Raw genomic sequence first — 57,671 nt, forward strand, 5'->3', positions numbered from 1 at the left:
CTTACAATAGATAATAAAATGACAGTATCGATAGTCAACGATAATATAATTGATATTGAAGTAAGTAAAAAAATAAATAAATAAATAAATAAGGAGCTCTGATGTTTGCTATAAAAATGCTAACAGATGAACCGGATAGGCGTGGAGAAATGCTTGAAGCGGTGGCAACTATTGAAGCCATGGTTCAACTACAAGAGCCTTGGACTTATCAAACAATTGACGATCTTCTTGAACAAGATAGCATTGATTTGATGGCAGTCATAAATATCGCTGAAAATGAAGTCGTGGGCTATTGCTTATATCAGGTCATCTTTGAGCAAGCTGAAATACTACGTATTGGCACGCATCCAGAATATCAGCGACAAGGAGTTGCCTCAAAAATCTTTGCAAAATTGAATGAAGTATTAGAGACTCAGCAGGTAGAGGCGCTTTTATTGGAAGTACGAGCAGACAATACAGCTGCAATAGCGCTATATGAGCAGCAAGGATTTACGATGATTCATCGCCGCAAAGGCTATTATCAGTTAGGGCTTCAATCAGCAATTGACGCACTAATCATGCAGCGCACCTATAATTGATATCAGAAAATATTTGCAGTTTTTATCGTTTGAGAGCTAGAAAAATAATACATATCAAGTGTGATAAAAAAGGTCTTTTATTAACGAGAAGATAGCGTCTTTTTACAGACTTCAACATCAAGCTCATAGTTACTGTCTGCTTTCATTTTTCCGAGTATATCAATACGTTCGGACAACATATCAACCATTAAACTGATGGTCGCTTGCTGTTTTTTGACTTGTGCAAGTTTTTGTTCGGTAAGCGACAGTTGTAAGTTAATATCGAGCTGTCCATCATAATAATCGTTGAGACTGTCTTTTATTTCAGTCAAAGTAAAACCAATGGCTTGAGCGCTTTTTATCAGCTCGATACGTTCAACGCACTCAGGATGAAACTCCGTATATAGACGTGAGCCTGCCTGACGCTTACGAGATTTTAGTAGACCCAATTGGTCATAATGACGAATCGTATCTTTGGTTGTATTGGCGGTAGTCGCAAGCTTACCTATTAATAAAAAAGAGGTATCAGGTGCCATAATAAACTCATGATAATTAATCGGTTTAAGTCAAAGAGAAAGGGGTTAGATAGTGCTATGTTAATGAGAGATTTTATCTAAGATTAAAGTAATGGCTTAAATCTTTACTTGCCAAGGCTCTGCTTTGCTGAGCAGGGATACCGCTAGAAATTGATAGGAATCCTTGTTCCAACCTATTGAAGCAATGGGTATCAAGCTATCAAGTTGTGCTAGAAACTCAGAACGCCTTAAGGTAATAGCGCCCAAACTCATGAGATGATCGTTAGGTAATTGGCAGTCAACCAGTGCCACATTGCTTTGTTCGCATAAACGCATCAAGCCCCAAAATGCCAGTTTTGAAGCGTTAGAAGCGATATGAAACATCGATTCACCAAAATAAATACCGCCTATTTTTAAGCCGTATAGACCGCCAATAAGCTGTTCTTTATCATTCCAAACTTCAATACTATGAGCAAAGCCTTGAGCATGCAGCTCGCTATAGGCTTCAATCATCTCAGCATGAATCCAAGTATGCTCGCCCTCAGGCAAGCCATCACTACGTGGCAAGCTACAAGCATGGATGACATCATTAAAAGCTTGATTGAGCGTTAATTGCCAACGTGCACTATTTGCCTGCTTACGTAATGATTTACTGGGCTGATAATCGGTTGGCTGCATCACGCATCTGGGCTCAGGGCACCACCAAGCAATCGGCTCATCGTCATTAAACCAAGGAAATAGACCCTGCGCATAAGCAGAAATCAGCGTCTCAGAGGCTAAATCTCCCCCGATAGCCACAATGCCCATGCCGTCAGGATCTACGGTAGCCGGCTCTGGAAAGTTATAACGCCCAAGACTTTTGATATGTTGAACAAAAGCCTCAGGTGTTATATGACCATCGTTAGCAAAGTTGCTCATTTAGGCTTCTTTGTCAGCGGTCAACGTAGAGGCATAAGTATGGTCTTGAGCAACGGTTTCACCAATAGCATCTAGATATTTCTCAGCATCAAGCGCAGCCATACAGCCCGTACCCGCCGAGGTAATGGCTTGACGGTAAACATGATCTGCGACATCGCCTGCTGCAAAGACACCTTCAATACTGGTTTGAGTAGCATTACCATTCAGTCCACTATTGACGATAAGATAGCCGTCTTTCATCTCTAACTGACCTTTAAATAAGTCAGTATTGGGTTTATGACCGATAGCGACAAACATACCGAACACATCTAATTGCTTGGTGCTGCCATCAATCATAGATTCAATGACAACGCCATTTACGCCCATGTCATCACCAACCACTTCTTTAACGCTGCTGTTCCACTCGATTTTGACATTACCGTTTTTAGCTTTTTCGAACAGCTTATCTTGCAGGATTTTCTCAGAGCGTAAGCTATCACGGCGATGCACTAAAGTAACTTCAGCTGCGATATTTGATAAATACAGCGCTTCTTCAACGGCTGTGTTACCACCGCCAATGACTGCTACTTTTTGGTCTTTATAGAAGAAACCATCACACGTTGCACAAGCAGAAACACCAAGACCACGGAATTTGGTTTCTGATTCTAGACCCAAATACTGTGCTGATGCGCCCGTTGAGATAATTAGCGCATCACAAGTATAGTTGCCATTATTACCAGTTAACTCAAAAGGGCGCACGTTTAAATTGACTGCATTGACATGATCATAAACCAGTTCAGTACCAAAGCGTTCGGCGTGGGCTTTCATGCGATCCATCAATGCAGGACCGGTCAAATCATGTGCATCACCCGGCCAGTTATCCACTTCGGTAGTCGTCGTGAGCTGTCCGCCCACTTCCATACCGGTAACCATAACAGGCTCGAGGTTGGCGCGAGCCGCATAGACCGCTGCTGAATATCCAGCAGGACCTGAACCTAAAATAATCAATTTTTCGTGGCGTGGAGCCGTATTATCAGTTGCCATAAGATTTCCTTGCTAGAGCAATAAAAGTGAAAAGGTTCAACGTTAAAATAATAAGTAGATATTATAAGTATTATAAAAGATAAGCGTAAAAATGACGACGTATCTGGTTTTTATCGTTGCTATGTGATAATAACATAAGGGCTAAGAGCAAAAAGTGCAAGTTTGCTAAAACAAATATGGGTATCATTAGAACTAAAGCATCTGACGCTTGAATTTTTGGTGCCAAAAATGAGTCAATGTTCAAATATTTTGCTGTAAAAATACAGACAATCTTTCCTAATAGCGAGATTTTTGGCGAAATCAATGCTGGATTGATTTTCTTATGCGCTTTATTGATAACACGGTCGCCACGGCAGCTATGTATTTGTTATTATAAGAAGTTGTACGCTGAGCACAAAATAAAGACGGTAACGCGGTAAATATTTTACCGCAGTATTTTAGATAAAATTTTTGTGTTATTACCTTGCATCAGTAGCAACCTATTGCAGCAGTTTCCATCAGGAATTTATGTCAGCATGATTATGCTTAATCATGAATTGACCACCATTTAGTATTAATGACGAGTATTAACGACAAGGCAGATCTTACGTGATATCAGCACCAATTATTGATTATTTAAAAAAGGGCGTATTTACCCTTCTAGGATTACTCCTCGCAGTTTATTTATTCGTCATTTTGATGACTTATACTGGTAATGATCCTAGCTGGTCGCACATCAGTAGTGATATGACGACCATTAATAATATGGGCGGCGAGATGGGCGCTTGGCTATCAGATTTACTGTATAGCTTTTTTGGTTTTGGTGCGTGGTGGTTGCTGGCTTTCTTGGTTTATGAATCAGTGCTGATTTGGTGGGATAATAAGCCGACGTTTTGGTTATTACGCTTGGTTGCTTATGTATTTTTAATATTGAGCAGCAGTGCTTTATTTGCGCAAGTAATTGCTTTGGTGCAGCAAGTAGCAGATCCCATAACGTCAGGTCTAAAGGGTGTTGCGGGCGGTATTATCGGTCTTGAGCTACAAGCCCGTTTGGCACAGCTGTTATCACAGTGGGGCAGTGTGACGTTTTTGGCAGTGTTTGTCGCTATTACTGCCACCTTTGCCTTTAATATTCATTGGCTGAGCATCTATGAGAAATTTAAAACCTTGTCTTGGTTTGGCTCAGGGGTCAAAAATATTGATAGCAATCTTGATGATAGACAAATAACGCAAGAAGACAACACTGCCAATGCTACCAATGCTACTAACGCTGCCAGTAAAAAAGGTCGTGATACGGCGATAAATGAGAATAATACTCCAGAATATGAGCAATTACCGCTTGAGTTGCAAGCGGCTGAACAGGCCAATACTAAAGCGCAAGATGGTATAAGTGGTCGCTTCGGTAACGCATTGACAGATTTTTTATCGTCTTCAGGATTGGCTGCTAGTGTAAAAGCTTCTATGGCAGCTGCTGCACAAGTGGCGAGTGAACGCGCCAAACGAGAAGGGCAGTTACAAACTGCTGCTGCGCTACCTAGTAGCACCAGCATCTCTGAACACAACCTAAATAAAACCTCAGTATCTACTACAAACGCTACGCCAACGCCTATTAGAAAGGTTGAGCCAAGCTTTGCATGGAATGATGCAAATACGGTCGACGACTTATTAGCAACTGATGTAGCAACAGAACAAGACACGATACCTTATAATGCGGTAAATACGCCCTATTTAGAAGCATCAGTTGATAGCTCAAATATTCATACCTCTTTGTCTCAGCCAGTTATTGATACGATCGAAGAAAGTATTCAGCAACCGATTGAGCAAACCGTAACCAGTAAATTGGATAATGATACTGACACTGCTCCGACCATGCCAATTTCTGATACAGATATTCTTGAATCAGCGTCTAGCGTCGATAGTTTAGTTGATGCGTGGTTGGCAGAACATGCAGCAGTACCAGAAACGACTGAGGCCAATCATGAAAAAGAATTATCCGTCGTAGAGACATTAACAGGAACAGAAACTGCGCCTATTCAGCAGCAAACTGCTATCTCACCAAACGACTCTACTGACAAATTTTCTCATAATAGTTCAGCTGAATTGCCAATAAACTTGGAATCTTCTTTTAACGCTGATGTAGCGAATGCATCAGAAATAATAGATATGACGCCGACTAATACGCCGCCTGCTAATCCAAGAGCGCTCCCAATAGCAGAAAGCTCGATTGTTACAGCGAGCACTCCGGTCGCTACAGCAGCCAAACCAACCATGAGTTTTGCGGTGCCAGAAGGCGATAGTAGCAATCATATTACCGATATGATGCCGGAAGACGACAATGATTACCACGTCGCTGACGATATTGCTGCGCCTGTTATGCCTCATATTAGTGATGATATTGCATTCAGTCAAAAATCACGCTCGATGCAAACGGCTGCCTATCGTAGCAGTCTGTCACCGATTCCAGAACTTTCTATTTTAGATAAGCCAGATCCCAATCGTCAGCCAAGCTATACGCTTGCTGAACTCGAACAGTTATCAGAGCTGTTAGAAATTAAACTACAAGAGTTCAATGTTAAAGCAAATGTCGTCAATGCGATTCCAGGTCCTGTAGTGACCCGCTTTGAAGTAGATCTTGCTCCTGGGATAAAAGCCAGTAAGGTTACAGGGATTTCACGCGATTTGGCACGCTCATTATCAATGGCATCTTTACGTGTGGTGGAAGTTATTCCTGGTAAACCCTATATTGGCATCGAAGTGCCCAACAAACAGCGCGAAATGGTGCGCCTAATTGAGCTATTAGATACCGAGAAATTTAAAGACCCTAAAGCGCAAATCAGCATGGCAATGGGTAAAGATATTGGCGGCAAACCAATTATTACTGACCTTGCAAGAGCGCCGCATATGTTGGTTGCTGGTACGACTGGTTCAGGTAAATCAGTCTTAGTTAACGCTATGTTACTATCGATGCTGCTTAAATATACACCGAACGAACTACGGATGATTCTCATCGATCCTAAGCAGCTTGAGCTTGCTAACTATAATGACATTCCGCATTTGCTGACGCCAGTCGTGACCGATATGACTGAGGCGGCAAGTGCCTTATCTTGGTGCGTCGCAGAGATGGAACGCCGTTATCAGCTCATGAGCTTACTGAAGGTTCGTAAACTGAACGAGTTTAATAAAAAAGTTATCGCTGCTGAAAAATCAGGTAATCCAATGCTTGATCCATTATGGCGACCTAATGATAGTGTGAGTATCAGTCAAGCGCCAAAGCTAAAAACCTTGCCAATGATTGTCATCGTTGCCGATGAGTTTGCCGATATGATTATGCAGGTTGGTAAGCAGGCAGAGGAATTAATCACACGTTTGGCACAAAAATCGCGGGCAGCAGGGATTCACTTAATCCTTGCAACTCAGCGTCCATCGGTTGATGTCATTACCGGTTTGATTAAGGCTAATATTCCAGTACGAGCGGCGCTACGCGTGAACTCAAAAGTGGATTCGCGCACTATTTTGGATAGTGGCGGTGCCGAGGATATGCTTGGTAATGGTGATATGTTGTTCTTAGGACCTGGGCAGATTGAACCGGATCGTGTGCATGGTGCCTATGTCAGCGATGAAGAGGTTAATAGCGTCTGTGATGCCTGGCGTGAGCGCGGTGCGCCTGATTATATTGATAATATGGCTGGTAACTTCGAGTTATCGAGCCCCAGTGGCGGTAGTAGTGCCAGCGCCTCTGGCGAAGATGATGACCTTTATAATGAGGCCGTTGGTTTTATTATGGAGACTCGCAAAGTTTCTGCTTCTAGTATTCAGCGTAAGTTCAGCATTGGTTATAACCGTGCCGCACGTATTGTTGACTCTATGGAAGAGGCTGGACTGGTCAGCTCAATGGGGAAAAGTGGTAAACGTGAGCTATTGATGTAAACAGATAACGCGTACTTGAATACTAAAAAAGCGAGTTACTCAATAAAGTAGCTCGCTTTTTTGTCATTAGAATATAGGTAGTTATTCACGATTACCTTCATCATTAATAATAGACACTCATATTTTCAAATGACCAATGAGTTAGTTTATCCATCATAAATAGTGGGTTTTTATACTAAACTGGTTATTGATTATAAAATAGATACGTATTAATTTTTAAAATATTAATCCAACTACTCTCCAAGGAAGGTCGGTTATGTTTAAAGAATATACTCAGTACGACGCGATAGCATTGGCAGCATTGGTCAATGCAGGGGAAGTCAGCGCCAAAGAGTTGCTAGATGCGGCAGTTGAACAAGCCAATACGCTTAATCCAAAATTAAACGCCATCATCCACCGCTTTGATGAGCGTGCTTATGCTGCAGCGCAGGCAGGATTGCCAAAAGGTGTGTTTAACGGCGTCCCTTATTTATTAAAGGATTTATCATTTCATTTCGCTGATGAGCCGATTACGATGGGCAGTCGTAGCGTCAATATTATGTCAAAAAGTGATAGCGAAATTGTTAAGCGCATGAAAGCTACCGGTGTCAATACCTTTGGTAAAACCAATACCCCTGAGTTTGGTTTGATTATTACTACCGAACCAAAAGCACATGGCGTCACTCACAATCCTTTTAAAAAAGGCTATAGCTCTGGTGGCTCATCGGGTGGTAGTGCAGCGGCAGTGGCGAGCGGTATCGTACCAATGGCAGGCGCGGGTGATGGTGGCGGCTCTATTCGTTTTCCTGCGGCATGGTGTGGTACGTTTGGACTTAAACCTAGTCGTGGTCGTAACCCGATGGGTCCCTTATTTGGAGAGGGCTGGGAAGGCGCAGTTGCGGATCATGTGATTACCCGTAGCGTCCGCGACAGTGCTGCCATGCTCGATGCGACAAGCGGGGCAGAAATCGGTGCGCCTTATATTATCGCACCACCTGAAGGCACATTTCTAGAAGCCGCTATGCGCGCGCCAAGGCAATTAACTATCGCCTTGCATCAACAGCCGTTGGTTGCCAATACTGTGGTTGATAAGGAAGTGCTTGCAGTATTAGAGCAGACGGCTAAGCAACTAGAAGCGATGGGGCATCGTGTAGTGCCTGCTGAACCTAATATTAACATTGAACAGTTTTGGCATGATTTTTTGGTGGTAGTCTGTGCACACACTGCCTTTACTATTGATAATATTGAGCGCTGCTTCGGTGCTGAGCACATAAAAAACCTTGAACCGCAAACGTATAACATGGCGATGCTGGGACGTTCATTATCCGCCGTTGATTTGGCTCACGCTAAGCAAGGCTGGCATGATAGTCAGTATCAAACGGGTCTGCTATTAGAGACCTACGATATGATTTTGTGCCCAACCGTCCCAACGCCTGCCGTTAAACATGGTGTATTACCACCAAGTCGAATGGATGAGATGCTCATGCGTAGCGCTAGTTTGCTTAATAAAGGCGTTGATATGGGCAAATACGCCTTCAGCTCGGGCATGATTGAAAAGTTAAGCTCGCCGGTACTTGGTAAAATGGGCTTTACGTTATTGGGCAATATTACTGGATTGCCAGCTATGTCATTACCAGTCGGCATGAGTAAAAAAGGTCTACCGATTGGTATGCAGCTGATTGGGCGGATGAATGATGAAGAGACGTTATTGAGTGTTGCTGGAGAAATGGAGCGCGCCGGTTTATTTACCAAACCTACTTTTGAAAAGTAGGATTAAATGCCTGCATATATAATTGAAACTTTATATGTCTTGCGCTTTGAGTGAAGCGATTTAATCAAAGCGCCAAATGTTAATCAAAGCGATAGATATCCATGCCCAAACTGTGATGTACCATACTTTGATGCACTACTGAGACACGCTGACCAGTGCCTAAAGCAAAAAATAGCGGTAGTAAATGCTCATCGCTAGGGTGAATATCCTTATAGTCAGGATATTGCTGCCAGTCTAAGGCGCTTGGGATGTCGGTTTTAAGCTGTTGTAACAGCCAAACTTTAAACTCTTTTGCCGTTTGGTCGATGCTGTCAGCTTGCCAGCGTAGCGCTTGCAAATTATGGGTGATATTTCCTGAACCGATAATTAAAATCTCCTCATCACGCAGCTTTGCTAATTGCGCGCCCAACTGATAACAAGCCACACTGTCATAATAGTGGGGCAAGGATATCTGGACGATAGGGATATCCGCTTGCGGATATAGGTGTAAAAGTGGTGCCCAAACCCCATGGTCGCTGACGCGTAAGGGATTGACTCTACAAACGATACCACGTGCGCTTAGCTGCTGCGCCAGTGTCTCAGCAAGCGCTGTATAACCTGCCGCTGGATATTGCAGCTCATATAGCTCAGGAGAAAAACCTGAAAAGTCATGCCAGGTTTTTGGCTCAGGGTTGCTGCTGATTTCTAGTTTCGCTGATTGCCAATGTGCTGACATAATAATGATAGCACGAGGTTTGGGCAGGTTTTGTCCAATACGTGCCAGCGCACTGGTCGTAGCAGATTGCTCAATTGCCAGCGTTGGCGCACCGTGAGAGATAAATAGCGCCGGTAACTTAGGGCGCTTTGCCGCGCTCGATATGATAGGCGCATCTGCCCACGCTGCCGCTGCGCTAATAGGCGTCGACAGTGGATTGGTTAGATGCTTACGACTATTCTCGCTTGGCTGTTTCATATATGGCGCTTGAGGTGGTGCAGGTTTAGGATAGCTCATAGCCCATTTATTAGGGCGCAGCGCTATTTTTCAATCTATCTTTTTAGCTATTCTGTCATGACGATTGCTTCTCATGTTCTTTTATAAGTAATTACTTATAAAAGAACATGAGAAGCAATAGCCTTTTTAATTACCACGATGATAAGGGTGGTTGTTATTAATACTCATTGCACGATAGAGCTGCTCCATCAATACAACGCGCACTAACGGATGTGGCAGCGTTAGCGCTGATAGTGACCATTTTACATCCGCTTTCGCCAATACTTCGGGCGATACCCCATCAGCACCGCCGATGACCAAGGCAATATCATCGCCTTGCTGCATACCCTCTACCAATTTATCTGCCAAACCTTCAGTCGATAACATCTTTCCCTTGACATCGAGTACCCACAATTGCTCACGACCGGCTGCCGCATGAGCCGCTAGTATTGCCTGACCTTCTTGCTCGCGGTATTGAGCTAAGTTGGCATCTGATGGATTTTTGGCGCGTTTTGCTGCGGCGATTTCGACAATTTCAGTACTAAGCATCGGTTGAATGCGCTTGTGATATTCATCAAAGCCAGTTTGCACCCATTTGGGCATTTTGTTGCCTACCGTTAGAATTCTTACTTTCATAATAGCTGCCATTTTTATAAGCGGTTAAATAAAGATAACAAAAGTTTTTTAAGCTTAAGTTGATGTAACAAATAGCCCTTTTTAATACTAAACTTTTGTGCTTTAATAATATCCGACAAACAGTTGTTCTCTTATTATTACTTTAAGCGTTACTGCTATCTTTAATTATTAATGTAAAGAATAAAAAGAGTCTGACTATTATGTCTTTATGATAAAGCAAAATATGGGTTTTAAATATTTTTTAAGCGAAAGGATGCGTCCATGAATCGTACTATCTCAACTTTACTCACTCTAGGTGCCGGTGCACTATTTTCAACTTCTGTCTTTGCTGTGTCGTTAAATGGCACGCAGTGGCAGACCATTGATGATAAAACCGGTGAAAAAAAGGCTGTTATTCAACTGACTGAAAACGGTGGCAAGGTCTCAGGGAAAATCATCAAGGTACTCAATAAAGAAAAGGCTGATGCCGTCTGTACCAAATGCCCTGGTAGCCTCAAGAACAAGCCTGTTGAAGGTTTGCAGATATTAACAGGCTTAAAAGCGGATGGCAGTAACCAGTGGAGTGATGGTAAGCTCGTCGACCCAGAGTCGGGGAAAACCTACTCTGGTAAGCTGACGCTCAGTGATAATGGGCAAACCTTAAAACTACGTGGCTATGTTGGCTCACCTGTTTTTGGTCGCTCACAAACGTGGCAACGTATTAAATAATTGTATAAAATTACTCTCAAATAAAAGGACAGTCAATAATATTGGCTGTCCTTTTTATTCATGATATTACATTAACGGAGCAATAGTCTCTGAAACTGTGTCATCTAATTCTTTATCATCAGAAGAACTAAGCTTTGGAATAATAGTTAGTTTGGCATCCGACTCAAACACCACCGCTTCAACGTCATCAAAATTGTGAATGCCCTCAGAGCGCATGGCACACTCAATCTCTTGACGCGTTAAGCGCTCATCGCGCATAGCATCAGGCAAAAACTGCCCTTGGTAAAACACAATGCGCGGCTCAGACAATATAAAGCTGCTAAATTGCGGTGAAATAGAGGCGTATTTGGTGACCAAAAACTGTAATAGATAAAGCACCAAAATAGCAGACATACCCTCAATAACTGGAATGTCTTTGAGTAAAATCGTACTAGCGCTTAATGAGCCAATCATCACCGTAACAATCCAGTCAAAATTATTGAGCTGGGATGTCGAGCGCTTGCCTGAAATTTTGGTAAATAAAATAATCAAAACGTAAACCACGACTGTGGTTAATATAATACGTCCAAGCTTATCGATATTATCAAAAAAGAGCATGTCCATGTTCTAATCTCCTATTTATCAACATTCATCAGTATAAGGACAGCGTAACTGAATTCAGTCATTAATAGAAAAAAACTTTGTACTCACCTTTTTATGACAACAAATCGTTTATAAAACGTAATCATTCATCGCTAGAGTCACTTAAGCAGATTTACGATGAGGATCGAGCAAGCGATTGATAGCCCAAATACTAATGCGTGCACTGACTAAGCTCAGTACCAGTATCATGACCAAGGCAGAAATCAGTGGTAAAGGCTGCTGTATACTCATCTCAAGCAGTACTTCACGGCTGATGGCGTCGAATAAAAACACCCAAATTCCTAAAAAATAAACCATCGTCAGTAGCCAAACGACGATAACGCCACCAAACATCAAACGATTGATCTCATCTCTATATAGTGCGCGCTGTTGGTGCTTGATAAACTTGTGCACGGCAATATAAGCGCCCAAAACGATAGATAGCACGGTAACTAGCTGTGGATTAAGCGCAAACTTGGTTTGAATCATCATAAATATCGCGCTGGCAAGCATATAGCCAACAGCGAAAAACCCAACATAGAGCATTATTTTTGGTTGATTGGTAGCAGTATCTGTTAATAGGCCTTTGCGTTTTGATAGAGCAGATTTGCTAAGTGGCACGGGCTTACGTGACATAAAATGTCCTTGATAAATGAAATAAACCTAGCGTGAAAATTAATGTTGTGCTGTCCAATCTAGCATGACGTCTAGTACCGGTCTGGCAGTATAAGCGTTCAGCGACTGCTCACTGTTGATAAGTCCCACCACCACATAATCCTGTCCTGATAAGCCTTTAACATAGCCTGCCATTGAGGTCACATTATTTAAAGTACCGGTTTTTATCCAAGCTCGACCTATGGCTTTTGATTCAGGTAAGCGTTCGCTATGAGCCGAAATAGTTCCACTGACGCCAGCAATACCTAATGAGTTTACATAAGCGTCAAAGCTTGGATGGGCATAAGCATAGGTCAATAGCTCGCTCAAATTAGCGGCGCTAATAGTGCAATCGCGGCAAAGTCCTGAACCATTGGTTAGGTGTGGCGGCGCTGTGGTTAGATGGGTTTGCCACCAGTTATTTATACTTTGCAAAGCATCAGGATAGCTCGTCGTTGTGGGCTGACCAAATTGATATAAGCTATGCTGACTATTTATGGCTTTATTAATGGTTTTATCAGTAATGTTATTAACAGTTTTGTCCATAATTTTATTATAAGCACCTATCGATAATGCCACTTGCTCAGTCATCACATTATTAGAGAAGTGGTTGATATCATAAATCTGCTGCGTTAAATTTAAAGAAGGGTAGCTGACAAGCGGTAATGGCGACATGGATAGAGCGGCTAAACCGCGCGCTGATGTGGATTTTTTATTGGCATCATAGGGCGTTTCTTGTGCGATGACTTGACCCGTGAGGGTGTTGCCGAGAGCTTGCCACTTGGCTTTGATAACGCGAGCAGCAAAATCTTTGGCATCAGGGTAAGCCACATAGAATGCATGGTCACCGCAGCTGTCCGGTAAACCAGAATTTAGCGTTAACTGCGTTGCTTGCCACTGCGGTGCTAAGCTGTAGCGTGCTTGACCACAGGCAGATGAGCGTATATTTATCGTACTTGGCAACTGATAGTCTGCTAATAGCGGCGTATAAGTCAGCTGCGCTTGGGCGTTATTTAATGGAAAGCTTTGGATGCCAATTGTACTGAAATTCACCAAAAAACCATCAGGGCTGGCGTTATATGGACGCAAAGGTGAGTTATCAAATGCTGCAGGGTCTTTAGTGACCTGCTTAAAAACGGCGCTATCTACAATGATATCGCCGTCTATATGACGGATACCGCTTGCTTTTACTTTGTAGAGTAATTGCTGCAAACGCTCGTGAGTCATTTTTGGATCGCCACTACCTTGAATCACCAAGTCGCCAAGTAGCTTATCGCCGATGATAATGCCCGTATGATAAACGCGTGTATGCCAGACGAAATCAGCGCCCAAGGTATCTAAGGCAATAAAACTTGGTACCAACTTTATGGTGCTAGCAGGGGTGCGTGCGATGTCAGGCTGATGGCTCAGTAATGGTGAAAATGAGATTTTTATTGTCGCTTTACTGGTCGATTTTTTATTATCATTGCCTTTAACATCATTATCTTCATTATCTTCATTATCTTCATTATCTTCATTATCTTCATTGTCGCCACGATCAACAGAATGGTTAGCGGCGTTTAACGCATTTTCTGACAGTAATGACGGAATGCTTTCTAAGCTTTGATAGGTATAAGGGTCATCGGTATACGCATGTAGTTTTCTGTCATGCTGTTTAATGGTCTGCTTTTCGATGGTTACCAATGGGCTTTGGTAATTTGCTAGCGGTTTAGAACTTTGACTGTTTTGTTGCGGTTTTTGCTTGCTGTTATCATCCTCAGTATTGATATTATCTGAGCTTGAAGGCTGTGCCTGATTTACGGTCCTTGTACTGTCAATCACTTGAATGGCAGCGGGCAAGCGACTGGCGTTTTTGTCTCCCACTGGTGTAATGATAATGCTGATGTCTGCTGTGCTTAAATGAGCTCGCGCTAATGCCGTTTCAATCTCTTGTGGTAAGGCTGCTTGTGCTTGTAATGGCGTTAAAATAGATGCGATAAGTAACGTCAGTAAGGACAAGCGTTGACCAGTATTTTTCTGTGTTTGCAAATATTGGCTAATGGCTGCTAGAGTGGCAGTCATGCTTGTAGAACGGTTATCAGTTTTAAGCAGAATGGATTTTAGTAACGGGCGCATGAGCAGTCTATCATCAGGTGGCAAAAACAGGCTATGGTAACATGAGTTGCTGTTTTCGCGTAGACGCTACATGTAGCTGTAAATATGCTTTTATCTTAATGCTTTAGCTTAAAACCTTGTCTAGATAATACATGTTAGTAATCACGCTTAGCGTACATGCAAAAATACCATTGCCGTCATGATGGCATCATTATAAGCATCATGGGTGCCAAGTTCTGGAATATTATAATATTTTAAAATACTGTTTAAATGCTGTGCTTGGTTTGAAAGCCCATGACTGCGACCTATCATACGCCGACTATAAAGGGGGCGTATATCAATCACTTCGTTGGGCAAATAAGTACCCATATAGTGTTTGACCAGAGGGTTTAAAAACCCGACATCTATCTGCGGGCAAAACCCCACAAGTGGGCGATTACCAATAAAAGGTAGTAGTAATGATAGCATCTCATCATAACTCATCGCATGCTCAACATCGGCGGTGCGCAGACCATGAATGATAATGGTATCGCGCTCAGGCATGACAGGTGGTCTACAAAGCAAATGCAGCCCATTTCCTGTATCAATCTTGTCGCCATTTATATGAATGGCAGCGACTGACAGCAGGTGATTTTTTTTTGGATTGAGTCCGGTCATCTCACAATCAATCGCGACCCACTGCTCAGGCATGGGTGTGGTAAACATCGATGCCAGCTCAGGGCGCTGTAACTGATTTTTTTGCCAAGAAGACGATAATTTTTTTAGCCAGCCCATATTTTTTATCTCCAACGCTAAGCCGTTTGGCTTAACCAAATTCAAGCTGATACTGTCGGTTTAATTGTCCCTTAAAGCTTTTTACGACGGCTAAGCACTCTTTTAATAAATCACGCTCAAGGGCAGACAATGTCGTTGGATCGACTTCTTTGGCGTGTTTATTGTCTGTTAATAAGGCAACCGATAAGCGCTGCGCCATAAAGAACTCTAAGGCCTCAAGTAAGGTGTCAGCTCGCTCTTGGGTTAACGCACGAGCTTGAACCAGCGCTTTAAGGCGATCTTTACTGCTAGGCTCAGTAAAAAGATCGTTTTCTAACGCTAAGGTGCGGATGCCATGGACCAATGGAAAAATACCTGCTTTTTTGAGGTCGATAGTATAGGCGCTTGGCTTACCGCCCAATAGTGGTACAAACTTTTGCCACCATTGACTGACATCGCCAAATTGTAGCGCTGCTCGTGCAAACTGCCGCACGAACATCAAGTCTGACTGCCTATGTGCTGTTTTTAGGTGTTCACGAACTTGTATCAGGAGCGATTCATCACCGCAGACGTATTCACCATCGAATATAGCGGATAAATAAATGCCGTGCATCGGGTCAGTATTTTTAAACCATAAACTGATTTGCGCTTTAAACTGCTTTAGTGGCTGCCGCCACATGGGATTGGTCATCATAATATTGCCGTCACACAGTGGGTAGCCAAGATCGGCTAAATGCTGGTTAAAAGTATCGGCAAATTGTGCCAGCTCAGGATGGTCATAACCATCACGGATAATAAGCGCATTATCTTGGTCAGTACGCATGATTTGCTCGCCGCGACCCTCGGAACCCATGACGATAACACAAGTATTTTCCATGACGTCATTAGGAACGATAAGTTGCCAAAGCTTGGTAAATACTTGCGCATTAAGGGTTTGAACCATGCGGCTGATGTTGCCCATCTTGATACCGTTTTGGTGCTGAGCGCGTATATAGCGTCCAATGAGCTCAACGGCGGTCGCCAAACTTGGCAAGTCTGTGGCTTGTTCGATTTCAATACTAATCAGCTGTGAATGATGACCAATATGAGCAAGCATATCGCTTTGCCCAAGCACGCCGATGACTTTACCATGGGTATCTATCACCGGTAGCCTATGAATGCGATAGCGGGTCATGGTTAGTAATGCGTCACCAATTTCATCATCGGCATCAATAGTTTTAAGATTAAAACTTGCGTAGTTTTGACAAGGCGTTATGGCTGGGTTTTGTTGATCGCTGACGGCGCGGCAGATATCGTTATCGGTAAGGATACCTAAGGTGCGATCTGAGCGGTTTATGTCTGTTACATGCCCTGTTGGACGTACTAAAACGTGTTTCAGCCCAGCATCAGTCATAGTACGAGCTGCTTGATATAGGCTATTGTCAGCATCAACGATATGGACAGGCAATAAGGTGATGTCAATCACCGACTGTAGCATGATTTGCTGTACTTCTTGTGGGTCATCAGAACTGGTTGCATCTAAATGCTGTCCGCTACGCCTTAGCTGTAAAGCTTTTAGTCGTTCGGGTAAGCTTTCTGATAATAGCTGCCGTACTAAATAATTTTGTGCACTGATTTTATCAACGGTTGTTCCAGTTACTTGCAGCAGTAACGTATCTTCAACAGCGCAAAACTGATAAGAAGTTACCTGCGAATCAAGATTTTTATCTCCTTGTAGTCTACCTTCTTGTATTTTGCCTTCTTTTAGGCTGTTTTCTATCAGCGATTTTGGTGAGCGCCTGCTATCAAACCAATCATTACTATTAAGATGTTCGGTGTGATTGCTACCTAGATAAGAGGCGGTAAAATTACCATCTAAGAGCTGCTCAATATGACCTTTAAGCACCACATAAAAGTACTGCAAATCATCCGCCGATAACATCTCATCTTTGGCAAGATAACGAACTTGAGTGTTTTTTTTGATACTTTGACGTTCAGCGGCACTTAACACGTCAAATGGTGGCTGGGTAAAATTAAGATGGGGCATGGCATCATCCTTGATGGCATAAGCGTTAAAAGGTAGGTAAATATGAAAAACAATCAAATAACAGCGCTGGGTCATTTGAGTATAAGACTTACTATAGCATCATCCAATAGAAAACCGCCAATAACCATAATTTTATTGTGGTTATTGGCGGTTTGTTAAAATTAATATGCTTTAAGCTAGCCTGTTAGGCAGCGAGTAATTTTTGAATACGTTTGATTGCCTCACGGCTTTCCTCGACGCTTGCTACCAATGCAATACGCACATAGCCTTGTCCGGGATTTTTACCATTGACCTCGCGTGACAGGTAACGTCCAGCAAGCGCGTGAATATTAGCATCTTCATAGAGCGCTTTGACAAATCGCTCATCATCACCACCGAACTGCTCAGGCGCTTTTATCCAAAAGTAAAACCCTGCCTCAGGCATACGCAAATCTAATAACTCACCAAGCTCCGACATCCACAGCGCAAATTTTTCTCGATATAGCGCTCGATTGTGCACCACATGTTTTTCATCTTCCCAAGCGGCGATAGATGCTAGCTGATGAGGTATCGGCATCGCGCAGCCTTGATAAGTGCGGTATTGCAGATAAGAATCTAAAATAGTGGCATCACCTGCCACAAAGCCTGAACGCAAGCCGGGCAAGTTTGAACGCTTCGATAAAGAGTGAAATACCAAACAGTTTTTGAAATCATGGCGGCCAAGAGCCGCGCAGGCTTGTAGTAAGCCTATTGGCGCTTTATCAAAATAAAGCTCGCTATAACACTCGTCGCTGGCAATGATAAAGCCGTATTGGTCTGATAGGCGCAAGAGTTGCTCCCAATCGTCCATCGTCATGACCGAGCCAGTTGGGTTATTTGGGCTACAGACAAATAATAACTGCGTACGCGTCCAGATATCTTTTGGTACGGCGTGATAATCGCCTTTAAAATTATTATCAGCAGTGCAAGGGATAAAGTAAGGCGTTGCTTGCGCTAATATCGCCGCCCCTTCATATATCTGATAAAACGGATTGGGCATAACTATTATAGGTGTAGACGATTGAATAGATGTCAGCGCTTGATTAAGCGCTACCGGCTGGCTAGCTGTTCCTGATTGATGGTCAACAACTGCCTGTACGATACTAAATATCGCTTCACGTGTACCCATAACTGGCAATACTTGGCCATGCGGATCAACATGATTTAGAAAAAAGCGCTTTTCAAGCCAGTGAGCAATGGTTTGACGCAGCTCGAATATACCATTAGTCGTTGGATAATGGCTTATTTTGTCCAAGTTTTCGCGTAGGACGTCCAGTACAAACGCTGGAGGCTCATGTTTTGGCTCGCCAATACCGAGCTTAATTTCATTATAGCTATGGGCTGGAACGCTATCGGCAAGCAAGGTTGCCATCTTAGCGAATGGGTAAGGGTGCAGAGTCGATAAGTTGTGATTCATAGGTAAGCTAACTATAATAGACAATTAATAATAAATTTATAAAGAAAAATTACATTCAAGCAGTGTAGCACTTCTCTTATTTTTTGTCTTTTTCTTCTGATGTTTATACATAATAAATCATTACTCCTTAAATATGGCGCCTTTAGCTGCTGCCATTTTGACATTATAACCGTTAAATATTGAGCTATATGACCGTGTCATAACGTCTTATTGTAGAAATTAGAAGTATGACCATTACTTAGAAAAAATAAATATGGGCGTTTATAAGCGCCTATTTTAGGAATAATTTGATATGTCTAGTATGTTAGAAACCGATAGTCTCGGCGCTATGGATATCAAGGAGAGATATTTTGATAATCAGCAAGACCTTGGCGTCTATGAAAAGCTACAGCAACTCGAACAGGCATGGTGGAAAACACATAAGCAGTTGATACTGTTAAAAGAACGGCAAATGTTTTGGTTTGGTGATAATAGCTTTATGATGTGGCTGCTATGGCAATTTGTCAGCTATATCGTCGTGGCCATGGTATTGATGTTACTCAGTAAGCTATTGGATGTCTCGCTACCTTTATGGCAATACGTCGCTTTATTCGTCATACAAACCCTGATTTTCGTTATAATGTTCAGTCTTAAAGGCGGATTTGCTCGGCATTTGGCAGATAAAATCAATCGAGAAGATTTGTCTCGCGAGGAAATGCTGAATGAAATGACGATTTTGGCTACGGATAGCCTATATCGTGATGTTCATGCAAGAGCACCTATCTCTTTAAAACAAATCTACCGGTTTTATGATGCTCAGTTTCGTCTAGCAAGCCTGCATCGCTTACTGCAAAATGAAATCGATGCGGGACGCTTGATGTATGGCGAGCAAAAGGTAGACGCAGGCATACTGCCGCTACAACTTGCCGACGATGCTTTAAAAGAATATGCTCGCGGCATCATATATAAAAGCTTGATATAACAACAATCAATCTAAACCATATCATTACGGATGCTAAGACTTTCTATTAAAGTCGCTTTTAAAGTCGCTAGTTTCTCAGCACTTAATGCGTCATCGTTTTGGTCACTGATATAGAACATGTCTTCTGCACGCTCGCCAAGTGTGGTAATACGCGCGGCGTGCACTTCGATTTCCTGCTGCAAAAATACTTGCCCAACGCGCGCCAGCAAACCTGGCTGATCAAGGGTCTCTAGGCTCATAATATGCTGGTTTGAGGCCTCGTTAAATTCAAAATTAATCGTCGTTGCCACATCAAAATGTTTGAGCTGGCGTGGAATCCGTCTGTGCGTCAGCTTGGGCGCAGTCGGATTTTTAAAGGCATCAATCAAGCGCTGCTTAAGCTCTTGCTGGCTATCAATATCGACCAATAGCGTGCCGCTACGATCAAGTAGTACATAAGAATCTAAAGCAAAATCACGGGTTGCTGTGATAATACGGGCATCCAATACATCAAGATTCATCTGATCAAATACGGCCATAGTAACAGCAAACAAGTTGACCTGATCTTGGGTATAAACAAAGACCTGTACCGCATCAAGTGCCAGCTCGCGATGCTCTCGTAACACGACTAATGGCGCGCTATCAGCGTCTGATGCTCGACCGATGGGCGGATGATTCAAAATCGCTTCCGTATGCCATAAGATATCTTCTGCAATTTCACGCAAAAAGTACTCATCGCCCAAATCATCCCACAATCTGGTTACCTCATCGCGATTCATATGCTGATTATCGACGTTATCTAGCATGGCCAATGCCTGTTTGCGCGTAGCACTAATCATATCTTGGCGATTGGTGGGGGCGTCGATATCGGCGCGTAAGATGCGCCGCGTTTGCGAATATAGCTGTTTCATAAGGGTTGCCCGCCAGCTGTTCCAAAGCTGTGGATTGGTAGCATTCATATCGGCAACGGTCAGTACATATAGATGGTTTAGGTGTGTTACGTTACCAACCAAATCTGCAAATAGCGTCACAACCTCTGGGTCTGAGATGTCCTTTTTCTGTGCTGTCATCGACATCAGTAGATGATAACGAGTCAGCCAGCCAACCAAGTTGGCATCTGCCATACTCATGCCGTGCGCTAGACAAAATTCAATCGACTCGATTTCACCAAGCTGACTATGATTGCCGCCACGACCTTTGGCGATATCATGAAACATCGCAGCCAACACCAAAATCTCTTTACGTTCAATACGCTGAAAGATAGAGCTGACCAGCGGAAAATCTTCAAAAAAACGTGGATCCGTAAAGCGGTGTAAAATGCGAATCAAGAATAAAGTATGGGCATCGACGGTATAACGATGAAATAAATCGTATTGCATCAGCCCCGTTACTTGCGCAAAGGCGGGGATATAGTTGCCCAAAATACCATAGCGATTCATGGTACGCAGGCGATGAAAAAGATAGTTTTGTTCTTTTAGGTTGGCTAAAAATAATGCCTGATGCGTGGGATTATCTCGGTAAGCTTGATCAATGCCACGTGCTGCAATTTTTAGCGCGCGCAGGGTATGAGTACGGACATTTTTGATGCCATATTGACCCATGAGTAAAAACATCTCTAATATCGCCTCAGGATGCTGAGCAAATACTCTATGATGCGCCATTGCAATTTGGTCGCCGACTTGGTTAAAGCGCGCATTGATGGGCTGCTTTTTTGGGCGTTCTTCATCAGGTAATTGCGGCTCTATGATAGTTTCATAATAGTGATTGGTCAGCATCTCAGACAATGTCGATATCTGCATAGCACAGCGATAGTAGTCACGCATAAAGCGCTCTACTGCCGCATTTGGTTGATCATCTGGCTGAGTCTCATAGCCCATCAGCTGAGCAATCTCACGCTGATAATCAAATAACAGCTTATTCTCATTACGTCCTGTTAATTCATGCAAATAGTGACGTATTTGCCATAAATAGCCTTCTGCAAAATTTAGTTCATCGAACTCTTTTTCAGTTAAAAAGTTTTGCTGTACGAGGTCATAGAGCTTACTAACGCGGAAATAGCGTTTGGTTACCCAGCCGACGATATGGATATCACGCAGACCACCGGGGGCGGTTTTGATATTGGGTTCAAGATTGTATTCGGTGGCATTGTGTTGTAGATAACGCGCTTTTGCTTCTTTGATTTTAACGTCAAAAAATTCGCGCGGTGACCATTGATTGTTCACTATTTGAAGTGGTACACCTTGTAACTTTTCATTACCTATTAATAGCCGAGCCTCTAACAATGCGCTGGCAATGGTATGATCAAGTGCTGCTTCTAAACATTCACTAACGCTGCGCACTGATAATGCTGGCTCAAGTCCAATATCCCAAAGAAAGGCGACCAAATTATCAATTTTACGACTGGTATCGCTGTCAATAGCGCTTGGCATCAATAGTAAAATATCGATATCAGAATGCAGTGATAATTCACCGCGCCCATAGCCACCCGTTGCAAATAGTGCCAAATCTGTCTTATCAAGCTCAAACCAGTTAAATAATTCAATCAATAAATCATCAATCACACCAGCACGAGCGCCTACCAATTGCCGGATATTGACGCCGCGTTCGAGTGCACGGCTGATGTCATCATTGATTTGCAGCAGCCATTCAGAAATACCGAATAGTGGCTTTTCTATGACGCTGGTATCTGCTGATAAAGAGTGAGATGCCGGTGTCATATTGTCTATTGATAGCAAAGGCATCGGTGTCAAATCAATAGTGGTGACATCACAATTAAACATGAGAGTTATCCAGTTAAGAGTTTGCAATCTAATTGATGGAACAGGGGGTATTACTACTAAAAACTATCTATAATATATCGGAAATATAGAAAGTATAAAAGTAAAACACCTATAGGATTAGTAGGCGAAAAAAAAGACCGCCTAAGCGATCTTTTATCAGGTTATTGAGTCAAAAAACTCAAATCTTCTTCGGGGCGTGTGGTGAAAACTTCACAGCCGTTATCTGTCACGACCATCGTATGTTCCCACTGGGCTGACAGTTTGCGATCTTTAGTAATCGCCGTCCATTCATCCGGTAAAATCTTAGTTTGCCATTTTCCTTCATTAATCATTGGCTCAATGGTAAAGGTCATACCCGTTTTTAGCTCGAAACCCGTACCTTTTTTACCATAGTGCATCACTTGCGGCTCATGGTGGAATTCATCACTGATACCGTGACCACAGAACTCACGTACGATACTAAAACGCTCAGGTTCGACGACTGCTTGAATAGCAGCACCGACATCACCGAGACGCGCACCATTCTTGACTACACTCATACCCGCATATAGTGCTTCTTGTGCCACTTTGCAGATACGCTGCGCCATAATAGAGCCATTACCAACCACCCACATTTTTGAGGTATCGCCATAATAGCCATCTTTAATGACGGTCACATCGATATTGATAATATCACCATCTTTAAGGATTTTGTTTTCGCTCGGGATACCGTGACAAACCACGTGATTCACTGAAGTACAGATTGATTTTGGAAAGCCATTATAATTCAGTGGCGCTGGAATCGCGTCTTGCACATTAACGATATAGTCATGCGCAATTTGGTTTAATGCTTCAGTGCTAATGCCCACTCTAACGTGCTCATCAAGCATAACTAGTAAGTCGCTAGCAAGTCTACCAGCGATACGCATTTTTTCTATGGCTTCAGGAGATTGGATAAGGGATTTTTTAGTCATCATGATCGATCTTATAGTTATAGAATTTAGGTGATCAATTATATCATAAACCGACAACGTGCTGTTTGAATGCACATTATTGAATATTTTAATCATATTGATATTAAATGTCTTTATATAAATAAGGCTGACTATACAGTCATGATGATAGGAGCGCTAAAAGCAGAAATCAGTTGAATATTACAAAATTTATAAGTATCGTAATTTTGTCTGCTAAATGATTTAGCAATGCTCTTTATGGCTTTGTGCAGGATGCAACAGATGAGCCTATAAAGATAGCCTCAAGCTTACAATAACAAGGATGTTGTTATGACTATAAAATTCCCTATTCGCAGGGTACTAACGCCCAGTGCTTTTTTTCCCTCACTTGCTGCTATTGGCGCTGGTCTTCTCCTGATGACGCTACAAACGACCTCTGCGCAAGCGGCAGGTCAGTATTATAATTGTGCCAATCCTACTGGTTGCAAATTGGTTGATAGCCAGTACTTCACTTCTAGCTATACTAAAACTCAGTATCCGGTCGTCATGGCTCATGGGCTTGGCGGGTTCACCACGCTATTCGGCGTTATTGATTATTTCAATGGCATTCCTGAAGATTTGATGAAAGGCGGCTCAGAGGTATATACCACCAAAACATCAGCCGTCAATAACAGTGAGATTCGTGGGGAGCAGCTATTACAACAAGTCAAAACTATTAGTGCCATTTCAGGTAAATCTAAAGTCAATTTATTTGGGCATAGTCAAGGCGGTATAGACATTCGTTATGTCGCTGGCGTTGCGCCAAAATATGTCGCCTCAGTAACGGCAGTTTCAAGCCCAGAGCAAGGGTCAAAAACGGCAGATTTTGTCAGAAATACCCTTGATCCAAACAACGACACGGGCAATCCGTCAAATATCACAACACAGTTAGTATCAGGACTGTTTAATTTAATCGGTGGTTTTACAGATATCGGTTCGGGTATTAGTTTTGAAGAGATACAACAGCAAGATGGCTGGCAAGCAGTTGTGGCTCTATCGACCGATGGTGCCGCTCTTTTCAATGCCAAATTTCCTGCGGCAATGCCGACCAGTTATTGTGGCCAGCCGACCAGTAATGCTGTCAATGGCATCAAATATTACTCATTTAGTGGTGTTGGACAAATAACTAGCGCCCTCGATCCTACTGACTATCTATTAGCAGCAACGGGCATACCGTTTGCAGGAGACTCTAATGATGGTTTGGTCTCTGCCTGCTCAAGTCGGCTTGGTTATGTGATTCGTGATAATTATCGAATGAATCATCTGGATTCAGCCAATCAATTGTTGGGCTTGACTGCATGGGGAGAGTCTGAGCCGAAATCTGTTTATCGTACTCAGGTAAGTCGTTTGAAAAAAGCCAATCTATAATTGGTTAATGAGTGGACTATAGCTTTGAGTCTGCAAGCGTTGTATAAAAAAGCAGGGTCAACTGAGTTGACCCTGCTTTTTTATATTAGATTCGTATATCAATTGATTTATTAAATAAGATGTTTTTGCTATGTCAAATAATCGCCGTTCGCCTTTTTTGTCAGTTATTATTGTTGCTGTGATTATCGCTATAGTAGGAGCGGTTATCCTGTGGTTTAAACCTAGTAATAGTAGCGTCAATGCTTCTCAACCCTTATCTACGACGGCCAATAATGATGCTGAAAATAGCTCGATAAATATGGCTAATCCCAGTAATGGTGCTGGCATGTCATTTAATAAAAGTAATACTCAATTTACTACGGGGCTGGAGAATTTACCGCGTTCTTTGCAAGATACGGATGTCGATGGCGAGATTATCATTGATGAAAATAAGCATCTTGTCGTTACCGAAGGCTTAAAACGCTTGTTTGATTATTTTTTATCAGCGCTTGGTGAGGAAGATGAGACTACTATCAATGCTCGGGTAGAGAGTTATATCCGCAGTCATACGCCAGAGCCTGCAGCGAGCCAAGCGGTTACCATATTTGAGCAGTATGTTGCTTATTTAAAGGCAATCTCTGAGATTGAGAAAAAGTACGGCAATCTACAATTGCAAGCGACTCAAAGCGGAAAGCTAGATTTAAATGTTGTCGCTCAGCAAAAACAAGACGTTGCCAAGCTACGCCAAAAGCATTTTGATAAAGAAACGATTGCTGCTTTCTTTGGAGAGGCAGATGAGTATGATGATTATAGTATCGAAATGGTCAGAATCAATCAAAACGAGCAGCTGTCTGACAGTCAAAAAGAAGCCGCAAAGCAAAATTATATTAGCCGTATGCCAGACAATAGCACCAAAGCCAATCTTGCTCAGCAAGCCAATTTAAACGAATTAATGACTCGTACAGAACAAATGCAAGCAAAAGGCGCGACGGCTGAACAATTATATAATATGCGCCGTGAGCTATTTGGTGCGCCTGCTGCTGCTCGGCTTGCTCAAGTAGATCAAGCAGATGCCAACTTTGATCAGCGCTTTAAACAGTACCAGGCACAAAAACAGCAGCTACTAAATCGAAATACGGATAACGCCCAAGCTCAAATTAATCAAATCGAGCAGCAATTATTTAATGAGGCTGAACGCAAGCGTCTAACAGGTTACGCTGCTTTGCAGCAGCAGAACGCTGCTAATATAAAGTAACGAAAACACTGGTTGTAGGTATAAATATAGAGGTCAATAAAAAGCTTTTATCAGCGCGTGATAAGCTTTCGAATATAAAAGCCACTCTTAAGAATAAAATAAAAGTCTATGCGTTAGCAGTTAATAGCGTATTTAGCAAGGCAGATTAGCAAAAACACCCTAAAGTGGAACAAATATAGCGGTAATTGGTACTCAATCTATCATGACAGGCTTATGATAAATCGGCATAATAGCCGCATTGTTTAGACTAAAGAAAAAAACAAATTAATCAGAGCGAATGCTACTGCTTAAAATGATAAACAATGGCTTTTTACTTTGCATACGAATATTTGAAACCTCTAGGAGTTTATATGAAAAACATGACTAAATTGATGCTTGCTGCCACCCTTACTGTAGGTACATTGGCTGCTGGTTGCCAAACTGCCCCTACGGTAACTGCTCCAGTGACTCAACCAATTACTGCAAATGCGCTACAAGCCTACGATTGGCAGCTGGTTGATGCGACGCGCACTAATGGTCAAAAGGTTACTCAGTTATTCTTTGATCCATCTAAGCCTTTGACGCTAAAATTCTTTAAAGATAACGGCAATGATCGCGTTAGCTTTGTGAATACTTGCAACAACATGGGTTCTGATTACCAGGTTGTTAATGGCAACTTAGTATTAGGCAACGTTCTATCTACTATGATGGCATGCCCTGAGCCACAAGCCAGCTTTGATACAGCGACTCTTGCTACCGTACAAGGTAAATACAGCATCAGCACAAATGCAAACAACACGCCTATCTTGACTATCACCAATAGTAGTCAAGTTGCTAATTTTAAAGTTATCTCTAAATAATCTAACTATTTAAAATCTATGTTATAGCAACTTTTATATCAAAAATGCCTCACTTAGCAGTGGGGCATTTTTTTGTCCAAAAGTTTTGTTTAAAGTAACAGCGCAATGTACGTTACACTAGCGGCATTATCTTTTCTCATTAATTTTATGCTATTTAGCCATCCTTTGTAGCCATTGCTCGTACTTAATCGTATGCTTGAATGGATTATGTTAACTGCCTTAAATGGCTCAAAGTTGTATAGGACTTTTATAATGTCAAAAACAGCTTTATCAAAACCAACTGTTGATATTAGTAGGCTTAACGGCATTGGGTTTATTGGCGTGTTTGCAATATTAATTGCGCTAAGCGGTTGTCAAACCATGCCAAATGGCTCGTCTAAGGCCAGCAGTACGACGGCTATGAATAATCCGCTTACTATAGGCATGCCAGTAATAGACCGCCAAGGCTATATCGCTTATGTGGAAGAACAGGGCATGGGCGCGGCGAAAGTGTCGACACTGTATCGTATCCATCCTGATGGCAGCGGGCGTCAGCTGATTGATCAGCTAAACGGCTATATCTATGCGCCAGCGTGGTCAGCGGATGGTCAAATGCTCGCTTATAGTAAACAAGCGGCGCGCCAGCATCCGAAGATTTATATTTACGATGTTAAGAGCGGTAGCCATAATTTGGTCGTCAATGCAGAGGGTAGCAATTTATCGCCGTCATTTTCACCAGATGGTAAAAAGCTGCTGTATAGTTCAACTGTGGGCGGCAATGCTGATATTTATGAGATGCAGCTAAATAATGGCAGTACTAAACAGCTTACTACTTTATCTAGTACCGAAGTACAGCCAAGCTACGCCAGCGATGGGCAAAGCTTTGTCTATACCAGTGATAAAATCCGCGCTGGACGCCCAAGTATCTATCGTTATAACTTTGCGACCGCTAACGCCGCGCTAATATCGACGGGAGGCTATGCCGCCAGTCCGCAACTGAGCGTAGATGATAAGCGTCTAGCATTTCTCAATCGTCGTAAGGCGGCAGTCATGATGCTTGCCACTCGACAAGTCATCAATCTAGCAGAAACGGGTCTTGATGAGCCAGCACGTCTGTCACCCTCAGGGCAATATGCTGTCTATCCGACACGCAACTCAAACTTAGGTGAACAGGGTGGTCAAGGTAGTCTAGTCATTCACTCATTATCCGGTAATACCAGCTACACCATCAGTATTCAGTCTGGCGGCTTGGTGCGCTCGCCTGTGTGGGGACGTTAAGCAGTTAGTAGTAAACCTTTAATCATCGAAAAATAGGCTAAGTCATATGGCGCATAAGAAAAAGAACGTCCGTAAAAAAGAATGTCCAGTCTGCGAGCGCGAGTTTAGTTGGACTAAAAAGCTAGATAAAAACTGGGAAAGTATGGTCTATTGCTCCGACCAATGTCGCCGCGTAAAAAAATATGAAGGGTTAGATCATCAAAAAGAAGATAAATAGGCGTTAATAAGCAGTTAGAGATATACGGGAGCAAGGGATCATACGATGGCACATAAAAAAGCAAACCTACCGCAAAAAATCTGCCCCGTGTGCCAGCGTCCATTTACGTGGCGCAAGAAATGGGAGAAGGATTGGGAGCAGGTGGTTTATTGTTCTGAGCGGTGTCGGCGGGGGAAGAGTGTTCATACTTAATTAGGTGATAATAGTAGGTAAAAAAATAAGCCAAATACTCATTGGTGATATTTGGCTTAGATATAGTAAGAAGGTTTACATTAAAACCTATCGTTTAACGAGCATCTCTCTTAGCAAAGATATTGGCAACCAATGCGCCGCTAAAGTTATGCCACACACTGAATATTGCACTTGGCAGAGCAGCAACAGGATTGAAATAAGTCGCCGCAAGGGCAGCACCAAGACCAGAGTTTTGCATACCCACTTCAATCATAATGGCACGGCGTTGCTTCTCAGTGAAGCCAGATAAGCGAGCGATTAAATATCCTAAGGTATAACCCAACATATTATGTAATGCCACCACGACAAATACGATAGCACCGCTGTCTAAAATGGTTGCTTTAGAAACTGCAACAACGGCAGCTATGATAATTGAGATACCCAATACTGAAATCATCGGCAATATCTCGACAGCAAATTCGATTTTTTCACCCAAAAATTTATGGAAAATAACTCCTAATAATATCGGTAAAATAACGATTTTAGTAATGGTGAGCATCATACTGGCTAAATCAATATCAATCAGCTGACCGGCAAACACATTTAAGAGAATAGGGGTCAAAAAAGGCGCTAGTAGGGTTGATATAGAGGTAATGGCGACACTTAACGCTACATCGCCTTTGGCTAAGAAAGTAATCACATTACTAGAAGTGCCACCGGGGCAACAACCAACCAAAATAACCCCAACAGCGATTAAAGGATCAAGGTTAAAAACCACCGTTAAACAATAGGCAATCAATGGCATCAAGGTAAATTGTGCTAGCAGTCCTACTAATACAGGCTTTGGTCGCTTAATGATTTCTACGAAATCTTCCGCCTTCAAAGTCATGCCCATGCCAAACATGATGATACCTAAGATAGGCACAATCAAGAACGCCAACGATGCGAAGAATGTAGGAAAAATAAATCCTAAGATGGCACTGACCAATGCCCAAATTGCAAAAGTTTTGCCAATCCAACTGGAAATTAGTGCAATCTGTTTCATAACCTTTCTCAAAATAATAAAGTAGATAATAATCTATCACGTATATAGGCAGGAAATGATAAAAGTATCTTTCGCCCAACGTAGCGCAAAGTTTGCTTATTTATATAGTCAGGTCTGAATAAAAAAGATACATTGAAAGTAACGTGCTACTGCTATCAATTTTTCTAGCTTGCTGTTCGCAAGCGTGACAGAGGCTGCGAAAAATTCATATCATTAGCACTGTATTGTTTTTAAACTAAATCGACTATAGCAAGTTATTACTTTATAAAAAAATGGCGTACTCATATTAAGTGAGTACGCCAAAAAATATCCATAAACTATCTATGAGTTAACTGATTTTTTAAAGCCTATAAATTCGGATTCAACCACTTCTCAGCCGTTTTCATATCCCAGCCTTTACGCTCAGCATAGCTCTCTAACTGATCGGTGCTGATTTTACCGACGTTAAAGTATTCACTATCAGGATGCGAGTAATAGAAGCCGCTGACCGATGATGCCGGCCACATCGCGTAGCTTTCAGTCAATATCGTACCGATAGCATCGCCCGTACCAATCCATTCGAATAGCTTACCTTTTTCGGTATGCTCAGGGCAGGCAGGGTAGCCAGGCGCTGGGCGGATACCGACATATTTTTCTTTAATCATCTCATCATTAGTGAGCGACTCAGTTGGTTGATAGCCCCAATATTCTTTACGAATCAGCTCATGTAAATGCTCGGCGAATGCTTCGGCTAAGCGATCAGATAATGCTTGTGTCATGATAGCGTTATAGTCGTCACCAGCGGATTTATACTTCTCAGCCAATGCTTCTGTACCCACTATCGAAACCGTAAAGCCACCCAAATAATCAGTATGCGCTTCCGATGGCGAGATAAAGTCTGCCAAGCTAAAGTTCGGCTTGCCACTGGCTTTGTCACTTTGTTGGCGTAAATGCTCGAATTGATAGGTTGGGTTGCCACCTTGTTGTGGGTCGTTATCATAAACTGTCACAGTATCGTTATCAGTGCGACGGGCTGGCATAAGTTTAAACACACCTTTCGCGACGATTAATTTTTCATCAATCATCTTTTGCATCAATTCATTAGCATTATCGAATAAATCACGCGCCGCTTCGCCAACTACGTCATCTTGCAAGATTTTTGGATATTTACCTGCCAGACCCCACGATATAAAGAACGGAGTCCAGTCGATATAAGGCAGTAGATTGGTAATTGGGTAATCATCAAGTATTACTTGACCTAATTTATTAGGTACAGGCGGTACATAGTTGTCCCAGTCATATTGAAAGCCAATCTTAATTGATTCTGCATAGGATATTTTTGCCGCTTTTGGTTGACGCTTGGCAAGGCGTTCACGTACTTTGATGTATTCTTCACGGGTTTCATCAATCAAGCCTTGGCGATGTTCTTTTGATAGTAGCTTAGTCACCACACCGACTGAGCGTGAAGCGTCCGCCACATAGATGACGCCATTATTTTGGTATTGCGGCTCAACTTTGACAGCAGTATGTGCTTTCGATGTCGTTGCGCCACCAATCATCAAGGGTAAGGTTATGCCGCGCTCTTGCATTTGCTTGGCGACATAGACCATCTCATCTAGACTTGGGGTAATCAGCCCTGATAGACCAATGATATCAACTTCCTCAGCGATTGCGGTATCGAGGATTTTTTCACAAGGCACCATCACGCCCAAATCAACAATGTCATAACCGTTGCAGCCAAGCACCACGCCGACGATATTTTTACCGATATCATGGACATCGCCTTTGACGGTTGCCATGAGGATTTTGCCTTTCTTTTCGCCTTCGACTTTTTCCGCTTCGATATACGGGTTTAGCCAAGCGACCGATTGCTTCATGACGCGCGCAGATTTTACCACTTGTGGTAGGAACATTTTACCGGCACCAAATAAATCGCCAACGATGTTCATCCCATCCATGAGTGGACCTTCGATGACCTCTAGTGGTTTCGGGTATTTCTCCCATGCTTCTTTGGTATCAGCGTCAATAAAGGTGGTGATACCTTTTACCAGCGCATGGGCAATTCGTTCTTCCACTGTGCCTTCGCGCCAGCTCATATCGACGGTACTGTCTTTTTTCTTACCGCCGTCCTGATAACTCTCAGCGATGGTCATTAGACGTTCGGTGGCATCTTGTCCAGACTCGCCTTGGTTGCGGTTGAGCATCACGTCTTCGATGGCGTCGCGCGCTTCCTTTGGAATATCATCATATAGCTCAAGCATGGCTGGGTTGACGATACCCATGGTTAAGCCATTTTGAATAGCATGATAGAGGAATACCGAGTTGATGGCTTCACGAATTGGGTTACCACGGAAACTAAACGAGACGTTAGAGACACCGCCCGATACCATGGCATTTGGCAGGTTATCCGTAATCCATTTGGTCGCGTTGATAAAGTCAGCACCGTAATTATTATGTTCAGTAATACCGGTTGCGACCGCAAAGATATTCGGGTCAAAAATAATGTCTTCTGATGGGAAGCCGACTTCATCGACCAACACATCATAACTACGCTTACAAATCTGAGTTTTACGCTCAAAGGTATCCGCCTGTCCGTCTTCGTCAAATGCCATGACAATCACTGCGGCACCGTAGCGCATACAGAGCTTGGCACGCTCAACGAACTCGGCATGACCTTCTTTTAAGGAGATAGAGTTGACAACACATTTACCTTGGATACGTTTTAGCCCCTCTTCGATAATATCCCATTTTGATGAATCGAGCATCAAGGGTACACGGCTGATATCCGGCTCGCCCGATACCAAGTTAACGAAGTGAATCATCGCCTGTTTGGAGTCAAGCATCCCTTCGTCCATATTGATATCGACGATTTGTGCGCCGCCTTCGACCTGATCACGGGCAACATCGAGCGCTTCGGTATAAGCTTCAGTTTTAATCAAACGTAAGAATTTCTTCGATCCGGTGACGTTGGTACGCTCACCGACGTTGACGAATAAGCTATCAGGGGTAATGGTAAAAGGCTCCAGTCCTGATAAGCGGCAAGCAGGTGCAATCTCAGGAATGACGCGCGGTGGATAATTTGCCACCATCTTAGCGATTTGACGAATATGCTCAGGTGTAGTGCCACAACAGCCACCGACGATGTTTAAGATACCAGCTTTGGCAAAACCCTCGAGCAGCGCCGTGGTTTCTTCAGCCGTTTCATCATACTCACCAAATTCGTTAGGTAGACCAGCGTTCGGATGTGCGGAGACATATGTATTGGCGATATTTGATAGCGTTTGGATGTGCGGACGCAGCGCATCCGCACCAAGCGCGCAGTTAAAGCCAACCGATAGCGGCTTAGCATGACGAATTGAATTATAAAAGGCTTCAGCCGTTTGACCCGATAAAGTACGACCCGAGGCATCGGTAATTGTCCCCGATATCATAATCGGTAACTCGAAACCGATATCATCAAACACACCGGTTACCGCAAATATCGCTGCTTTGGCATTTAGCGTATCGAAAATAGTCTCAATCAAAATGAGATCGACGCCACCTTCCATCAATGCCAATGTCGCTTCACGATAATTAAGTACCAATTCATCAAAGGTGATATTACGAAAGGCAGGATCATTGACATCAGGGGATAGCGAGCAAGTACGCGACGTTGGTCCAATGACGCCAGCGACGAAACGTGGCTTCTCTGGTGTTTTGTCTGTGTACTCGTCAGCGGCTTCGCGAGCAATCTTGGCAGCGGTTTTATTCAGCTCTGGCACGAGGTACTGCATATCATAGTCAGCCATTGATAGACGCGTACCGTTAAAACTATTGGTTTCGATGATATCAGCGCCAGATTCTAGGTGCGCCAAATGAATCTCTTCAATCATATGCGGCTGCGACAGCACCAATAAATCATTATTGCCGCGCACATCTTGGCTAATATCAGCAAAACGCTCGCCGCGATAGTCTGCTTCTTCCAGCTTATAATTCTGAATGTGGGTGCCCATCGCGCCATCGAGCATCAAAATCCGTTTTGTCATCTGCTCAGTGATACGTGCGCGTGCCGTCAGCTGCTGCGCTTTATAAGGGAATACCTCAGGTGGTGTCAATATAAAATTATTAGGATTAGCATTTGGGTTGCTAGTGTCGGTCATCTTTGCTTGAGCCGTATTAGCTTGAGAGCTATCGGTTTGAGAAGGGTTTGTTGCAATCATAGGAGCGCTGCTTATAGAGTCAATGTTATAAAAAGGAGAAGGGGGTAATAGTTATAATTTTAATAAATAAGCGCTAAAAATAATCAATGTAATTGAACGGGGTTCAAAATTTAGAAATAAATCCAGATAATTTTAGCAGAAAATATATCGTTATTGTGATGTTAACAAAGTCTATTGAATAAAGCTTGTGAGCACAAATGAATATCATTTATCTTTAGGATTACATAAAGCTTTACTTATGCTTATAAAAGAAAAATTATCCCTTTATAACACCGATACAGATTACACGGCTACGACAAAAAGTAGCGTAAATAGCCGTTTACAGCACTCAACTATATGTTAATTTAATTTCAGAAGGATTGATGTTTCATAAGCAGTGCTTATTAGTAGAGGTTAATGGTTCTTATTTGCTATTTGTCTATAATGGTCATTTATTACAGATAAAATTGCACCATAAAATCAGCGACCAAGATGTTAAGAATAAGTGCTAAGGAAAGCCAATCTCATCTGCCAAGTTGTACTAAAAAACCAACAGATTATAGAGACTCTCTTATTAAGGATAATGTTATGAAAATCATGAAAATTGCTACTCTCGGTGCTTTAGCTATCTCACTTGCAGGTTTAAGCGCCTGTAATAATATGATGCCTGCCAAAAATACTGCTATGAAAGCCCCAATGCATAGTCAGTCAATGGCAACAATGAACGTGGTACAGATTGCTCAGAGCAATCCTGATTTCTCTTTACTGGTAGAAGCCGTCGTCGCTGCTGATTTAGCAGGCGCGCTGTCTAACCCTAATGCTCACTATACAATTTTTGCCCCGACTAATGCTGCATTTGTACAAGCCCTACAAGAAACCGGTATGACTAAAGCACAGCTTTTTGCCAACAAGCCCTTATTGACCAAAATTTTGAGCTATCACGTGATTAATGGTGCTGCGCCAGTGTATGCAAAAGATGTGAAGCCAGGCAATATAATGATGCTGAGCAAAGATACGCTTATGGTGACGGCGCAAGGTAAATTGATGGATGAAAGTGGACGTACGACCAACATCTTAAAAACGGATATCGCTGCTAGTAATGGTGTGGTACATGTGATTGATAGAGTATTGATGCCTAAGTAATATATAAGTAATGCAATAGAAAAAATTTATATTTTTATATTTTTTGGTTAGCCATTACTTATTAGTCAACTAAGTAGATATGAAGCTGTCATGAGCAGTTTCATATCTAGCGATAAACTAAAATACGAAACACGCGTGTTATATACGCTATTGCTACAGTGTTACTACCTAAGAATATATGAATTAAAAATCAATCAGTTAAGATAGTAAGCAACTACAAGCGTAGCTGATTTAAAATAGTGTTCAGTTATCTTAAGAACGCCATTCATAATCTACCTTTCTATAAGCTATCTTTCAAACTATGCCGCATTTAATAGTTATCTACCTCAAAGGAATGTCCTATGTTAAAGAAGAATCTACTATCTATCGCTGTTGTGGCTGCCGCATTATCTCTAGCAGCTTGTAATGATAAAAAAGCAGTCACAGAGCCGGTTGAGCCAGAAGCAACGACTGATGTGGTCGTAGAGCCAGAAGTTGCTCCTGAAGCAGTCGCAGAAGCTGATGCAGCACCTATGCCTGAAGCAGCAGCGACCCAAAGTATTGCTGAAATGGCTGCTGCAAACCCGGATTTATCAATACTAACTGCTGCATTGAAAGCTGCTGGTCTTGACGGTATGATGATGGACGCAGGCACATATACTGTCTTTGCGCCTACCGATGAAGCGTTTGCTGCAGTATTGACCAAGTTGAATGTGACGAAAGAAGAGTTATTGGCTAATACTGATTTGCTGAAAAGTGTACTACCGTACCATGTCGTACCTATGGTCGTAAAAGCTGCTGATATTCCTTATAACACCGCTATTGAAACGGTTAATGGTCAAACCATTATGATCAGTGATGCCAATGTCATTACCGACGCAAGCGGTAATACAGCAAATATCACTGGAACTGATATGATGGCAACCAACGGTGTAGTACATGTAATTGATACTGTGTTATTGCCTAAATAAGGCTTAACAAAAAAAACTGTTAATAGTTAAAAGCACAAAAAGCCTAGCCATTGAGCTGGGCTTTTTGTTGCTTGTTCATTATAGTGCGCCACTACGGTTGTTGCATTTTAAAAGATTTAGCCATGTTAGGGCAGCTAATAGAGTACGTTCAATTTAAAAAGAGCACAGTGCTGCTAGGATGAGTTTTCTAGTTCTATTGAATGCTAAGCGTACAGCAAGTAAGAAAAGTTGATAACAGCAGAACAGTATTTTTAACGTAGCTCTTTTATTGTAAACTGAGCCCTTTATTATAAACTGACTGTAGCTATCGCTTGGTGATTATAAAAGAGGCAAGGATAAGCAAACAAAAAAGCCCGAGACGATGGTCTCGGGCTTTTTTAATTATTTTACTAACTTAATAAATATCATTTACTGTAGAGATTTTTATTTAAGATCTTTACGCAAAGGATCATTGTTCATCGCTTGCATCTGTTTACGATGACGCTCTTCCCAATATGGCGCGTTTTTGATACCAAATTTTGCTGGATCAAAAGTATATTCTGTCACGCCAGCTTTAAGTTGTGCTTCGTAGTCTCTAAGCATGGTAAGTGTTGGACGAGCCACAAAGAAGATAATCAAGATACCAACGATATTGAGCCAAGCCATAAGACCAACACCGATATCACCAATAGCCCAAACATAGCCTGCTGAGTTAAGACCACCGTAAGCAACCATAACCATAATTAAGACTTTCGCTAAGAAAAGACCTGTTTTATGAGCACCGCGACCGATAAAGCGTGTTAAATAAGTAACGTTAACTTCAGCAATATAGTAGTAAGCCAAGATGGTCGTAAAGGCAAAGAAGAATACAGCGATTGCGATAAAGACATTACCAAAAGTACCGTATACCGATTGCATTGCCATTTGTGTAAAGGCTGGTGAATTAATTTCAGTCGTAGCAGCTACATTTTGCAGAATGAACTGACCATCTGGTAACGTACCTTGAATGTTATACATACCAGTAGATAAAATCATAAATGCAGTAGCAGAACAAACCAGTAACGTATCAACGTAAACTGAGAATGCTTGTACTAAACCTTGCTGTGATGGATGCTGAACTTCAGCAGCAGCAGCAGCGTGAGGACCTGTACCTTGACCAGCTTCGTTAGAGTAAATACCACGTTTTACACCCCAACCAATGGCCGCACCAAAACCAGCTTGTGCCGTAAATGCATCACCGATGATCAAACCAAATACATCTGGGATCAAACTGAAGTTACTGAACATGATAATTAAGGCTAACAAAATATAACCGATTGCCATAAATGGAACGGCGTACTCAGTAAAGGTTGCAATGCGTTTAATACCACCGAAAATGATGATACCTAAGATTACCAAAATGATAGCAAGACCGACCAGACGCATAGAGCCGACTTCTAATCCTGCCACATTCATGATAGTGCCTTCACCCATGACTTGGGCAAAAGCACTAATAACGCCATTCGCCTGTACACCAGGTAAGAACATACCACATGATAAAATAGAAGCGATTGCGAAAAGTATACCGTACCATTTTTGACCAAGCGCACGTTCAAAGTAATAGGCAGGGCCACCACGATATTCGCCAGTAATCACATCTTTTTCTTTATAAATCTGTGCCAGTGTCGATTCAACGTAGGCAGTAGAAGCACCTAAAAAGGCAACGACCCACATCCAAAATACCGCACCAGGACCACCGAAGCCGATAGCAGCAGCTACACCAGCGATGTTACCCATACCCACACGACCAGCAAGCGAGACGGCAAGTGCCTGAAATGATGAAATACCATTGGCACTGGACTTACCAGTAAATAGTAATTTTATCATTTCCCCGAATAAACGTACTTGTACAAAGCGCGTCATGATGGAATAAAATAGACCGGCGCCCAAGCATAAGTAAATTAATGCGGGACTCCAAATAATTCCGTTTACTAAATTGACTAAACCTTCCATATATCTATTCCTTCAACTGTCTCAAAATGACTATATATAAAGATGCACAGAGTGAGCTAACGATTTAATATCCTTATTAATGCTAACCACTCAAATTGTTTGCATAGACTTAAAATTATCTTTTAAGCTTCATATCCGTATAGTCACCAAGAATGGACTGTAGTTGTCTGTATTTATCCGCTTGGTTCATTATTAAGCTTGGCTATGCTCGATCGTTTACTTTCTATATAACTTGGTGTTTTGTTATTCTGCTATAAGCCTAAACACTGCTATCAAGAGGCCAATGGATAAAACAGGCGGTTATAATATTAAATATCCATCATCATGACGGTATCCGATTTACTATGAGCGGTATCGGCTGCGCACAATTGTGTAATAGAATCATAAAGCGATGATTTGTCTGTCTATCAATCCTTTTAAATGACAAATAAATCACTCACTAGTACTAAGGAATAAATAAGTCCACTACCAAATGTGTGCAAACCGTACAGCTACGTAACTGCAATTTGCCATATTTTTTTGCTAATTACTACAATTTTCTTCTTACCGGTATTTATATAGGCATTTCAATAATCGTTATTTAGAGAGAAAAAGCCGTGGGATATAGCGTAGACGTTTTTTGTAGCTGTATTCGATGTTTTATTAATAGTGGCTGATGAGCACGGTTATTAAGTTACTTAGTCAAAACAAAGCGCAAGCTTATGCTACAAGTCGTTGCTTGCGGTTGTGTTTTGGTAACGATGAATTGTAAAAAAAGCGTTATAGCGCCATTATTAGCAAAATATATCTTAGGCTAACAAATATCAGCTTATATGGTTTAGTGCTATTTAAGATAGTGTTTAAAGAAGTAGTAAAAAAGCCCACTAAAAATTGTTACTCATATTTGATTTTTATCATTCTTAGGAGACGCCACAATGACGCGTAAATCTATTGTAAAACCCATGTTGTTATCAGCTGTATTAGCGACTTCTACTGTTGGTTTGAGCGGTTGTGGTTATAACAATCTGCAAGCCCAAGATGAGCAAGTGACAGCGTCGTGGTCAGAGGTGGTCAACCAATATCAACGTCGCTCGGATCTGGTGCCAAACTTGGTCAAAGTAGTACAGCAATATGCCAAGCAAGAGCAAGATGTCTTTACGCAAGTAGCTGAAGCACGCTCACGTACCGGCAGTATCACCGTAACGCCTGAGGTTTTAAATGACCCTGAAGCAATGGAGCGTTTTGCAGCGGCGCAAGAGCAGATGACAGGTGCATTATCACGTTTGATGGCTGTGTCTGAGCGTTATCCTGAGCTAAAATCAGATGCCTTATTCCAAGATTTACAAGCGCAATTAGAAGGTACTGAAAACCGTATCGCCGTGGCTCGTAATCGCTATATTCAAGAAGTACAAGGTTACAATACAACCGTGCGTCAATTCCCAACCAATATTACTGCTAAAGTATTTGGTATGAGCGCCAAACCTAATTTTAGCGTTGCTAATGAAAAAGAGATTTCTACTGCTCCAAGCGTTGATTTTGATAATGGTGAGTCAAAAACTGCTCAATAGTATTCATTCAATAATTGCGAAATTTTTTTAATCATGAAAATTTTTATTGATTGATTGTCTTAAAATTTTTGCTGATATGAATATATTGAGTCCAATATTAAGAATAATGGTCTCTTAAAGCTTATTCATATCGTTAAGTAACTAAAAAAAGCTAGAGCAGCGAGCATTAAGTAGTGATTTATTAAACGCTTATTGATTGCTGCTGTATCTAGTAAATATTTGACTTGAGGTGGTATTGATTTAATGACTCATTTGAAAACACCCCTAGCCGCATTGTTATTTGCCCTGAGTATCGGTAGCGCATCTATGTTGCATGCGGCGCCTAATGCTGATGGCAACATACAAAATCGAAGTGTGGAAGACTTAGTCGCTATTGCAAAAGCCGCTGAGTCTAATGAAGCCATTAATGATGCTGTCTTGGGCAATGAGGCAATTAATGAAGCTATACTTGGTAATGATGCCATCAATCAAAGTGCGTCCAATAATGAAGGCGTAGCAGAGGCAAATGCGTCTAAACGTCCGCCTGTTAAATCAGCGGCTGAGGGTGTTACTGCCGATAAGCTAATTTTAAATAATCCTGTTATCGATCAAGCCAATATTTTAAATCCGCAAGAGAAGCAGCGCTTAGAAGCACAGCTACGTACTATTTATCAGAATGGTTTGGCGCAGGCGGCAGTGGTGATTGTCTCGACTACCAATGGTATGCCCATCTTTGATTATGCCTTACAGGTTGCTGAAAAATGGCAGCTTGGTAATAAAGACATCGATGATGGCTTGCTGATGGTAGTTGCAGTCAATGACCGTGATATGTATATCTTGACAGGTTATGGACTCGAAGGCGTCCTGCCTGACGCCGCAGTCAATCGTATCATTCGAGAAGATATCACGCCTTTATTTAAACAAAATAACTATGGCGCTGGTATATTAGCAGGCGTAACAGCCTTACAAAGCCGCTTATCTGCTGATCCTGAAGTATTGGCGCGTGCCGATGCGCAAGCTGCTGAACATACTGCCCAACAAGGCTCAGATGAGCTGCCATCACCTATTTTTCTATTTATCATGGCAATGATATTTGGTAGTTTTATTACCAGTATTTTTGGTCGAGTATTTGGCTCTGTACTGACAGCGGGTGGTTTTGTTGCAGGCTCACTAGCATTGGGCGGCGGTCTATTTATGACCATCATTATGGCGATATTTATTTGGCTATTCTTAATTTCGCGTGGCGGTGGTGGCGGTAAAGGTGGCTCTGGCGGCGGTCGAGGCGGCGGTGGCATGGTATTCTTGCCAGGTATGGGCGGCGGTGGCGGTTTCAGCGGCGGCGGCTTCGGCGGTGGCGGTGGTGGGTTTGGTGGCGGCGGTGCTGGTGGCTCTTGGTAAGCGCTTGCTATTTGCTGGCTTATCACTAGAGTAATCCAGTAACTTATTAACCATTTTTCAAGCACAATATCTACTAATTATTGTCTATTAAATGAAAACTCACTAAATGACCGTTTACTAAAAAACTGTTAGTAATGACGTACTTGAGGAAATAGTATCATGGCAGAAAACAGTGCTTCAAAATCCAGCTTTGCCCGCTGGTGGCGCCAAGTGTTATTTGTGCCGATCTTACATAGTAAATGGCTGACGCCAGCAGCAAAGGCTCGATTGACAGAGCAGGTAACACTAGCTGAACAAGGGCACCGTGGTGAGGTGTTTTTAATCGTAGAGAATCATTTACCGATTCAAGAAGCCTATCGTAGCAATTGCCGTGATCGCGCGGTCGATTTATTCAGTCAATACCGCGTTTGGGATACGGAAGAAAACACCGGCGTGCTGATCTATGTCAATATTTGCGAGCATAAGCTTGAGATTGTCGCTGATCGCGGTATTAGTGCCCATGTTAGCCCAACGGTTTGGCGAGCGATGTGTGATAAAGCAGTAGTAGGGATTGCCAAGCAAAAGACAGAAGAAAGCTTGACTGAATTACTAGATGAAGTGGGACAAGTGCTGCGCCAATATTATCATTTAGAGCATGATCCTGCAGGCAATGAGTTATCTGATACCGTGATATTTTTAAAATAAATAATGCTTAAAATAAGCATATGGAACATATAAGTACTGAACTATTGAAACGCCTTTTTGCATAGACAGCCTATGCCATAAACGATACTGGAATATTATGATTGAACTAATAAAAAAACTGCCAAAGGCGGAGCTGCATCTACATATTGAAGGCTCACTTGAGCCTGAGCTTATGTTTAGGTTGGCAAAAAAGAACCAGATAGAGATTCCGTATAAAGATATAGAAGATGTACGTAATGCTTATAATTTTACCAATCTACAGACTTTTTTAGACATCTACTATGCGGGTGCCAATGTCCTTATCACAGAAGATGATTTCTACGATCTGACGTGGGAGTATATTCTTAAATGTGTTGAGGATAACGTCATTCATACAGAGATATTTTTTGATCCACAGACTCATACAGCAAGAGGCGTGGCGTTTGAAACAGTAATAACAGGCATCAAGCGAGCACTGGCTGATGCCAAAGCACAATATAGCATTACCTCTTGCATTATCATGTGTTTTTTACGCCATTTATCACAAGAAGAAGCGTTTGAGGCCTTAGAACAAGCATTACCATTTAAAGACGATATTATCGGTGTGGGTTTGGACTCTTCAGAATTAGGCAACCCACCGTCAAAGTTTATAGACGTCTTCAAAAAAGCGAAAGAAGAAGGCTTTAAGTTGGTTGCCCATGCTGGCGAAGAAGCGGATTTCTCTTATATCTATGAAGCATTAGATTTATTGGGTATTAGTAGAATCGACCACGGCGTACAATCTATCAAAAGTGCCGAGCTAATGCAGCGTCTAAAAGATGAGCAGATGCCACTAACGGTTTGTCCAAATTCTAATATCGAGTTAAGAGTATTTGACACCTATAAAGAGCATAACATCAAAGAGCTGATAGATTATGGGCTCAATATCACGGTCAACTCAGATGACCCTGCTTACTTTAAAGGTTATATCAACCAAAACTTTATCAACATCAGCGAAAATCTGCCATTAACAGAAGACGATATTATCACCTTGGTAAAGAACTCTTTTAGATCGTCATTTATTAGTGATGAGCTAAAGCAGCAGTATTTAGACAGAGTCGATCAAGCAATAGGCTAATACTTCGCCCATTATAGTATACCCATTCTTTTTACCAACTCTGGCAGTATAACTCCAGCTTTTGCTGCCAGAGTAATATCAACTAGCGTATTCGGTGTCGGATAGGGGTTTATCTCGATGATTTTGGCACCATTCTGTTTTGCCAATTGTGCCAGTCCGGCAGCGGGATAGACGAGGCTGGAAGTACCGATACTAATAAATATGTCACAATTGGCTGCTGCCTCTTCGGCTGTTTGCCACTCATCTATCGGTAACGACTCTCCAAACCACACAATATCAGGTCTGATATAACCATCACAATGCTGGCAAGTAATCAGAGCTTCATCAAAATTGATACTATCTTCACTGTCATAAGCTCGATTTAATTGGCCTTGATAAGGTATCTCACATCGGCTACATCGATTACGCCATAGGTTGCCATGTAAGTGGGTGACAGCGCTGCCTGCTTGCTCATGCAAATCGTCGACGTTTTGAGTAACGAGGGTCAGTTGCTGATTGGTGTATTGACTGTGATATTGCCACTGAGCTAATGCTATATGAGCAGGATTTGGTTTTTTACTTGCCACCAGTTGTCTGCGCCACTGATACCACGACCAAACCAATTTTGGATTACGAGCAAAAGCATCGGGCGTCGCCAAATCCTCCGCGCTATAATTTTCCCATAAGCCCGTTTGCTTATCGCGAAAGGTTGGTATACCGCTTTCTGCTGAAATCCCTGCGCCCGTTAACAGGCAAATACGCTGTTTGGTTTTTAATAGTTCCGCGGCACGCTCTACTTCTGCTATTAACCCTGATGGTAATTCTGCTAACATAAGCTAACCCTTGCTAATAATGGATATCCTTTCTTATGATAGACGGAATTTGGTGGCTTGTCATATTGATAGCAGTTGTCGTTGGTCTGTGGTTTTTTGCAAAATCACGTGCGCCTAACAAACTGGATGACACAAAGTCAAAAGGTAAGAAAAAACCGATCGATGACGCGTTATATAAGACAGCGGAGATGATTAAGCAGTATTTTCCTGATTATCGAGTCACAAGAAAGGGCAGTCATTTGCTAATCAGTCGACAAAATACAAAAATTGCCATGATTACGATTGACCGCAAGCTGGCTGCCAGTCAACGCCGCTTAGGAGATATACCTGTGTTTAACTATCACCGTGTACCTAGCCGCGCGCAATTGGATGCGAATTTACAAGAAGCAGAATAAAGGCTTTAACGCCACGGTATCACCATCGATATTGAGCGTAATATTGTCTAGCGTGCGATAACCGTTAGTGGCAGTCTGTAAATCATCAAGGATGAAATTCAATATAGATTCAGTAGGGTGGGCGTTATTCTATGTATAAGCGACATAAGCGCAGGGCGGCATACGCACACATTCAATAAATTGCGGAGCAGTGGTGATGTCTGGGAGCCATCTTTTCGATTGGCGTGGCCATATATCAGAGAGCGGGAACCAAGTAGCGTATGCGGTCAATAACAAAGCAGTCGATATGATAGCTAGTGGCTTTATGATCTCATTTGTCCTATATTTTGATTTTTAAGACAGTATTTTTCAAAATAGATTTCTTAAATATTGACTATATAGGATTGGATAATAGTAGAAGCAATCTATTAACCATTATTGACGGCTATAAAAGAGGTAATGCTGGGGAACGGGGTAATACGATGATTGGTGCGCTCGGCGGGAATCGAACCCACGACCCTCGGCTTCGGAGACCGATACTCTATCCAACTGAGCTACGAGCGCAAAAGCGTCTAAAAATAAAGACCGCTTAGTCTAACAAATAAAAGCCATAAAGCCAATGAATGAAGACAGCGATTGAGGTTTTTTAAGAAAAAACACTATAGTCAGCAAACAGGCATGGCAATCTACCCGTCTTTTCCCTTATAATGTCAGGGAGAATCCCTATTTATATTCACCGATTACAAGTGCGCTCGCATGCGGGATGGCTGTTTGCTATTGACAACTGTTTTGTTGTTGAAGGAGGACAGACAGAATGTCCAAGCTATGCTGACCCTTGTATACGTAATAAGAGAACGTGACGAATGAGAAAAGTAGTTATGTTATCGGCAGCTGCCATTCTAGGAATCGCTAGTATCGCTGTGAGCCAAGCTGAAAGTGCTGTAGACACGCCTGTCACTGTATCTGCAGTCGCAGAAGGTAAAGAGGTTGTCGCAAATGCGCCTGAGAAACTAGGCGATGAGACCCAAGCTGCTGCAGATACCACTGATGGTACTGCTCCTATGGATGCAACTGCTGACGCCACTGCTCCAGCTGCCGTAGCGGTAGCAGCACCTGCGGCTGAAGAGTCGATTCCACAAGATACGCCGCAAGTACAAAAGCTGATTGCGTTATATCCGAACCTGATTGCTCGTATTCAGCCTGTCGGCAAAGTATGTTTTGAAGACGATGAGGTCTGTGACGTGACGGCTCGCTCTTCTGGTCCAGCTGCAGGCGATGGTCCTCGTGAGGGTAAAGCGGTATATAGTGCTGTATGTCAGACTTGCCATGCGACAGGGCTACTTGGCTCACCTATGTTAGGTGATGCCGGCGCTTGGGGACCTCGTATTGCAAAGGGTAAAGATACTTTATATACCCACGCTATCAACGGCTTCAATGCCATGCCAGCAAAAGGCGGTGCCGATATTCCTGATGAAGAAGTGCAAAATGCCGTTGATTATATGGTTGGTGAAGCCAGCTAATTTTTATGGCTAAGGAGCTTGAGTAGAGAGCTTTAGCAAAAAATTATTTAATGCATAAAAAAGCATCTGTCTTATTTAATAAGACAGGTGCTTTTTTTATGCGTGATTGATAGGACTAATATCGTCTTTATAATATAGCACCGTTGAAATCTTACCCATTCAGCCTCACATTAAGACACGACAGCAACTATTATGATAATTAGTATGCTGATAAATCATTTTTTAGCCCAATCATTTATAAAGAGGTATTCATGTCTGAAGTACCAGCGCTATCGATTCAGAATTTATCCAAAACTTATGCTAATGGGTTTTCCGCCCTAAAAGACGTCAGTCTTACCGTCCCGCAAGGAGGGTTTTTTGCGTTACTTGGACCGAACGGTGCTGGCAAATCAACGATGATTGGTATTATTAGCTCACTGTTTAAACCAACTGGCGGCAGCGTCAATATTTTTGGTGTCGACCTATTAGCCAATCCGTCAGTTGCCAAGCAATACTTAGGCGTGGTGCCGCAAGAGTTCAATTTTAATCAGTTTGAAAAAGTAGAAGATATTCTGATAACGCAAGCGGGTTATTTTGGCATATCGGCTAAAGAATCAAAGCCACGTGCCGAGCGCTTGCTCAAAGCATTAGGTCTTTGGGATAAGCGTGATAGTAAGTCGCGGGAGCTATCGGGTGGCATGAAGCGCCGTTTAATGATTGCGCGCGCGTTGATTCATAAGCCGAAACTATTGATTTTGGATGAGCCTACCGCTGGGGTAGATATTGAGCTGCGCCGTTCAATGTGGGAATTCATGCAGCAAATTAATATTGAAGAAAATACCACTATTATTCTCACCACTCACTATTTAGAAGAAGCTGAGCAGTTGTGTAAGCGCATTGCTATTCTTGATCATGGCGAGATTCGTATTAATACTGAAATGAAAGACTTGCTGGCGCAGTTGTCGGTTGAGACTTTTGTGTTAGATTTGACCCAGCCGCTTACCCAGCCTTTAGTCATTGATAAGGTAACAGAGATTGTCCAGCCTGATGAGCTGACGGTGGAGGTAACCTTGAGTAAAGGTGAGACGCTCAACTGTGTTTTTGAGCAGCTTACCAAGCTTGACATCGAAGTGGCTAGCATGCGCAACAAATCTAACCGCTTAGAGGAGCTGTTTATGCGGTTAGTCGATCAAAATATTCAGAATGAAGACAGTATGAAGGAGGCAGGGTTATGAAACAGGAAGTCACTCATAAAGTCACTGTAGATCCTACTAAAGCGATGTCTACCGCTAAAAAGTGGATTGCTTTTCAAACGATTTTAGTCAAAGAGATTCGTCGCATCCTGCGTATTTGGCCACAAACCCTTTTGCCACCAGTCATTACCATGGCATTATATTTTGTCATCTTTGGTAAGATGATTGGCTCGCGGGTAGGGGATATGGGCGGCGTACCGTACATGCAGTTTATCGTCCCAGGCCTTATCATGATGGCGGTCATTACCAATAGTTATTCTAACGTGGTCTCAAGCTTCTTTAGTGCCAAATTTACCGCCAGTATTGAAGAATTGCTAGTATCTCCGGTTTCTAAGCATGCCATATTAATGGGTTACATAGGCGGCGGTATTTTTCGCGGTCTGATTATTGCTATTATTGTTTCTATCGTGGCGTTATTCTTTACCAAGCTTGGTATCGAGCATTTATTTGTCACTATATTTACGGTATTGGGCACGTCTATTCTGTTCTCGCTTGGTGGCTTTATTAATGCGGCTTATGCACGCTCATTTGATGACATTACTATTATTCCAAGCTTTGTGTTGACACCGTTGACCTTTCTTGGTGGGGTATTTTACTCAATGGAGAACTTATCGCCATTTTGGTATAACATCTCACTATTAAATCCTATCGTTTATATGGTTAATGCCTTCCGTTTCGGTATTCTCGGTTATTCTGATGTCAATGTTTGGTATTCAATGGCAGCGATTTTTGTATTTTGCGTGATTTTTTATGTCATCTCTTATCGCTTATTAAGTGACGGCTCGCGAATTCGTTTGTAGTGCTGATAGCTGCGATCATTATAGTGATAGAGCTATTATTTCAAATTTTTTAATGTTTAATATTAGGAAGTACCAATGAGTATCCACGGTATCTTGGGTGAACAAACTACTGATTATCCAACTGAGTATAGTCCAGAAGCCTTATATCCAATTGCCCGTAGTATGGGGCGAGACGTCATTGGCTGGCAAGATGATAAGCTAGCAGTTGGCATTGACTGGTGGCAGGCATTTGAGCTGTCATGGTTAAATCAACAGGGCATCTCGCAGGTTGCGATAGCACGCTTTGGTATTCCGGCAAGCTCACCATTTATTGTCGAATCAAAGTCATTGAAGCTTTATCTAAACAGTATTAATTTTACTGAGTTTGGCAGTTGGGCAGAAGTACAAACCTTGATAGCGAAAGATTTGTCGACATGCGTAGTAGCAGAGGTGCAAGTTGAGTTATTTGCCTTAGAAGATGAACGCTCAGGGCTATTGATCGTTCAGCCTGATGGCATGTGCATTGATGACGCACTCGCGAATAGTAATGCCAAAGTTGCGTTATGCGAGCATCCTGATGCTTCGTTATTAATTGATGATAATACCGACGCAGCATTACAAGACGATGCTCAGCCTTATGTCTTCTATTCTAATTTATTACGTAGTAATTGTCCGGTGACCAATCAGCCAGATTGGGGAACATTGGCAGTGTTAATTACTAGTGACAAGCCAGTAAATAACGCTAATATGCTGCGTTATATATTGAGCTTTCGTCAGCATAATGGCTTTCATGAACAGTGCGTTGAGCAAATATTTGCTGATTTGAGCAAATATTATCAGCCAAGTGCGCTGATGGTACGCGCTTGGTATACGCGCCGAGGCGGTATCGATATTAATCCTTGTCGTGTGAGCGATATCGCATTATTACCCGCACCAAGCCGTTTGATTCGTCAGTAAATTAATGTTGGTTATTAGCTATCATAAATTGCCATTAGCTCATATACTTAGCAAACATTATTTTGCTTACATTAGGGTGTAACTATGAAGGTAGTAACTGGTTTTTTTACTGTGATAAGTATAGCAGCATTGTCAATGACGGCAGCACAAGCTGCTTTTGTGGAAAATAAATATAACTGTGAAATGTCAATGGAAGAAGCTGTTGACTGTGGTGAAAGTGCGGTTAAAGTAGAGAAAAAACGCCTTAATAAAATATATATGAGCGCACATCGTACGCTATCTGCTAAGCAAAAATCACAGTTAGATAAAGAGCAAGCCGCATGGTTAAAAAATCGCAATAAACAGTGCGAGTTTAAGCAAGAAGGATCAATGAATAACATGGCAGTATGGGGTATGATTAGTGCTGATGTTTGCACCGCTACTGAGAATCAAAAGCGTAGTAAAGTACTTGCCAAGAAATATAATATTAAATAACTTATTTCGGTTAATAAAAACCGCCTATCTCATTCAATGAGATAGGCGGTTTTTTAGTGTGCAAAGTTTCTTAACTATTTACTGCTTACTTTAGCAATGACTTCCTCACGGCTAAGCAATTGCTTTTCGCTATCACGGCGATTGACGTATTCATACTTGTCTTCTGCCAAGTTGCGATCAGATACCACGATACGATGCGGAATACCAATCAGCTCAAGGTCAGCAAACTTAACGCCTGGACGCTCATTACGATCATCAAGCAATACATTGATACCAAGGGCTCTTAGCTCCTGATACAATGCCGTTGCCGTTTCCATCACCGTTTCTTCTTTAGACTTCATTGGTACGATAGCCACTTCAAACGGTGCAAGCGAATCACTAACATCTGGCGTTGGTGGCCACATGATGCCGTTTTCATCGTTGTTTTGCTCAATAGCAGCAGCAATGATACGACTGACGCCAATACCGTAGCAACCCATCATTAAGGTAACTGGTTTACCGTCTTCACCTGAAACGTTACAGTTCATCGCTTGCGAGTACTTATCACCCAACTGGAAGATGTGACCGACTTCGATACCGCGTTTGATCTGTAGCGTACCTTTACCATCAGGAGAAGGATCGCCTTCATGAACATTGCGAATATCAACGATACGTGTGATATGCGCATCACGTTCCCAGTTCATACCTGTTGTGTGTTTGTTGATTTCATTAGCACCAGAGACAAAGTCTGACAATGCCGCTGCTGCACGGTCAACAAATACGGGCATATCAAGCTCAACGCCGATATAGCCTTTATGCAGACCAGCCGCTTTCAATTCTTCTTCAGTTGCCATTGTTAAAGGTACATTGGCTTCTTCGATTTTTTCAGCTTTGATGGTGTTTAGCGTATGGTCGCCGCGTAATACTACAGCGATAAGCTGCGGCTCACCTTCTGGCGTATGACCTTGCACAATCAATGTTTTGACTGTGGTGGCAAGTGGAACATTTAAATGCTTAGCGACCGCTTCACACGTTGGCATATCAATAGTTTCGACATTTTCACGTAGCTTTGTTGCGGGCTGACGTTCAGCAGTGCATACCGATTCAGCAAGCTCGACGTTGGCAGCATATTCAGATGAATCAGAAAAGGCGATATCGTCTTCGCCACTGTCAGCTAGCACATGAAACTCGTGTGAGGCAAAGCCACCGATTGAGCCAGTATCAGCTTGTACTGCACGGAAATCAAGACCTAAGCGCGTGAAGATGCGCGTATAAGCGTCATACATCTCGTCATACGTTTTCGCCAATGATGCTTGGTCAACGTGGAACGAATAAGCGTCTTTCATAGTAAATTCACGCGCGCGCATCACACCGAAGCGTGGACGAATCTCATCACGGAATTTATTTTGAATTTGAAAGAAGGTAATCGGTAGCTGCTTATAACTACGCAGTTCACCTTGGGCAAGATTGGTAATGACTTCTTCGTGCGTTGGACCGAGTACAAAATCGCGGTCATGACGGTCTTTAAAACGTAGTAGCTCAGGACCATAATCGTTAAAACGTCCGGTCATTTGCCAAAGCTCAGCAGGCTGAGTCATCGGCATGAGCACTTCTTGGGCACCGATATTTTGCATCTCTTCGCGAACGATGCGCTCGACTTTTTGCAACACGCGCAAACCCATTGGCAACCAGATATATAATCCAGAGGCGATTTTGCGAATCAGACCAGCTCTAACCATTAATTGGCTTGAAGCGATATCCGCATCATTTGGCGTTTCTTTTAACGTGGCAAATAAAAATTGACTGGCTTTCATAAATAAAGCGGAACCTTATCAACGATAAAATGAATAAGAAATAGTAGGATATTAAGCGTGTGGTTTGACGGCCAACGCAAGATGACCTGTTATTACTTGGTAAGAGTGTAGACTTGCCATAGCTAGAAAATACTGCAATAAACAGTACTCTAGTAGAAAGTGCATTCATAAAACGCACTCTAAAAAAGCGTTAATTCTTTACTTTTGTATGAAGATATCAGCATTGAAAATGCAGTATTTAAGGCGTGAAAGCCTGAAAAATAAAAGTATGCCGACATTTTACTTATACAATCTGACTATGTTAGGTAAAGTTCGTCTAAGACGCAATGACTTTTTGTTTTTTCAGTCTGCATTACACTTAAAGTGCTAAGTTTTATAGCTTTCGAAGTTAAATAACAACAAAATTCTAAAATGCAATAATTTGATATTTATTATGTAGGGCGTTGGTAGTAACTACTTGAAATGCTTGAAGAGAAATATCATTAAGAGCTTAGAATTTACTCATTTTATGCCAATAATATAACAATAAGGGAGTTTACATGACCAACCCTGATAATCGTCTTCCGGTTGATGTTAAGAATAGTGGTGCCAATAAACAGCAAGCGAAAAAACCTATCGCTATGCTGTCGTGGATAGTATTGCTTATTGGGCTTGCCGCCATCGCTTTTGCTATTTATACCGTGCAACATATCAATAAAAAAGAGCCGATAGAAACCATCACTCGTGAAGGCGTGGTAATGCAAATTCAGAAATTGAATCGATTGGAGACCGTAGCGTTTAGTGTCGATACGGTGATTACCAGTCAACGTCCGGGAAATTGGATGAAACTGTGGCAAGACGAGCAAAAGGCGCTGTTTATCGCGCGTGGTCGTGTAGAGGCGGGCATTGATTTAAGTGCGTTAACGCCTGAGATGGTACAAGTGGTTCAGCCTACCGAGTTGACTGTAGAAAACGCCACGAACGCTGATAGCAATAATCCCATTTCTGTTATGCCACAGATTAATATTACTCTACCGCCATCAGAGGTGTTTTCAGTCTATTTAGATGATATTGAGATTTATGATTGGCAAACGGGCGCTTTTGGGATGATGCAAGTCGATCCAAAAATTCTAAAACAAGCCCAAAGCATGGCAAAAGACGAAGTGCTTGAACGTGCTTGCCGCGGTGATGTGATGACTATGGCATTAGAAAACGCGCAAACGCAATTACAGCAGCTATTTGCATTAACGGGTGCTGTAGTGACGGTGACCACACAAGGCGCTGGTTCATGCCAGTTGCCAGTAAATGAGGCATAGATAATTTTATTAGAAGCATGAAGTAGTTAAACCTAGTTTAGCTTGCCGCTAAAACTCCTTAAATTGACGCCATTTATATTGTATAGTAGAACTTATCTATTATTCATAATGAACTTATGAATTTGGTTGGTAATATAACCCTATATAAAAGGTGGCGTATATGACAACTCCTAATAATCAACCGTCTTCTAAGCCTAAAGTTCAGCTTAATAAACGCCCTAAAGCAAAAGAATCGCTTTCTTTTGCGACATGGGTGCTATTAATTATAAGCTTTACTTTATTAGCCTATGCTTTATACATTATCCAAACCCGTATATTGTGAACTCTAGCTGAGCTAATAAGCAGGCAATTAATATGGCTAAGGTGATGAGTGTGGCTAAAATAAATTAAGTGAGATACATCGCTATTGTTTAAATTCAGCAATCGCTAGTTGCCGAGCTACTTTATGTTCGACCATAGGTTTTGGATAGTTAATTTTGACTAGCTGACCACTGGTGCTAAGTAGCTTGCGCATCTTATCTTCGCTATGCAAGATAATGGCAGGGATTTCTTTTAACTCAGGCAGCCATGTTTTAATAAATATAGCATCAGAATCATGCGTTTTGGCTTGGCTAAACGGATTCATAATACGGAAGTAAGGTGCGGCATCGGTACCTGTTGAGGCGCTCCATTGCCAGCCACCATTATTAGACGCAAAGTCACCATCTATCAGCTGTTGCATAAAATAGCGCTCGCCTAAGCGCCAATCAATCAATAAGTCTTTGGTCAAAAACATCGCTGTAATCATGCGTAAGCGATTGTGCATAAAGCCTGTTGCATTAAGACAGCGCATTGCTGCATCGACTAATGGTACGCCAGTTTTCCCCTCACACCATGCTGCAAAATCATCATGATTGTATGACCAATTAATCTTAATGTCAGTCTGGTGTTTATAAGCTTGATAGCGTATTAACGCAGGTTTTTCGACCAGCACATGACGATAAAAATCGCGCCAAGCAAGCTCACTTATCCAGCGGTTAATATCGCTATTATCAGTGTTGTTAAAGCTATCAAAGTTGTCAACGTCATTTCCATTTAATTCTCCCAGTGCCTTAATAGCTTGTAAGTAGCAAAGTCTAGGGCTAATTGCGCCAATAGTTAGGTAGGCTGATAACTGACTGGTCGCCTGTAAGCTTGGCACATCGCGGCTCACATCGTAATTGTTAATATCTTCAGCGATAAATTGGTCTAATCGATGACAAGCAGCAATTTCGCCAGCAGGATAGGCGCTGCAAGCTTGACTGAGCTGGCCATCCGTATCGATATATTTATATGCTTCATTACTCTGTAATTGTTGTTGATAGTCACTGACGACATTTTTGCATAATACTTCTATAGCTTCGCTACTGTCGGCATTAGTTTTTAACGATTTTAAATCTACTTTATTATTGTTTATAGCTGCTGCTTTATGGATTTGTATATCGCCCACTTCTAACGTCTGTCGCCATTTTTTATAAAATGGGGTAAATACTTGATACATGCTATCGTCATTGGTGGTGATACTTTGTGGTGGCAAGATACATTGGTCATGCCAGCGGATAAACTCGATATCAGTCTCCGCGAGCTGTTTGGTTAATTGCTCATCACGTTCAATCTCATTGCCTTCATACTCATGATTGGCCATGATACAACTGATCTTATTGCTTTGACATAAAGTGCTTAGCGTCTCAACACAGTCAATAAAGCTCGGACAAACTTGCACGGTCAATTTTATATTTAATTGAGTGTGTAGGTCTTTTGCTAAGATAGGCAAGGTGCGGGCGATATGGTCAAGCTGTGTTAGTGACATATCATGTGCTTGCCATTGTTCAGGAGTGAGAAAAAATACCGCACTGACTTGAGCATTATCGTCGTTTGCGCGCTCACAGAGTGCCGCTAGGGCGGTATTATCATGGATTCGTAGGTCACGGCGAAACCACATTAGGTAGTGTGGCTGGCTAATATTTTCCTTAGTATTGTTACTATCGTTGTTCTTTGTGCTTTCCGCCATCGTTTTAGACATTCAAGAATCCTTATTTTAATCAATCGCAATCATAAACAAAACTATGAATAAAAGTATGCTAGGATAAGTTTTTGGTTGCAATTGGTTTGCTCTGCAATTAACAAATTATCACCATAAATTATGATTAACGGTTAATTATAATTTATAATCAATACTTGTCTATTGTTAAGTTCATATTTAAGGTCATAAAATGCACGTTAAGTTTTGTGGATTTACGCAACTTGATGATATTAAAGCGGCTGTCCAATTAAATGTCGATGCTGTTGGCTTGGTATTTTATCCGCCAAGTCCTCGTGCGGTGACGATTGAACAAGCACAGACTTTAAGCGCTGCTGTACCCGCTTTTATTAATGTGGTTGCTTTAGTCGTTAATATGACCGAGGATCAATTGATTACATTGGCAAACAATGTCGCTTTTGATGTTATTCAATTTCACGGTGACGAAAGTCCTGAACAATGCCGTCAGCTGGCAAGTACTGTTAATAAGCGCTGGATGAAAGCGCTGCGTATCAATGCCGAGCAAGATACGCGCGATAGCGTGAGTGGGCAGATAGATAGCTTTGCAGCAGCAGGCGCGAGTAGTATCTTGCTTGATGCCTATCATCAACATAAATATGGCGGTACAGGCGCACGCTTTGACTGGAGCCTTATTCCCCATAATAGCTCGTTACCGATTATCTTAGCGGGTGGACTTGATGCCGATAATGGCGCTGCAACTAGTGACTTGCCTATTTATGCGGTCGATGTCAGCGGTGGTATTGAGATTGATAAAGGTAAAAAAGACCCTGCTAAAATGCGTGCTTTTATGAAAGCGGTCAAACGTGACCGATGGCAAAACGAGACGCTTAGCGAACCTTCGAATATCAGTAGCTAGCTTTAAATTTTCAAACTTCATAGTTTCAAAATTCATAACTTCTAAAGCTAACTATATAAATTGTCTTCTCTATAGTTGTTTTAAAAAAACACCAATCCTAAAAAATACCACTTATTACAGTAGGAATTACCATGAGTCATGTCGCGAATAAAGAGTTATCTACCACTGCACAAGCTATCAATACTTTTACTAATCCAGAAAGCGTGCAAGATTTTAATCAGTACCCAGATGCCCGCGGACATTTTGGCGTCCACGGTGGACGATTTGTCTCTGAAACTTTGATGGCAGCCCTTGAAGATTTAGAGGCGCTGTATACCAAAGTTAAAGCCGATCCTGCATTTTGGGAAGAGTATCACAATGATTTGGTCAACTATGTTGGTCGTCCAACGCCTTTGTATCATGCCAAGCGCTTGAGTGATGAGATTGGCGGTGCGCAAATTTACTTTAAACGTGAAGATTTAAACCATACTGGCGCGCATAAGGTCAATAACACCATTGGGCAAGCACTACTTGCCAAAATGAGTGGTAAAAAACGTATTATTGCAGAGACCGGAGCAGGGCAACATGGCGTTGCAACGGCGACGATTGCTGCGCGTTTGGGACTAGAGTGTATCGTCTATATGGGTGCTGACGATGTCGAGCGCCAAAAGATGAACGTTTATCGTATGCGCTTACTTGGCACGACAGTTGTGCCAGTGACGTCTGGCTCACGTACGCTTAAAGATGCCATGAACGAAGCCATGCGTGATTGGGTTACGAATGTAGATACGACTTATTATATTATCGGTACGGTTGCTGGTCCGCATCCTTATCCATTATTGGTACGCGATTTCCAAGCGATTATCGGCAAAGAAGCGCGTGTGCAACATCTGCAAATGACGGGTAAATTACCAGATGCGCTAGTTGCTTGTGTTGGTGGTGGCTCGAACGCTATTGGACTATTCTTTGATTTCCTAAACGATACGGAAGTTAAAATGTATGGTGTTGAAGCAACAGGTGATGGTATTGAAACGGGTCGTCATTCAGCACCACTTGCTGCTGGTCGTATCGGTGTCTTACACGGTAACCGTACCTATTTGATGGCAGACGATGAAGGTCAAATCCAAGAAACGCATTCTATCTCGGCAGGTCTTGATTATCCTGGTGTTGGTCCTGAACATAGTTTCTTAAAAGATATGCAGCGCGTTGAATATGTTGGCTGTACTGATAAAGAATCGCTAGAAGGTTTCCATGAAGTCACGCGCAAAGAAGGCATTATTCCTGCGCTTGAATCTGCTCATGCCGTTGCTTATGCACTAAAACTAGCTAAAACTATGACCCCTGATCAAACCATCATTGTAAATATGTCAGGTCGCGGTGATAAAGACTTGCACTCGGTGATGAAGGCAGAAGGTATTGAGTTGTAGTAGTTAGTAATAGCTGCCTTTTAGTAAATTATTGAATTATCCTTTATAAAGAAAATCACTCAGTTGACACTTTATTATTAAATAGAGGGTTAACTGAGCCAGTTTATAATAATTAAGAGAATACTATGACCCGTATTGAAAGCACTTTTGAGACTTTAAAAGCACAAAATAAAAAAGCCTTGATTCCTTATGTAATGGCAGGCGATCCCAATCCTAGTAACTTTGTTGGCTTGCTACATGATTTGGTTAAGCACGGCGCCGATATGATTGAAGTGGGCTTACCATTTTCTGACCCAATGGCAGATGGTCCAACCGTTGCTTTGGCAGGCGAGCGTGCATTAGCAGCAGGCACCAGTACTCGTGATGCGCTAAAGATGGTCAAAGAATTCCGTGAGCAAGATAAAGAAACACCAATTATTCTTATGGGTTATCTCAATCCGGTAGAGATTATCGGCTATGATAACTTCGTTGCGCTATGTGAGCAGTCAGGGGTTGATGGCATCTTGATGGTTGATTTGCCACCAGCAGAAGCGGGTAGCTTTACACAGCATTTGACTGAGCATGCGATGAATGAGATTTTCTTATTATCGCCAACGACTCTGGCTGAACGTCGTCAGCAAGTATTGACTCATTGTGGTGGTTATATCTATTACGTGTCGCTTAAAGGCGTGACGGGTTCAGCAACACTAAATACTGATGATGTCGCCAAGCAAGTACAAGCTATTAAAGCAGAGACGGATTTGCCAGTATGCGTAGGTTTTGGTATTCGTGATGCGACGTCAGCCAAAGCAATCGGTGCGCATGCTGACGGTATTATCGTCGGTAGTGCCTTGGTGCAGAATTTTGCTGATATCGATGCCAATGATGCCACGGCTGTTGCTCATGCACAGCAAGAAATCATGGCAAAAATGGATGAACTACGTGGCGCACTCGATAGTTTATAAGTGCTTGTTTAAACAGCTGGGCAAGTTATCGTCACAATATTTATGACAGTATTTATAACAATGTTTATAAAGACACAGGTAAATGGCTTTGCTAATGTTAGTTTACGTGTGTAAACTAACATCACATATAAATGGTTACAGTAACGCATGAGCGTACCCTATAACTGCTCAAGTTATGAGGTTATGTGACAATTAAACTGATTCTTATAAATGGACTCTTAGGGACAAGTGCACAAGTGAGCTTGCCAATAAGCCTTAGATAATGGCGAATAATATGACTGATACGATAACAAAATCTGATACGACTACTGCTACTATGGCTGGTCAATCATGGTTTGAGCGCCCAATACCGGGTATCAAACAGCACCTTACGGTGCAATTAACCGCGGTAGAAACAGAACCTTCAACAAAGTGCAGCAACTGCCATTCTGTGATTACCAATACAGCGCTAATTTTTAACTGCTATGTCTGCCCGCATTGTGATCATCATTTACCAATGAGTGCTCGTGAACGCTTAAACTGGTTACTGGATCAAGTAGAAGGCGAGCTTGGGCAAGAATTTACTGCCAAAGATCCGCTAAAATTTGTAGATAGTAAGCCTTATCCTGCGCGTATGGCAGAAGCACAAGATAAAACCAAAGAGACTGAAGCGCTGATTGTGCTATATGGCAAACTGCGCAATCTCGATATAGTAACTTGTGCCTTTGACTTCCGTTTTATGGGCGGCTCTATGGGCTCAGTGGTTGGCGACCGTTTCGTACAAGCGGCTGAAAAAGCACTTGCTGATAAAGTACCATTAGTTTGCTTTGCTGCCTCAGGCGGTGCGCGTATGCAAGAAGGCTTACTGTCACTCATGC

At 42.2% G+C, this 57,671-nt stretch carries 48 protein-coding genes and 1 tRNA gene (1 of these 49 running past the window's edge); 29 read left to right on the forward strand and 20 right to left on the reverse strand.

Translation table 11 applies throughout. The features are described 5' to 3' along the window. The first annotated feature begins 101 nt into the window (after nucleotides 1-101). A complete protein-coding gene (rimI, locus tag ACMHKH_RS05150; protein ID WP_413519593.1) occupies nucleotides 102-578 on the forward strand; it encodes a ribosomal protein S18-alanine N-acetyltransferase in 477 nt (158 codons plus the stop codon). Nucleotides 579-658: 80 nt separating this feature from the next. On the opposite strand, the gene ACMHKH_RS05155 is transcribed toward rimI, so the two are convergent. The 3 genes from ACMHKH_RS05155 to trxB form a co-directional block, all read right to left on the reverse strand. Next, entirely contained in the window at nucleotides 659-1,093 is a 435-nt protein-coding gene (locus tag ACMHKH_RS05155; protein WP_413519594.1) for a MerR family transcriptional regulator, read from the reverse strand. A 96-nt stretch (nucleotides 1,094-1,189) separates the two neighbouring features. Continuing rightward, entirely contained in the window at nucleotides 1,190-1,990 is an 801-nt protein-coding gene (gene aat, locus ACMHKH_RS05160; protein WP_413519595.1) for a leucyl/phenylalanyl-tRNA--protein transferase, read from the reverse strand. Beyond that, nucleotides 1,991-3,013, reverse strand: coding sequence for a thioredoxin-disulfide reductase (trxB, locus tag ACMHKH_RS05165; protein WP_413519596.1), 1,023 nt, complete (start codon nucleotides 3,011-3,013; stop codon nucleotides 1,991-1,993). 588 nt (nucleotides 3,014-3,601) lie between these two features. Here trxB and ACMHKH_RS05170 point away from each other — a divergent pair. Continuing rightward, on the forward strand, nucleotides 3,602-6,919 hold the full coding sequence (locus ACMHKH_RS05170) for a DNA translocase FtsK 4TM domain-containing protein (RefSeq protein WP_413519597.1): 3,318 nt from the start codon (nucleotides 3,602-3,604) through the stop codon (nucleotides 6,917-6,919). Nucleotides 6,920-7,175: 256 nt separating this feature from the next. Then, on the forward strand, nucleotides 7,176-8,669 hold the full coding sequence (locus ACMHKH_RS05175; RefSeq protein WP_413519598.1) for an amidase: 1,494 nt from the start codon (nucleotides 7,176-7,178) through the stop codon (nucleotides 8,667-8,669). A gap of 79 nt (nucleotides 8,670-8,748) precedes the next feature. Here the strand turns inward: ACMHKH_RS05175 and ACMHKH_RS05180 are convergent, their stop codons facing one another. Continuing rightward, on the reverse strand, nucleotides 8,749-9,621 hold the full coding sequence (locus tag ACMHKH_RS05180) for a DODA-type extradiol aromatic ring-opening family dioxygenase (RefSeq protein ID WP_413519599.1): 873 nt from the start codon (nucleotides 9,619-9,621) through the stop codon (nucleotides 8,749-8,751). Between the two features lie 165 nt (nucleotides 9,622-9,786). Beyond that, nucleotides 9,787-10,275 carry a 23S rRNA (pseudouridine(1915)-N(3))-methyltransferase RlmH gene (gene rlmH / locus ACMHKH_RS05185; RefSeq protein WP_413519600.1) on the reverse strand — a complete coding sequence of 163 codons (489 nt, stop codon included), beginning with the start codon at nucleotides 10,273-10,275 and terminating at the stop codon, nucleotides 9,787-9,789. A gap of 261 nt (nucleotides 10,276-10,536) precedes the next feature. On the opposite strand from rlmH, the gene ACMHKH_RS05190 reads away from it, so the two are divergent. Next, nucleotides 10,537-10,983 (forward strand): DUF2147 domain-containing protein, encoded by a 447-nt coding sequence (locus tag ACMHKH_RS05190; protein WP_413519601.1) that lies wholly within the window; start codon nucleotides 10,537-10,539, stop codon nucleotides 10,981-10,983. A gap of 66 nt (nucleotides 10,984-11,049) precedes the next feature. On the opposite strand, the gene ACMHKH_RS05195 is transcribed toward ACMHKH_RS05190, so the two are convergent. From ACMHKH_RS05195 to dapC, 6 genes are all read right to left on the reverse strand, one after another. Continuing rightward, entirely contained in the window at nucleotides 11,050-11,586 is a 537-nt protein-coding gene (locus ACMHKH_RS05195; protein WP_413519602.1) for a DUF421 domain-containing protein, read from the reverse strand. Between the two features lie 141 nt (nucleotides 11,587-11,727). Then, nucleotides 11,728-12,240: an ABZJ_00895 family protein gene (locus tag ACMHKH_RS05200; protein WP_413519603.1), complete on the reverse strand. Its 513-nt coding sequence runs from the start codon at nucleotides 12,238-12,240 to the stop codon at nucleotides 11,728-11,730. Nucleotides 12,241-12,279: 39 nt separating this feature from the next. Continuing rightward, complete coding sequence (locus ACMHKH_RS05205; RefSeq protein ID WP_413519604.1) at nucleotides 12,280-14,373, reverse strand: D-alanyl-D-alanine carboxypeptidase/D-alanyl-D-alanine-endopeptidase; 2,094 nt, start codon at nucleotides 14,371-14,373, stop codon at nucleotides 12,280-12,282. 147 nt (nucleotides 14,374-14,520) lie between these two features. Next, nucleotides 14,521-15,126, reverse strand: coding sequence for a 3'-5' exonuclease (locus tag ACMHKH_RS05210; protein ID WP_413519605.1), 606 nt, complete (start codon nucleotides 15,124-15,126; stop codon nucleotides 14,521-14,523). Between the two features lie 31 nt (nucleotides 15,127-15,157). Continuing rightward, nucleotides 15,158-17,131, reverse strand: a complete 1,974-nt coding sequence (locus ACMHKH_RS05215; RefSeq protein ID WP_413519606.1) for a DUF294 nucleotidyltransferase-like domain-containing protein — start codon at nucleotides 17,129-17,131, stop codon at nucleotides 15,158-15,160. 184 nt (nucleotides 17,132-17,315) lie between these two features. After that, complete coding sequence (dapC, locus tag ACMHKH_RS05220; RefSeq protein ID WP_413519607.1) at nucleotides 17,316-18,566, reverse strand: succinyldiaminopimelate transaminase; 1,251 nt, start codon at nucleotides 18,564-18,566, stop codon at nucleotides 17,316-17,318. Nucleotides 18,567-18,858: 292 nt separating this feature from the next. Here dapC and ACMHKH_RS05225 point away from each other — a divergent pair, with 292 nt between their 5' ends. Continuing rightward, on the forward strand, nucleotides 18,859-19,527 hold the full coding sequence (locus ACMHKH_RS05225) for a hypothetical protein (RefSeq protein ID WP_413519608.1): 669 nt from the start codon (nucleotides 18,859-18,861) through the stop codon (nucleotides 19,525-19,527). A gap of 11 nt (nucleotides 19,528-19,538) precedes the next feature. Here ACMHKH_RS05225 and glnD read toward each other — a convergent pair whose 3' ends face one another. Together glnD and map are read right to left on the reverse strand one after the other, a co-directional pair. After that, complete coding sequence (gene glnD, locus ACMHKH_RS05230; protein WP_413519609.1) at nucleotides 19,539-22,286, reverse strand: [protein-PII] uridylyltransferase; 2,748 nt, start codon at nucleotides 22,284-22,286, stop codon at nucleotides 19,539-19,541. Nucleotides 22,287-22,447: 161 nt separating this feature from the next. Continuing rightward, entirely contained in the window at nucleotides 22,448-23,239 is a 792-nt protein-coding gene (gene map, locus ACMHKH_RS05235; protein WP_413519676.1) for a type I methionyl aminopeptidase, read from the reverse strand. A 309-nt stretch (nucleotides 23,240-23,548) separates the two neighbouring features. Here map and ACMHKH_RS05240 point away from each other — a divergent pair, with 309 nt between their 5' ends. The 6 genes from ACMHKH_RS05240 (at nucleotide 23,549) to ACMHKH_RS05265 (ending at nucleotide 28,364) form a co-directional block, all read left to right on the forward strand. After that, a complete protein-coding gene (locus ACMHKH_RS05240; protein ID WP_413519610.1) occupies nucleotides 23,549-24,625 on the forward strand; it encodes an esterase/lipase family protein in 1,077 nt (358 codons plus the stop codon). A 130-nt stretch (nucleotides 24,626-24,755) separates the two neighbouring features. Further along, nucleotides 24,756-25,859, forward strand: coding sequence for a lipase secretion chaperone (locus tag ACMHKH_RS05245; protein ID WP_413519611.1), 1,104 nt, complete (start codon nucleotides 24,756-24,758; stop codon nucleotides 25,857-25,859). A 350-nt stretch (nucleotides 25,860-26,209) separates the two neighbouring features. Continuing rightward, nucleotides 26,210-26,698 (forward strand): META domain-containing protein, encoded by a 489-nt coding sequence (locus ACMHKH_RS05250; RefSeq protein ID WP_413519612.1) that lies wholly within the window; start codon nucleotides 26,210-26,212, stop codon nucleotides 26,696-26,698. 252 nt (nucleotides 26,699-26,950) lie between these two features. After that, nucleotides 26,951-27,955, forward strand: a complete 1,005-nt coding sequence (locus tag ACMHKH_RS05255; RefSeq protein WP_413519613.1) for a Xaa-Pro aminopeptidase — start codon at nucleotides 26,951-26,953, stop codon at nucleotides 27,953-27,955. A 46-nt stretch (nucleotides 27,956-28,001) separates the two neighbouring features. Further along, the gene (locus tag ACMHKH_RS05260) at nucleotides 28,002-28,172 is read left to right on the forward strand and encodes a DUF2256 domain-containing protein (RefSeq protein WP_200663860.1); all 171 of its coding nucleotides are present in this window, start codon (nucleotides 28,002-28,004) and stop codon (nucleotides 28,170-28,172) included. Nucleotides 28,173-28,217: 45 nt separating this feature from the next. Next, complete coding sequence (locus ACMHKH_RS05265) at nucleotides 28,218-28,364, forward strand: DUF2256 domain-containing protein (protein ID WP_413519614.1); 147 nt, start codon at nucleotides 28,218-28,220, stop codon at nucleotides 28,362-28,364. 94 nt (nucleotides 28,365-28,458) lie between these two features. Here the strand turns inward: ACMHKH_RS05265 and ACMHKH_RS05270 are convergent, their stop codons facing one another. Further along, a complete protein-coding gene (locus ACMHKH_RS05270; RefSeq protein ID WP_413519615.1) occupies nucleotides 28,459-29,388 on the reverse strand; it encodes a bile acid:sodium symporter family protein in 930 nt (309 codons plus the stop codon). A gap of 347 nt (nucleotides 29,389-29,735) precedes the next feature. Further along, a complete protein-coding gene (gene metH / locus ACMHKH_RS05275; protein ID WP_413519677.1) occupies nucleotides 29,736-33,506 on the reverse strand; it encodes a methionine synthase in 3,771 nt (1,256 codons plus the stop codon). A gap of 627 nt (nucleotides 33,507-34,133) precedes the next feature. Between metH and ACMHKH_RS05280 the strand changes: the two genes are divergently transcribed. Both ACMHKH_RS05280 and ACMHKH_RS05285 read left to right on the forward strand, forming a co-directional pair. After that, nucleotides 34,134-34,688, forward strand: coding sequence for a fasciclin domain-containing protein (locus tag ACMHKH_RS05280; RefSeq protein ID WP_413519616.1), 555 nt, complete (start codon nucleotides 34,134-34,136; stop codon nucleotides 34,686-34,688). Nucleotides 34,689-35,029: 341 nt separating this feature from the next. Continuing rightward, nucleotides 35,030-35,638, forward strand: coding sequence for a fasciclin domain-containing protein (locus ACMHKH_RS05285; RefSeq protein WP_413519617.1), 609 nt, complete (start codon nucleotides 35,030-35,032; stop codon nucleotides 35,636-35,638). A gap of 423 nt (nucleotides 35,639-36,061) precedes the next feature. Here ACMHKH_RS05285 and ACMHKH_RS05290 read toward each other — a convergent pair whose 3' ends face one another. Next, nucleotides 36,062-37,609, reverse strand: a complete 1,548-nt coding sequence (locus tag ACMHKH_RS05290; protein ID WP_413519618.1) for an alanine/glycine:cation symporter family protein — start codon at nucleotides 37,607-37,609, stop codon at nucleotides 36,062-36,064. 914 nt (nucleotides 37,610-38,523) lie between these two features. Between ACMHKH_RS05290 and ACMHKH_RS05295 the strand changes: the two genes are divergently transcribed. From ACMHKH_RS05295 to ACMHKH_RS05310, 4 genes are all read left to right on the forward strand, one after another. Then, complete coding sequence (locus ACMHKH_RS05295; RefSeq protein ID WP_413519619.1) at nucleotides 38,524-39,156, forward strand: LemA family protein; 633 nt, start codon at nucleotides 38,524-38,526, stop codon at nucleotides 39,154-39,156. A gap of 243 nt (nucleotides 39,157-39,399) precedes the next feature. Beyond that, nucleotides 39,400-40,533, forward strand: coding sequence for a TPM domain-containing protein (locus ACMHKH_RS05300; protein WP_413519620.1), 1,134 nt, complete (start codon nucleotides 39,400-39,402; stop codon nucleotides 40,531-40,533). Nucleotides 40,534-40,692: 159 nt separating this feature from the next. Continuing rightward, the gene (locus ACMHKH_RS05305; RefSeq protein ID WP_413519621.1) at nucleotides 40,693-41,217 is read left to right on the forward strand and encodes a TPM domain-containing protein; all 525 of its coding nucleotides are present in this window, start codon (nucleotides 40,693-40,695) and stop codon (nucleotides 41,215-41,217) included. A 97-nt stretch (nucleotides 41,218-41,314) separates the two neighbouring features. Further along, complete coding sequence (locus ACMHKH_RS05310; protein WP_413519622.1) at nucleotides 41,315-42,313, forward strand: adenosine deaminase; 999 nt, start codon at nucleotides 41,315-41,317, stop codon at nucleotides 42,311-42,313. An 11-nt stretch (nucleotides 42,314-42,324) separates the two neighbouring features. Here ACMHKH_RS05310 and ACMHKH_RS05315 read toward each other — a convergent pair whose 3' ends face one another. Further along, the gene (locus tag ACMHKH_RS05315) at nucleotides 42,325-43,125 is read right to left on the reverse strand and encodes an NAD-dependent deacylase (protein ID WP_413519623.1); all 801 of its coding nucleotides are present in this window, start codon (nucleotides 43,123-43,125) and stop codon (nucleotides 42,325-42,327) included. Between the two features lie 35 nt (nucleotides 43,126-43,160). Between ACMHKH_RS05315 and ACMHKH_RS05320 the strand changes: the two genes are divergently transcribed. Next, nucleotides 43,161-43,520 carry a hypothetical protein gene (locus ACMHKH_RS05320; protein ID WP_413519624.1) on the forward strand — a complete coding sequence of 120 codons (360 nt, stop codon included), beginning with the start codon at nucleotides 43,161-43,163 and terminating at the stop codon, nucleotides 43,518-43,520. Nucleotides 43,521-43,986: 466 nt separating this feature from the next. Here the strand turns inward: ACMHKH_RS05320 and ACMHKH_RS05325 are convergent. Then, nucleotides 43,987-44,063: transfer RNA gene (locus ACMHKH_RS05325), tRNA-Arg, on the reverse strand. Nucleotides 44,064-44,362: 299 nt separating this feature from the next. Between ACMHKH_RS05325 and ACMHKH_RS05330 the strand changes: the two genes are divergently transcribed. The 5 genes from ACMHKH_RS05330 to ACMHKH_RS05350 all read left to right on the forward strand — a co-directional run bounded on the left by ACMHKH_RS05330 (nucleotide 44,363) and on the right by ACMHKH_RS05350 (nucleotide 48,461). Next, nucleotides 44,363-45,019 carry a c-type cytochrome gene (locus ACMHKH_RS05330; RefSeq protein ID WP_413519625.1) on the forward strand — a complete coding sequence of 219 codons (657 nt, stop codon included), beginning with the start codon at nucleotides 44,363-44,365 and terminating at the stop codon, nucleotides 45,017-45,019. A gap of 251 nt (nucleotides 45,020-45,270) precedes the next feature. Beyond that, on the forward strand, nucleotides 45,271-46,233 hold the full coding sequence (locus tag ACMHKH_RS05335) for an ABC transporter ATP-binding protein (RefSeq protein WP_413519626.1): 963 nt from the start codon (nucleotides 45,271-45,273) through the stop codon (nucleotides 46,231-46,233). A gap of 44 nt (nucleotides 46,234-46,277) precedes the next feature. Then, complete coding sequence (locus ACMHKH_RS05340) at nucleotides 46,278-47,051, forward strand: ABC transporter permease (protein ID WP_413519678.1); 774 nt, start codon at nucleotides 46,278-46,280, stop codon at nucleotides 47,049-47,051. A 75-nt stretch (nucleotides 47,052-47,126) separates the two neighbouring features. Further along, nucleotides 47,127-47,987 (forward strand): NADPH-dependent 7-cyano-7-deazaguanine reductase QueF, encoded by an 861-nt coding sequence (gene queF, locus ACMHKH_RS05345; protein ID WP_413519627.1) that lies wholly within the window; start codon nucleotides 47,127-47,129, stop codon nucleotides 47,985-47,987. An 84-nt stretch (nucleotides 47,988-48,071) separates the two neighbouring features. Next, on the forward strand, nucleotides 48,072-48,461 hold the full coding sequence (locus tag ACMHKH_RS05350; protein WP_413519628.1) for a lysozyme inhibitor LprI family protein: 390 nt from the start codon (nucleotides 48,072-48,074) through the stop codon (nucleotides 48,459-48,461). A 74-nt stretch (nucleotides 48,462-48,535) separates the two neighbouring features. Here the strand turns inward: ACMHKH_RS05350 and ACMHKH_RS05355 are convergent, their stop codons facing one another. Next, nucleotides 48,536-50,254, reverse strand: a complete 1,719-nt coding sequence (locus ACMHKH_RS05355; protein WP_413519629.1) for a proline--tRNA ligase — start codon at nucleotides 50,252-50,254, stop codon at nucleotides 48,536-48,538. Nucleotides 50,255-50,793: 539 nt separating this feature from the next. Here ACMHKH_RS05355 and ACMHKH_RS05360 point away from each other — a divergent pair. Beyond that, on the forward strand, nucleotides 50,794-51,549 hold the full coding sequence (locus ACMHKH_RS05360) for a DUF4230 domain-containing protein (RefSeq protein ID WP_413519630.1): 756 nt from the start codon (nucleotides 50,794-50,796) through the stop codon (nucleotides 51,547-51,549). A gap of 160 nt (nucleotides 51,550-51,709) precedes the next feature. Beyond that, nucleotides 51,710-51,871 carry a hypothetical protein gene (locus ACMHKH_RS05365; RefSeq protein WP_413519631.1) on the forward strand — a complete coding sequence of 54 codons (162 nt, stop codon included), beginning with the start codon at nucleotides 51,710-51,712 and terminating at the stop codon, nucleotides 51,869-51,871. Between the two features lie 81 nt (nucleotides 51,872-51,952). Here the strand turns inward: ACMHKH_RS05365 and ACMHKH_RS05370 are convergent, their stop codons facing one another. Further along, on the reverse strand, nucleotides 51,953-53,590 hold the full coding sequence (locus ACMHKH_RS05370; protein WP_413519632.1) for a cryptochrome/photolyase family protein: 1,638 nt from the start codon (nucleotides 53,588-53,590) through the stop codon (nucleotides 51,953-51,955). Between the two features lie 190 nt (nucleotides 53,591-53,780). Here ACMHKH_RS05370 and ACMHKH_RS05375 point away from each other — a divergent pair, with 190 nt between their 5' ends. From ACMHKH_RS05375 to accD, 4 genes are all read left to right on the forward strand, one after another. Then, nucleotides 53,781-54,464 carry a phosphoribosylanthranilate isomerase gene (locus tag ACMHKH_RS05375; RefSeq protein WP_413519633.1) on the forward strand — a complete coding sequence of 228 codons (684 nt, stop codon included), beginning with the start codon at nucleotides 53,781-53,783 and terminating at the stop codon, nucleotides 54,462-54,464. A 131-nt stretch (nucleotides 54,465-54,595) separates the two neighbouring features. Continuing rightward, nucleotides 54,596-55,870 (forward strand): tryptophan synthase subunit beta, encoded by a 1,275-nt coding sequence (trpB, locus tag ACMHKH_RS05380; protein WP_413519634.1) that lies wholly within the window; start codon nucleotides 54,596-54,598, stop codon nucleotides 55,868-55,870. Nucleotides 55,871-55,995: 125 nt separating this feature from the next. Then, nucleotides 55,996-56,814 carry a tryptophan synthase subunit alpha gene (trpA, locus tag ACMHKH_RS05385; RefSeq protein WP_413519635.1) on the forward strand — a complete coding sequence of 273 codons (819 nt, stop codon included), beginning with the start codon at nucleotides 55,996-55,998 and terminating at the stop codon, nucleotides 56,812-56,814. Between the two features lie 274 nt (nucleotides 56,815-57,088). Further along, nucleotides 57,089-57,671, forward strand: the 5' portion of a protein-coding gene (accD, locus tag ACMHKH_RS05390; RefSeq protein ID WP_413519636.1) for an acetyl-CoA carboxylase, carboxyltransferase subunit beta. Its footprint extends 335 nt past the window's final position; only the first 583 of its 918 coding nucleotides appear in the window; its start codon is at nucleotides 57,089-57,091; its stop codon lies beyond the right edge, outside the window.

Source organism: Psychrobacter glacincola (assembly GCF_965118485.1).
Classification (GTDB): Bacteria; Pseudomonadota; Gammaproteobacteria; order Pseudomonadales; family Moraxellaceae; genus Psychrobacter; species Psychrobacter glacincola_D.

What these genes read in the sequence shown, in the direction of transcription:
- map (WP_413519676.1), bottom strand. Translation starts at nt 23,239, where the DNA reads ATGACTAAAAAATCCCTTATCCAATCTCCTGAAGCCATAGAAAAAATG.
- trxB (WP_413519596.1), bottom strand. Translation starts at nt 3,013, where the DNA reads ATGGCAACTGATAATACGGCTCCACGCCACGAAAAATTGATTATTTTA.
- rimI (WP_413519593.1), top strand. Translation starts at nt 102, where the DNA reads ATGTTTGCTATAAAAATGCTAACAGATGAACCGGATAGGCGTGGAGAA.
- ACMHKH_RS05205 (WP_413519604.1), bottom strand. Translation starts at nt 14,373, where the DNA reads ATGCGCCCGTTACTAAAATCCATTCTGCTTAAAACTGATAACCGTTCT.
- ACMHKH_RS05315 (WP_413519623.1), bottom strand. Translation starts at nt 43,125, where the DNA reads ATGTTAGCAGAATTACCATCAGGGTTAATAGCAGAAGTAGAGCGTGCC.
- ACMHKH_RS05260 (WP_200663860.1), top strand. Translation starts at nt 28,002, where the DNA reads ATGGCGCATAAGAAAAAGAACGTCCGTAAAAAAGAATGTCCAGTCTGC.
- rlmH (WP_413519600.1), bottom strand. Translation starts at nt 10,275, where the DNA reads ATGAAAGTAAGAATTCTAACGGTAGGCAACAAAATGCCCAAATGGGTG.
- trpA (WP_413519635.1), top strand. Translation starts at nt 55,996, where the DNA reads ATGACCCGTATTGAAAGCACTTTTGAGACTTTAAAAGCACAAAATAAA.
- ACMHKH_RS05175 (WP_413519598.1), top strand. Translation starts at nt 7,176, where the DNA reads ATGTTTAAAGAATATACTCAGTACGACGCGATAGCATTGGCAGCATTG.
- ACMHKH_RS05370 (WP_413519632.1), bottom strand. Translation starts at nt 53,590, where the DNA reads ATGTCTAAAACGATGGCGGAAAGCACAAAGAACAACGATAGTAACAAT.
- ACMHKH_RS05295 (WP_413519619.1), top strand. Translation starts at nt 38,524, where the DNA reads ATGACGCGTAAATCTATTGTAAAACCCATGTTGTTATCAGCTGTATTA.
- ACMHKH_RS05190 (WP_413519601.1), top strand. Translation starts at nt 10,537, where the DNA reads ATGAATCGTACTATCTCAACTTTACTCACTCTAGGTGCCGGTGCACTA.
- ACMHKH_RS05305 (WP_413519621.1), top strand. Translation starts at nt 40,693, where the DNA reads ATGGCAGAAAACAGTGCTTCAAAATCCAGCTTTGCCCGCTGGTGGCGC.
- ACMHKH_RS05215 (WP_413519606.1), bottom strand. Translation starts at nt 17,131, where the DNA reads ATGCCCCATCTTAATTTTACCCAGCCACCATTTGACGTGTTAAGTGCC.
- aat (WP_413519595.1), bottom strand. Translation starts at nt 1,990, where the DNA reads ATGAGCAACTTTGCTAACGATGGTCATATAACACCTGAGGCTTTTGTT.
- ACMHKH_RS05375 (WP_413519633.1), top strand. Translation starts at nt 53,781, where the DNA reads ATGCACGTTAAGTTTTGTGGATTTACGCAACTTGATGATATTAAAGCG.
- ACMHKH_RS05340 (WP_413519678.1), top strand. Translation starts at nt 46,278, where the DNA reads ATGTCTACCGCTAAAAAGTGGATTGCTTTTCAAACGATTTTAGTCAAA.
- ACMHKH_RS05365 (WP_413519631.1), top strand. Translation starts at nt 51,710, where the DNA reads ATGACAACTCCTAATAATCAACCGTCTTCTAAGCCTAAAGTTCAGCTT.
- ACMHKH_RS05350 (WP_413519628.1), top strand. Translation starts at nt 48,072, where the DNA reads ATGAAGGTAGTAACTGGTTTTTTTACTGTGATAAGTATAGCAGCATTG.
- ACMHKH_RS05280 (WP_413519616.1), top strand. Translation starts at nt 34,134, where the DNA reads ATGAAAATCATGAAAATTGCTACTCTCGGTGCTTTAGCTATCTCACTT.
- ACMHKH_RS05300 (WP_413519620.1), top strand. Translation starts at nt 39,400, where the DNA reads ATGACTCATTTGAAAACACCCCTAGCCGCATTGTTATTTGCCCTGAGT.
- ACMHKH_RS05270 (WP_413519615.1), bottom strand. Translation starts at nt 29,388, where the DNA reads ATGAAACAGATTGCACTAATTTCCAGTTGGATTGGCAAAACTTTTGCA.
- ACMHKH_RS05285 (WP_413519617.1), top strand. Translation starts at nt 35,030, where the DNA reads ATGTTAAAGAAGAATCTACTATCTATCGCTGTTGTGGCTGCCGCATTA.
- ACMHKH_RS05250 (WP_413519612.1), top strand. Translation starts at nt 26,210, where the DNA reads ATGAAAAACATGACTAAATTGATGCTTGCTGCCACCCTTACTGTAGGT.
- ACMHKH_RS05195 (WP_413519602.1), bottom strand. Translation starts at nt 11,586, where the DNA reads ATGGACATGCTCTTTTTTGATAATATCGATAAGCTTGGACGTATTATA.
- ACMHKH_RS05240 (WP_413519610.1), top strand. Translation starts at nt 23,549, where the DNA reads ATGACTATAAAATTCCCTATTCGCAGGGTACTAACGCCCAGTGCTTTT.
- ACMHKH_RS05180 (WP_413519599.1), bottom strand. Translation starts at nt 9,621, where the DNA reads ATGAAACAGCCAAGCGAGAATAGTCGTAAGCATCTAACCAATCCACTG.
- ACMHKH_RS05330 (WP_413519625.1), top strand. Translation starts at nt 44,363, where the DNA reads ATGAGAAAAGTAGTTATGTTATCGGCAGCTGCCATTCTAGGAATCGCT.
- ACMHKH_RS05290 (WP_413519618.1), bottom strand. Translation starts at nt 37,609, where the DNA reads ATGGAAGGTTTAGTCAATTTAGTAAACGGAATTATTTGGAGTCCCGCA.
- metH (WP_413519677.1), bottom strand. Translation starts at nt 33,506, where the DNA reads ATGACCGACACTAGCAACCCAAATGCTAATCCTAATAATTTTATATTG.
- ACMHKH_RS05335 (WP_413519626.1), top strand. Translation starts at nt 45,271, where the DNA reads ATGTCTGAAGTACCAGCGCTATCGATTCAGAATTTATCCAAAACTTAT.
- ACMHKH_RS05360 (WP_413519630.1), top strand. Translation starts at nt 50,794, where the DNA reads ATGACCAACCCTGATAATCGTCTTCCGGTTGATGTTAAGAATAGTGGT.
- queF (WP_413519627.1), top strand. Translation starts at nt 47,127, where the DNA reads ATGAGTATCCACGGTATCTTGGGTGAACAAACTACTGATTATCCAACT.
- dapC (WP_413519607.1), bottom strand. Translation starts at nt 18,566, where the DNA reads ATGAATCACAACTTATCGACTCTGCACCCTTACCCATTCGCTAAGATG.
- ACMHKH_RS05265 (WP_413519614.1), top strand. Translation starts at nt 28,218, where the DNA reads ATGGCACATAAAAAAGCAAACCTACCGCAAAAAATCTGCCCCGTGTGC.
- trpB (WP_413519634.1), top strand. Translation starts at nt 54,596, where the DNA reads ATGAGTCATGTCGCGAATAAAGAGTTATCTACCACTGCACAAGCTATC.
- ACMHKH_RS05320 (WP_413519624.1), top strand. Translation starts at nt 43,161, where the DNA reads ATGATAGACGGAATTTGGTGGCTTGTCATATTGATAGCAGTTGTCGTT.
- ACMHKH_RS05225 (WP_413519608.1), top strand. Translation starts at nt 18,859, where the DNA reads ATGTCTAGTATGTTAGAAACCGATAGTCTCGGCGCTATGGATATCAAG.
- ACMHKH_RS05200 (WP_413519603.1), bottom strand. Translation starts at nt 12,240, where the DNA reads ATGTCACGTAAGCCCGTGCCACTTAGCAAATCTGCTCTATCAAAACGC.
- ACMHKH_RS05245 (WP_413519611.1), top strand. Translation starts at nt 24,756, where the DNA reads ATGTCAAATAATCGCCGTTCGCCTTTTTTGTCAGTTATTATTGTTGCT.
- ACMHKH_RS05355 (WP_413519629.1), bottom strand. Translation starts at nt 50,254, where the DNA reads ATGAAAGCCAGTCAATTTTTATTTGCCACGTTAAAAGAAACGCCAAAT.
- ACMHKH_RS05210 (WP_413519605.1), bottom strand. Translation starts at nt 15,126, where the DNA reads ATGGGCTGGCTAAAAAAATTATCGTCTTCTTGGCAAAAAAATCAGTTA.
- glnD (WP_413519609.1), bottom strand. Translation starts at nt 22,286, where the DNA reads ATGTTTAATTGTGATGTCACCACTATTGATTTGACACCGATGCCTTTG.
- ACMHKH_RS05155 (WP_413519594.1), bottom strand. Translation starts at nt 1,093, where the DNA reads ATGGCACCTGATACCTCTTTTTTATTAATAGGTAAGCTTGCGACTACC.
- ACMHKH_RS05255 (WP_413519613.1), top strand. Translation starts at nt 26,951, where the DNA reads ATGTCAAAAACAGCTTTATCAAAACCAACTGTTGATATTAGTAGGCTT.
- ACMHKH_RS05310 (WP_413519622.1), top strand. Translation starts at nt 41,315, where the DNA reads ATGATTGAACTAATAAAAAAACTGCCAAAGGCGGAGCTGCATCTACAT.